This window comes from Acidimicrobiia bacterium, assembly GCA_016650365.1.
Lineage (GTDB): Bacteria > Actinomycetota > Acidimicrobiia > Spongiisociales > JAENVV01 > JAENVV01.
This window is the reverse complement of sequence record JAENVV010000102.1, coordinates 1-56,790: the sequence shown is the minus strand read 5'-3', so window position 1 is coordinate 56,790 and position 56,790 is coordinate 1. Positions and strand designations below refer to the sequence as shown.

58 protein-coding genes are annotated in these 56,790 nt (G+C 60.0%); 44 read left to right on the top strand and 14 right to left on the bottom strand.

Annotated features, from left to right (window positions below; all coding sequences use genetic code 11):
- Positions 1-30: 30 nt before the first annotated feature.
- The 6 genes from JJE47_06170 to JJE47_06145 all read left to right on the top strand — a co-directional run bounded on the left by JJE47_06170 (position 31) and on the right by JJE47_06145 (position 4,698).
- Positions 31-396 (top strand): hypothetical protein, encoded by a 366-nt coding sequence (locus JJE47_06170; protein MBK5267006.1) that lies wholly within the window; start codon positions 31-33, stop codon positions 394-396.
- Positions 397-468: 72 nt separating this feature from the next.
- On the top strand, positions 469-915 hold the full coding sequence (locus tag JJE47_06165; GenBank protein ID MBK5267005.1) for an SRPBCC family protein: 447 nt from the start codon (positions 469-471) through the stop codon (positions 913-915).
- Positions 912-2,090, top strand: a complete 1,179-nt coding sequence (locus tag JJE47_06160; GenBank protein ID MBK5267004.1) for an ArsA family ATPase — start codon at positions 912-914, stop codon at positions 2,088-2,090. The genes JJE47_06165 and JJE47_06160 overlap by 4 nt, the downstream gene beginning before the upstream one ends.
- On the top strand, positions 2,087-3,028 hold the full coding sequence (locus JJE47_06155; GenBank protein ID MBK5267003.1) for an ROK family protein: 942 nt from the start codon (positions 2,087-2,089) through the stop codon (positions 3,026-3,028). The genes JJE47_06160 and JJE47_06155 overlap by 4 nt, the downstream gene beginning before the upstream one ends.
- Positions 3,029-3,047: 19 nt before the next feature.
- Positions 3,048-3,467 carry a DUF1232 domain-containing protein gene (locus JJE47_06150; GenBank protein ID MBK5267002.1) on the top strand — a complete coding sequence of 140 codons (420 nt, stop codon included), beginning with the start codon at positions 3,048-3,050 and terminating at the stop codon, positions 3,465-3,467.
- Positions 3,468-3,501: 34 nt separating this feature from the next.
- Entirely contained in the window at positions 3,502-4,698 is a 1,197-nt protein-coding gene (locus tag JJE47_06145; protein MBK5267001.1) for an aminotransferase class I/II-fold pyridoxal phosphate-dependent enzyme, read from the top strand.
- Here JJE47_06145 and glgP read toward each other — a convergent pair.
- The gene (gene glgP, locus JJE47_06140; protein ID MBK5267000.1) at positions 4,669-6,792 is read right to left on the bottom strand and encodes an alpha-glucan family phosphorylase; all 2,124 of its coding nucleotides are present in this window, start codon (positions 6,790-6,792) and stop codon (positions 4,669-4,671) included. The genes JJE47_06145 and glgP overlap by 30 nt on opposite strands.
- Before the next feature lie 127 nt (positions 6,793-6,919).
- On the opposite strand from glgP, the gene fabD reads away from it, so the two are divergent.
- Genes fabD through fabF form a run of 5 tightly spaced genes read left to right on the top strand, consistent with a single transcriptional unit; the run spans position 6,920 to position 11,259 of the window.
- On the top strand, positions 6,920-7,846 hold the full coding sequence (gene fabD / locus JJE47_06135; protein ID MBK5266999.1) for an ACP S-malonyltransferase: 927 nt from the start codon (positions 6,920-6,922) through the stop codon (positions 7,844-7,846).
- Positions 7,847-7,880: 34 nt separating this feature from the next.
- Entirely contained in the window at positions 7,881-8,990 is a 1,110-nt protein-coding gene (locus tag JJE47_06130) for a ketoacyl-ACP synthase III (GenBank protein ID MBK5266998.1), read from the top strand.
- Positions 8,987-9,730 (top strand): 3-oxoacyl-[acyl-carrier-protein] reductase, encoded by a 744-nt coding sequence (gene fabG / locus JJE47_06125; protein MBK5266997.1) that lies wholly within the window; start codon positions 8,987-8,989, stop codon positions 9,728-9,730. The genes JJE47_06130 and fabG overlap by 4 nt, the downstream gene beginning before the upstream one ends.
- 35 nt (positions 9,731-9,765) lie before the next feature.
- Positions 9,766-10,011, top strand: a complete 246-nt coding sequence (gene acpP / locus JJE47_06120) for an acyl carrier protein (protein ID MBK5266996.1) — start codon at positions 9,766-9,768, stop codon at positions 10,009-10,011.
- Positions 10,012-10,017: 6 nt separating this feature from the next.
- A complete protein-coding gene (fabF, locus tag JJE47_06115; protein ID MBK5266995.1) occupies positions 10,018-11,259 on the top strand; it encodes a beta-ketoacyl-ACP synthase II in 1,242 nt (413 codons plus the stop codon).
- Here fabF and JJE47_06110 read toward each other — a convergent pair.
- Together JJE47_06110 and JJE47_06105 are read right to left on the bottom strand one after the other, a co-directional pair.
- Positions 11,256-11,534 (bottom strand): hypothetical protein, encoded by a 279-nt coding sequence (locus tag JJE47_06110; protein ID MBK5266994.1) that lies wholly within the window; start codon positions 11,532-11,534, stop codon positions 11,256-11,258. The two genes, fabF and JJE47_06110, sit on opposite strands and share 4 nt — an antisense overlap.
- Entirely contained in the window at positions 11,531-12,277 is a 747-nt protein-coding gene (locus JJE47_06105) for a hypothetical protein (protein MBK5266993.1), read from the bottom strand. The genes JJE47_06110 and JJE47_06105 overlap by 4 nt, the downstream gene beginning before the upstream one ends.
- 59 nt (positions 12,278-12,336) lie before the next feature.
- Between JJE47_06105 and JJE47_06100 the strand changes: the two genes are divergently transcribed.
- Entirely contained in the window at positions 12,337-12,849 is a 513-nt protein-coding gene (locus tag JJE47_06100) for an NUDIX hydrolase (protein ID MBK5266992.1), read from the top strand.
- A gap of 137 nt (positions 12,850-12,986) precedes the next feature.
- On the opposite strand, the gene JJE47_06095 is transcribed toward JJE47_06100, so the two are convergent.
- Positions 12,987-13,637 (bottom strand): histidine phosphatase family protein, encoded by a 651-nt coding sequence (locus tag JJE47_06095; protein MBK5266991.1) that lies wholly within the window; start codon positions 13,635-13,637, stop codon positions 12,987-12,989.
- 87 nt (positions 13,638-13,724) lie between these two features.
- Here JJE47_06095 and JJE47_06090 point away from each other — a divergent pair, with 87 nt between their 5' ends.
- From JJE47_06090 to JJE47_06080, 3 genes are all read left to right on the top strand, one after another.
- Positions 13,725-14,924 (top strand): DNA polymerase IV, encoded by a 1,200-nt coding sequence (locus JJE47_06090; protein ID MBK5266990.1) that lies wholly within the window; start codon positions 13,725-13,727, stop codon positions 14,922-14,924.
- Between the two features lie 38 nt (positions 14,925-14,962).
- Positions 14,963-15,271: a DUF3040 domain-containing protein gene (locus JJE47_06085; GenBank protein ID MBK5266989.1), complete on the top strand. Its 309-nt coding sequence runs from the start codon at positions 14,963-14,965 to the stop codon at positions 15,269-15,271.
- Positions 15,272-15,394: 123 nt separating this feature from the next.
- The gene (locus JJE47_06080) at positions 15,395-15,904 is read left to right on the top strand and encodes a MerR family transcriptional regulator (GenBank protein MBK5266988.1); all 510 of its coding nucleotides are present in this window, start codon (positions 15,395-15,397) and stop codon (positions 15,902-15,904) included.
- Here JJE47_06080 and JJE47_06075 read toward each other — a convergent pair.
- From JJE47_06075 to JJE47_06065, 3 genes are read right to left on the bottom strand one after another with little or no spacing between them, the layout of a single operon-like run.
- Positions 15,901-18,240 (bottom strand): DUF3488 domain-containing protein, encoded by a 2,340-nt coding sequence (locus tag JJE47_06075; GenBank protein MBK5266987.1) that lies wholly within the window; start codon positions 18,238-18,240, stop codon positions 15,901-15,903. The genes JJE47_06080 and JJE47_06075 overlap by 4 nt on opposite strands.
- Positions 18,216-19,388 carry a DUF58 domain-containing protein gene (locus tag JJE47_06070; GenBank protein ID MBK5266986.1) on the bottom strand — a complete coding sequence of 391 codons (1,173 nt, stop codon included), beginning with the start codon at positions 19,386-19,388 and terminating at the stop codon, positions 18,216-18,218. Before JJE47_06070 ends, JJE47_06075 begins: the two co-directional genes overlap by 25 nt.
- Entirely contained in the window at positions 19,388-20,356 is a 969-nt protein-coding gene (locus tag JJE47_06065; GenBank protein ID MBK5266985.1) for a MoxR family ATPase, read from the bottom strand. Before JJE47_06065 ends, JJE47_06070 begins: the two co-directional genes overlap by 1 nt.
- 111 nt (positions 20,357-20,467) lie before the next feature.
- On the opposite strand from JJE47_06065, the gene JJE47_06060 reads away from it, so the two are divergent.
- Complete coding sequence (locus JJE47_06060) at positions 20,468-20,686, top strand: hypothetical protein (protein ID MBK5266984.1); 219 nt, start codon at positions 20,468-20,470, stop codon at positions 20,684-20,686.
- A complete protein-coding gene (locus JJE47_06055) occupies positions 20,683-21,420 on the top strand; it encodes a hypothetical protein (GenBank protein ID MBK5266983.1) in 738 nt (245 codons plus the stop codon). Before JJE47_06060 ends, JJE47_06055 begins: the two co-directional genes overlap by 4 nt.
- Positions 21,421-21,465: 45 nt before the next feature.
- Here the strand turns inward: JJE47_06055 and JJE47_06050 are convergent, their stop codons facing one another.
- Positions 21,466-21,993 (bottom strand): recombinase family protein, encoded by a 528-nt coding sequence (locus JJE47_06050; protein MBK5266982.1) that lies wholly within the window; start codon positions 21,991-21,993, stop codon positions 21,466-21,468.
- A 109-nt stretch (positions 21,994-22,102) separates the two neighbouring features.
- Here JJE47_06050 and JJE47_06045 point away from each other — a divergent pair, with 109 nt between their 5' ends.
- Complete coding sequence (locus JJE47_06045) at positions 22,103-22,606, top strand: HNH endonuclease (protein MBK5266981.1); 504 nt, start codon at positions 22,103-22,105, stop codon at positions 22,604-22,606.
- Between the two features lie 30 nt (positions 22,607-22,636).
- On the opposite strand, the gene JJE47_06040 is transcribed toward JJE47_06045, so the two are convergent.
- Positions 22,637-24,028 carry a hypothetical protein gene (locus tag JJE47_06040; GenBank protein ID MBK5266980.1) on the bottom strand — a complete coding sequence of 464 codons (1,392 nt, stop codon included), beginning with the start codon at positions 24,026-24,028 and terminating at the stop codon, positions 22,637-22,639.
- A 381-nt stretch (positions 24,029-24,409) separates the two neighbouring features.
- Here JJE47_06040 and mraZ point away from each other — a divergent pair, with 381 nt between their 5' ends.
- The 18 genes from mraZ (at position 24,410) to JJE47_05950 (ending at position 41,593) form a co-directional block, all read left to right on the top strand.
- Complete coding sequence (gene mraZ / locus JJE47_06035; protein ID MBK5266979.1) at positions 24,410-24,841, top strand: division/cell wall cluster transcriptional repressor MraZ; 432 nt, start codon at positions 24,410-24,412, stop codon at positions 24,839-24,841.
- A gap of 100 nt (positions 24,842-24,941) precedes the next feature.
- Positions 24,942-25,868 carry a 16S rRNA (cytosine(1402)-N(4))-methyltransferase RsmH gene (gene rsmH / locus JJE47_06030; GenBank protein MBK5266978.1) on the top strand — a complete coding sequence of 309 codons (927 nt, stop codon included), beginning with the start codon at positions 24,942-24,944 and terminating at the stop codon, positions 25,866-25,868.
- Positions 25,865-26,254 carry a hypothetical protein gene (locus JJE47_06025; GenBank protein ID MBK5266977.1) on the top strand — a complete coding sequence of 130 codons (390 nt, stop codon included), beginning with the start codon at positions 25,865-25,867 and terminating at the stop codon, positions 26,252-26,254. The genes rsmH and JJE47_06025 overlap by 4 nt, the downstream gene beginning before the upstream one ends.
- A 148-nt stretch (positions 26,255-26,402) precedes the next feature.
- Positions 26,403-28,205 carry a penicillin-binding protein 2 gene (locus JJE47_06020; protein ID MBK5266976.1) on the top strand — a complete coding sequence of 601 codons (1,803 nt, stop codon included), beginning with the start codon at positions 26,403-26,405 and terminating at the stop codon, positions 28,203-28,205.
- Positions 28,198-29,655 (top strand): UDP-N-acetylmuramoyl-L-alanyl-D-glutamate--2,6-diaminopimelate ligase, encoded by a 1,458-nt coding sequence (locus JJE47_06015; GenBank protein MBK5266975.1) that lies wholly within the window; start codon positions 28,198-28,200, stop codon positions 29,653-29,655. Before JJE47_06020 ends, JJE47_06015 begins: the two co-directional genes overlap by 8 nt.
- Positions 29,652-30,719 carry a phospho-N-acetylmuramoyl-pentapeptide-transferase gene (locus JJE47_06010; protein MBK5266974.1) on the top strand — a complete coding sequence of 356 codons (1,068 nt, stop codon included), beginning with the start codon at positions 29,652-29,654 and terminating at the stop codon, positions 30,717-30,719. The genes JJE47_06015 and JJE47_06010 overlap by 4 nt, the downstream gene beginning before the upstream one ends.
- The gene (gene murD / locus JJE47_06005; protein ID MBK5266973.1) at positions 30,716-32,011 is read left to right on the top strand and encodes a UDP-N-acetylmuramoyl-L-alanine--D-glutamate ligase; all 1,296 of its coding nucleotides are present in this window, start codon (positions 30,716-30,718) and stop codon (positions 32,009-32,011) included. Before JJE47_06010 ends, murD begins: the two co-directional genes overlap by 4 nt.
- Positions 32,008-33,183: a putative lipid II flippase FtsW gene (gene ftsW / locus JJE47_06000; GenBank protein ID MBK5266972.1), complete on the top strand. Its 1,176-nt coding sequence runs from the start codon at positions 32,008-32,010 to the stop codon at positions 33,181-33,183. Before murD ends, ftsW begins: the two co-directional genes overlap by 4 nt.
- Positions 33,180-34,259, top strand: coding sequence for a UDP-N-acetylglucosamine--N-acetylmuramyl-(pentapeptide) pyrophosphoryl-undecaprenol N-acetylglucosamine transferase (locus tag JJE47_05995; protein ID MBK5266971.1), 1,080 nt, complete (start codon positions 33,180-33,182; stop codon positions 34,257-34,259). Before ftsW ends, JJE47_05995 begins: the two co-directional genes overlap by 4 nt.
- Positions 34,252-35,625 (top strand): UDP-N-acetylmuramate--L-alanine ligase, encoded by a 1,374-nt coding sequence (gene murC, locus JJE47_05990; protein ID MBK5266970.1) that lies wholly within the window; start codon positions 34,252-34,254, stop codon positions 35,623-35,625. Before JJE47_05995 ends, murC begins: the two co-directional genes overlap by 8 nt.
- The gene (gene murB, locus JJE47_05985; protein ID MBK5266969.1) at positions 35,579-36,496 is read left to right on the top strand and encodes a UDP-N-acetylmuramate dehydrogenase; all 918 of its coding nucleotides are present in this window, start codon (positions 35,579-35,581) and stop codon (positions 36,494-36,496) included. The genes murC and murB overlap by 47 nt, the downstream gene beginning before the upstream one ends.
- A complete protein-coding gene (locus JJE47_05980; GenBank protein ID MBK5266968.1) occupies positions 36,493-37,269 on the top strand; it encodes an FtsQ-type POTRA domain-containing protein in 777 nt (258 codons plus the stop codon). Before murB ends, JJE47_05980 begins: the two co-directional genes overlap by 4 nt.
- Positions 37,270-37,361: 92 nt before the next feature.
- Positions 37,362-38,414 (top strand): cell division protein FtsZ, encoded by a 1,053-nt coding sequence (gene ftsZ, locus JJE47_05975; GenBank protein MBK5266967.1) that lies wholly within the window; start codon positions 37,362-37,364, stop codon positions 38,412-38,414.
- Positions 38,401-39,015 carry a polyphenol oxidase family protein gene (locus JJE47_05970; protein MBK5266966.1) on the top strand — a complete coding sequence of 205 codons (615 nt, stop codon included), beginning with the start codon at positions 38,401-38,403 and terminating at the stop codon, positions 39,013-39,015. The genes ftsZ and JJE47_05970 overlap by 14 nt, the downstream gene beginning before the upstream one ends.
- A complete protein-coding gene (locus tag JJE47_05965) occupies positions 39,012-39,665 on the top strand; it encodes a YggS family pyridoxal phosphate-dependent enzyme (GenBank protein ID MBK5266965.1) in 654 nt (217 codons plus the stop codon). Before JJE47_05970 ends, JJE47_05965 begins: the two co-directional genes overlap by 4 nt.
- Positions 39,666-39,682: 17 nt before the next feature.
- Positions 39,683-40,255, top strand: a complete 573-nt coding sequence (locus JJE47_05960) for a cell division protein SepF (protein MBK5266964.1) — start codon at positions 39,683-39,685, stop codon at positions 40,253-40,255.
- Positions 40,255-40,524, top strand: coding sequence for a YggT family protein (locus JJE47_05955; GenBank protein ID MBK5266963.1), 270 nt, complete (start codon positions 40,255-40,257; stop codon positions 40,522-40,524). Before JJE47_05960 ends, JJE47_05955 begins: the two co-directional genes overlap by 1 nt.
- 55 nt (positions 40,525-40,579) lie before the next feature.
- Complete coding sequence (locus JJE47_05950) at positions 40,580-41,593, top strand: DivIVA domain-containing protein (protein MBK5266962.1); 1,014 nt, start codon at positions 40,580-40,582, stop codon at positions 41,591-41,593.
- Here JJE47_05950 and JJE47_05945 read toward each other — a convergent pair.
- Complete coding sequence (locus JJE47_05945) at positions 41,590-44,763, bottom strand: isoleucine--tRNA ligase (protein MBK5266961.1); 3,174 nt, start codon at positions 44,761-44,763, stop codon at positions 41,590-41,592. The two genes, JJE47_05950 and JJE47_05945, sit on opposite strands and share 4 nt — an antisense overlap.
- A 146-nt stretch (positions 44,764-44,909) precedes the next feature.
- On the opposite strand from JJE47_05945, the gene JJE47_05940 reads away from it, so the two are divergent.
- From JJE47_05940 to JJE47_05930, 3 genes are read left to right on the top strand one after another with little or no spacing between them, the layout of a single operon-like run.
- Positions 44,910-45,284, top strand: a complete 375-nt coding sequence (locus JJE47_05940; GenBank protein MBK5266960.1) for a TraR/DksA C4-type zinc finger protein — start codon at positions 44,910-44,912, stop codon at positions 45,282-45,284.
- A complete protein-coding gene (gene lspA, locus JJE47_05935; GenBank protein MBK5266959.1) occupies positions 45,254-45,742 on the top strand; it encodes a signal peptidase II in 489 nt (162 codons plus the stop codon). Before JJE47_05940 ends, lspA begins: the two co-directional genes overlap by 31 nt.
- On the top strand, positions 45,732-46,673 hold the full coding sequence (locus JJE47_05930; protein ID MBK5266958.1) for an RluA family pseudouridine synthase: 942 nt from the start codon (positions 45,732-45,734) through the stop codon (positions 46,671-46,673). The genes lspA and JJE47_05930 overlap by 11 nt, the downstream gene beginning before the upstream one ends.
- 6 nt (positions 46,674-46,679) lie before the next feature.
- Here the strand turns inward: JJE47_05930 and JJE47_05925 are convergent, their stop codons facing one another.
- Positions 46,680-47,699: a 6-phosphofructokinase gene (locus JJE47_05925; GenBank protein MBK5266957.1), complete on the bottom strand. Its 1,020-nt coding sequence runs from the start codon at positions 47,697-47,699 to the stop codon at positions 46,680-46,682.
- A 175-nt stretch (positions 47,700-47,874) separates the two neighbouring features.
- Between JJE47_05925 and JJE47_05920 the strand changes: the two genes are divergently transcribed.
- Positions 47,875-48,582, top strand: a complete 708-nt coding sequence (locus tag JJE47_05920) for a rhomboid family intramembrane serine protease (GenBank protein ID MBK5266956.1) — start codon at positions 47,875-47,877, stop codon at positions 48,580-48,582.
- 93 nt (positions 48,583-48,675) lie between these two features.
- On the top strand, positions 48,676-52,137 hold the full coding sequence (gene dnaE / locus JJE47_05915) for a DNA polymerase III subunit alpha (GenBank protein ID MBK5266955.1): 3,462 nt from the start codon (positions 48,676-48,678) through the stop codon (positions 52,135-52,137).
- Between the two features lie 6 nt (positions 52,138-52,143).
- Here the strand turns inward: dnaE and JJE47_05910 are convergent, their stop codons facing one another.
- Together JJE47_05910 and JJE47_05905 are read right to left on the bottom strand one after the other, a co-directional pair.
- A complete protein-coding gene (locus tag JJE47_05910; protein MBK5266954.1) occupies positions 52,144-53,169 on the bottom strand; it encodes an ArsA family ATPase in 1,026 nt (341 codons plus the stop codon).
- The gene (locus JJE47_05905; GenBank protein MBK5266953.1) at positions 53,166-54,014 is read right to left on the bottom strand and encodes an AAA family ATPase; all 849 of its coding nucleotides are present in this window, start codon (positions 54,012-54,014) and stop codon (positions 53,166-53,168) included. The genes JJE47_05910 and JJE47_05905 overlap by 4 nt, the downstream gene beginning before the upstream one ends.
- A 54-nt stretch (positions 54,015-54,068) precedes the next feature.
- Here JJE47_05905 and JJE47_05900 point away from each other — a divergent pair, with 54 nt between their 5' ends.
- Positions 54,069-54,278, top strand: coding sequence for a hypothetical protein (locus JJE47_05900; GenBank protein MBK5266952.1), 210 nt, complete (start codon positions 54,069-54,071; stop codon positions 54,276-54,278).
- Entirely contained in the window at positions 54,278-55,435 is a 1,158-nt protein-coding gene (locus JJE47_05895; GenBank protein ID MBK5266951.1) for a PLP-dependent aminotransferase family protein, read from the top strand. The genes JJE47_05900 and JJE47_05895 overlap by 1 nt, the downstream gene beginning before the upstream one ends.
- Here JJE47_05895 and JJE47_05890 read toward each other — a convergent pair.
- Positions 55,361-56,431, bottom strand: a complete 1,071-nt coding sequence (locus tag JJE47_05890; protein MBK5266950.1) for a hypothetical protein — start codon at positions 56,429-56,431, stop codon at positions 55,361-55,363. The two genes, JJE47_05895 and JJE47_05890, sit on opposite strands and share 75 nt — an antisense overlap.
- Before the next feature lie 137 nt (positions 56,432-56,568).
- On the opposite strand from JJE47_05890, the gene JJE47_05885 reads away from it, so the two are divergent.
- On the top strand, positions 56,569-56,790 hold a 222-nt coding region (locus JJE47_05885; protein ID MBK5266949.1), incomplete at its 3' end, for a hypothetical protein.

Genomic DNA, 56,790 nt, shown 5'->3' with positions numbered 1-56,790 from the left:
ACCGAGATGTCCTTCGCTCATGGAGAAGTCGTGGAGTTCGCCGGCTATCGCATCGGCTTCGTCGGTGGTGCCCATGCGGCTCCGCTGGAGGGCTCAATCTCGGTCTCAGAATCTGACGTTGAATCGATGTTGAGCAGTTTCGGCTACGTGGATATTCTCTGCTCCCACATTCCGCCGGCCATTGACCCCCTCCGGGTCGACGTCATCACCGGGCACCGGGAGCGGGCCAGTCAGGCACTACTCGACTACGTCAAGGCAACTCAGCCCGAATACCACCTGTTCGGTGACGTCCATCAACCCCAGGCCGCCCGCTGGAAGATCGGGTCGACACACTGTCAGAATGTGGGCTACTTTCGGGCTACCGGGCGTCCGTTCGAACTTCCCGACCGCTTCTAACCCGGATGAACCCCGGTCCAGGTAGCCCGGTGCTCCGCTAGCCTCTACGGAACGCAAGTCAGAGGTACCAACATGTCCGACGGGACCGTCCAGAACATCGAAATCAGTGCCCCCATAGAGTTGGTGTACGAAGTCGCCGCAAACCTGGCGCTCTATCCCGACTGGGCGAACAGTGTCAAAGGTGTCGAGGTGCTTGAAACGGATGCCGATGGGTCGCCGCGCCGGGCTCAGTTTCGAGTCGACGCCATGCTCAAGGAGATCAGCTATGAGCTGGTTTACGAGCATGAAGCGCCTCATCTCATGTCATGGACCGCCGTTCCCGGGCCGGACATAGAGGCGATGGAAGGCTCATACGAATTCTCTGAGACCGATGACGGGGGCACATCTGTCGTCTACGCCCTTCAGGTCGAGACCACCCTCGTGATCCCGGGGTTTTTGCGGAAACAAGCCGAAAAGACGCTCGTCTCAACTGCCTTGCGGGGGCTCAAACGCCGCGCTGAGTCACTGGCGCGCGAATGAGGGTCCTGCTCGTCACCGGCAAAGGTGGCGTAGGGAAAACAACCGTTTCAGCCGCGACCGCGTTGGCGTCGGCCGATGCCGGGTATCGGACGCTCGTGACATCGACCGACCCGGCTCACAGTCTGGCTGACGCGTTCGATCTTCCACTCGGGGACACGCCGAGCGAGGTGGTCCCCAACCTCGACGGTCAGCAAATTGACGGTCAGCGGCAACTCGCCAAACACTGGGGTCAGATAGACGACCAACTGAAGGCCGTATTCAATTGGGGTGGGGTAACCGGGATCGAAGCCGAAGAGTTTCTGGTGTTTCCTGGCATGGATGAGCTGTTTGCTCTCCTTGAGGTCAATGACCATGTTCGGTCCGGCAAATATGACGTGATCGTGGTCGACTGCGCACCAACGGCCGAGACGCTGCGACTGCTCAGCCTCCCCGAGGTTCTGTCGTGGTATTTCGAACGGGTGATGCCGACCGAACGCAAGATCATGCGGGCGGCCCGACCAGTGCTTGAGCGGGTCACGAAGCTTCCGATGCCCTCAGAGGCGGTGTTTGCAGCAGCTGACAACATCTTTGCGAACATCGAGGCCGTCAAACGTTTGCTCGCTGACAGCTCGATCACGACTGCCCGGATCGTCATCAACCCCGAGAAGATGGTCGTCAATGAGGCAAGGCGAACCTACAGCTACCTCAGTCTCTTCGGATACGCGGTTGACGCAGTCATCGTGAACCGGGTACTCCCCGACAGCATCGATGACCCGTACTTCAAGGAATGGCAGCGGGTCCAGGCCCGCCACCTCGTGTCGATTGACGAATCATTCCCCGATACGAGCCGGCTCCGGCTACGCCTGTTTGACGAAGAGATGGTCGGGCTCGACCGGCTCAGAATTCTGGGCGGTGAGTTGTTCGGGGATCATGATCCGATTGCCAGCTATGAAGCGAGGCCACCGTTCGTCGTCACCGAGGAAGGGAGTGACGTCATCATGACGTTGACCGTCGGGTACGCAGATGAGGGCGAGCTCGATGTCATACGGCATGGAGACGAGCTGTACGTAACCGTCGGCCCGTACCGCCGGGCATTTATCCTCCCGGATTCGCTGAAGCGACGGATCGTGACCGGAGCGAAGTTGTCTGGTGTTGAACTCAAAGTACGGTTCTCCTTAGAAGAGACCACCGGTTGAGCGGTCCAGTCGCGATCGGGGTTGATCTGGGCGGTACCAAGATGGTCGCGGGTCGAGTTACCCCGGATGGAATGATCTCAGACCTCGTCATCCGACCCCGCCCGACAAATGCCGCGGCCATGCTCATCGAACCGTTTGAGATCGTCGACTCCCTCATTACGCCTTCAACCGTCGCGATTGGCCTTGGAGTGGCGGGCCTCGTCGATAGCCGGAGCGGCCGATTGGCGTGGGGACCCAACGTTCCCGGTGAGAACCTCGCCTTCGGGGATCTTGCCGAGGATCGCTTTGGCCTCCCGGTCGCGGTGGACAACGATGCCAACTGTTGGGCACTCGCCGAAGTAACGGTCGGCGTCGCGGCAGGATTTGACCATGTCGTCGTGCTAACCCTGGGAACCGGCATCGGCGGTGGGATCATTACCAACGGTGAGGTGTATCGCGGTAACGCCTTTGCCGGGGAATTCGGCCACATGGTTGTCGATCCGGGCGGCCTGGTGTGCACTTGTGGGAACCGGGGCTGCTGGGAAACCCTCGTTTCAGGTCGACGGCTCGATGAACTCGCCCGTCGGATCGTTGAAGACGAGCCCGAGGGCGCCGTGGCTCAGTTGGCCGGCGGCGATCGGGCCGTCGGCCGGCATCTGCTGGGACCGGCCTTGTCCGGTGATCGGGCGGCTGTCGAAGCGTACCGCCTGGTGGGCGACTGGCTGGGACGAGGTTTGGCTTCCCTGGCCGCCGTCCTTGATCCCCAGTTGTTTGTGATCGGCGGTGCGGTCGCCGAGGCCGACGATCTCGTGCTCGGCCCGGCCAGGATCGCCTTTCTGGCAGCGCTGGAGGGTGCCGGTCACCGACCGACGCCGACCATCGTAAAGCGTCACCTGGGGGCGGCCGGCGGTGCAGTTGGGGCAGGCTTGGCAGGGCATTGGCTCGTAAGCAACCCATAAAGCGGTATCCTGTCGTCGTATGGCAGAACCTCTACGACCTGACGACGTGTTAGCCCCTGATGGGACCGTGCTTCGGCGCTATGGGCCGATCCTGCTCGAAGGGGCACTGGCGCTTCCGAACCTCGCCAAGCTTCTGGTGCGTTTGGTTCGTGATCCCCGGGTTCCGGTTCGTTCGAAGGTGCTGATGGTCGGCACGCTCGCCTATCTGGTGACTCCGCTTGATCTCATCCCGGATATCCCGGTGATCGGGCAGACCGACGACCTACTCCTCATCGCCTACTCGCTCAATCACCTCATCAAGACGGCGGGCCGCGACGTCATAACCGAACACTGGGATGGAAGCCAGGATGTCTTGGCCTTGATCGAGAACCTGGTCGGCCTTGGTACCAACCTCATGCCGTCGAGGCTTCGCAAGATCCTGGACCGTTTCGCCAGCTAGGACCCGTTAAGCTGGGTCCTGTCACGAGGAGAATCTGTTGGAGTTCCGTCGCATAGGAAACCTACCGCCTTATGTTTTCGCCCAGATCAATCAGCTGAAAGCTGAGGCCCGTCGGGCTGGTCGAGACGTCGTCGATCTGGGATTTGGTAATCCGGATATTCCTACCCAGGACATCGTCGTCGACAAGTTGTGCGAAGCCGCCCAGGTCGGTAAGAACCATCGGTATTCGCAATCACGCGGAATACCCAACCTGAGAAAGGCGGCCGCCGATCGCTATCAGCGTCGGTTCGGCGTCACTCTCGATCCGGAAACCGAAGTCATCAGCACGATCGGCGCCAAAGAAGGGCTGTCGCACCTCATGTGGACGCTCGTCCAGAAGGGCGATGTAGCGCTCGTACCCGAACCGTCCTATCCCATTCATATGTATGCGCCGTTGTTGGCTGGGGCTGAGGTCCGCAGGGTCCCGGTGTCAGCCGGAGACGAGTACTTCGACGCCTTGGCAGCGGCGTTCCTGGACAGCTGGCCGCGGCCAAGAGTCATCATCACGTCATTTCCTCACAACCCCACCACGGTATGTGTGAATCTCGATTTTTTCGAGAGGTTGGTCGATTTCGCCAAGGAACATGACGTCTTCCTGGTTCATGATTTTGCATATGCAGATATCGCGTTTGACGGATATCGGCCGCCATCTCTTTTGCAGGCGCCCGGCGCCAAGGACGTGGGAGTCGAGCTGTACACGCTTACCAAGAGCCACTCAATGGCCGGCTGGCGGGTCGGTTTCGTTCTCGGGAATCGGGAAATGGTCGGTGCGTTGGCCAAACTCAAGTCATACCTTGACTATGGCACGTTCCAGCCGATTCAGATTGCGTCCATCATCGCCCTGAATGAGGGTGACGATCACGTCCTCGAGGTCAATGCCATCTACGAGAAACGGCTCAACATTCTCATTGATGGCCTCAATCGGGCTGGTTGGGTGATCGAGAAACCCAAGGGCACGATGTTCGTTTGGGCCCCGATCCCGCCGGCCTATTCGCACATGGGATCGCTCGACTTCACGGTTCATCTGCTCGAAAACGCCAATGTGGCGGTTTCGCCCGGGGTGGGGTTTGGCACGCATGGAGAAGGCTTCGTCCGATTTGCCCTCGTGGAAAACGAACATCGGATCGGCCAGGCGGTCCGCTCGATTCGTGAGATGATGGCGTCAGAGACCGAGCGGAACGTACGCCTTTGATACGTAATCGGCGACCATGCGAAGTGACGAGAAGTCGCCGGCACTTGAGGCCATAGCTTCCTTCATGAGTTGCACCCAGCCAAGTGGAATGCCACTGTCGTCGCGGTCATAGAACAACGGTACGATCTGTTCCTGAAGTAGCTGGTAAAGAGCGATCGCATCCTCGGCGTCCTGTTTGCCGTGGTCGCCAATGTCTGTCTCGTGTCCAAACGCCCAGCCGTTCTTTCCGTTGAATCCTTCGATCCACCAGCCGTCAAGAACTGACAGATTGAGGACGCCGTTCATGGCCGCTTTCATCCCTGACGTGCCCGAGGCCTCCTCAGGAGGGCGAGGGTTGTTCAGCCAGACGTCGACCCCCTGAACGAGGAACCTGGCCATCCGAATGTCGTAGTCCTCGAGCAGGTACACATGGCCTTTGAGTTCGGGTGAGTGAGACAACTCATGGATGTGTTTGATGAGGGCCTGACCCTCCTGGTCGGCCGGGTGAGCCTTCCCGGCGAACACCAGCTGGACCGGTCGGTCCGGGTTTGTGAGTATCGCCTGGAGCCATGGCACGTTATGGAAGAGGAGGGTGGCCCGCTTGTATGTAGCGAACCGTCGAGCAAAGCCGATGGTCAACCGGTCAGAAGGCATCATCCGGTCGACCGAGCGGAGCTCGTCGGGGGAGCCGCCGTGTCGGGCGAGCTGGCTCCGGATTCGTCCCTGGGCGAAGGTGGAGAGCACATCCTTGCGGTTCTGGTGGGCGTCCCAGACCTCCTGGTCAGGCAAGTCGCGGATGATATCGGCCGTCTTGGGGTCTTCGATGAGGCTGGTCGACCAATCCGCCCCGACCGTTTCCCGGATCAGACGCTTGAGAGGTCTGCTTAGCCAGGTGGGCGGATGAACTCCGTTGGTGATGCCGTATCCCGGTGTGGTCAACAAGTGGGACCAATCACGGTCGACGATCTCTCCGTGTCGTTCCGACACGCCGTTGACCGAACTCGCCAGTCCGATTGCCAGAGCGCCAAGGTCGAACATGGTGGAGTCGCCCTTGCGAGAGCTGGCCAGGTGTCGGAGGTGATCGAGATCTGCGCCGACCGAGTTGGGCCAATGCCCGAGATACTTTTCGGCCAGGCCAAAATCGAAGCGTTCGTTTCCGGCCGGGACAGGTGTATGGAGCGTGAAGAACGTGCTGGAACGGACCGCCCGCTCTGCCTCGTCAATCTTCATGCCACCGGCCACATGTTCACGGATACGCTCAAGGAGACTCATGGCGGCGTGGCCCTCGTTGACGTGCCAGACAGCAGGTTCAATGCCCAAAGCTTGGAGGGCTCGTACGGCGCCGACGCCGAGAACGTATTCCTGACAGAACCGCGCTTCGCGGCCCCGTACATAGAGCATTGAGGTAATCGGCCGATCCGACGGATCGTTCTCCATGATGTCGGTATCGAGGAGGAGCAGCGAGACCCGCCCCACGGACAGAACCCATACGGCGGCTTTGACGACCCGCCCTGGAAAGTCGAGGGAGACCTTGAGATGTCCGCCGGTCGGCGAGGCCACCGGTCGGACGGCCAGGCGGGCTATGTCGAGGATGGGGTTCAGGTTCTGCTGACTACCAATCGCACCGATCTGCTGGCGGAAATACCCGCGCCGGTACAGGAGTCCGACGCCGACGAATGGCACACCGAGGTCTGAGGCAGATTTCGTGTGGTCACCGGCGAGGACACCAAGGCCACCCGAGTACATCGGCAACGACGAATGAATGCCGAACTCTGCGCAAAGATAGGCAACCGAGGTATCGCCGGTCCCGTGATTTCGCTTGTACCAGGTGTCCTTGGCTGACATGTACGCGTCAAAACGTCGAACGGTGTTTGCATACTGATCGGCAAAGGATTCCGATTCGGCCAGACGTTGCCAGGTCGCACGGTCGACCGCTCCGAGCATTTCGACCGGATTCCTGTACCGATCCCAGAGTTGTGTATCAACCGCTCGCCAAAGGTCGGCTCCGGGCTCATCCCAACTCCACCAGAGGTTGTAGGCGAGATCGTATAGACGACCGAATCGCTCGGGAATAGGTAGTTCGGTGGTAGCGAGCGTCGGGATCTGAATGGACACGATGGGTAATACCTTGATGGGGAGAGGGGAGTGTAAACACCTGTTCGAGACAAGACGAACCCTCCCGACCGACTGCGGGTCCACTGAGTAACCTGGTCAAACCTGGCCGAGTCGAAGAAGGTGTTCCATGAATTACGCATTGCTCTTTCCAGGTCAGGGTGCCCAATACGTCGGTATGGGGAGTCACCTGTTCGAAGCGGATCCTCGTCTTCTCGTTGATCGAGCAGACGAGCTTCTTGGTTGGTCTCTCAAGCAGATGTGTCTCGATGGCCCCGAAGACGCACTCACCCGGACGGAGCATGCTCAGCCGGCTCTCTACGCCCTCGCCTTCGCTCAATGGGAGGCTTTTTCAAAACGAGTGCGTATCCCCCCGATCGCCGCGGCTGGTCACTCGCTCGGCGAATACACCGCACTGACGGCAGCCGGGGTTCTGAGTTTTGATGACGGTCTGCGACTGGTTGCCAAGCGGGGCCAGGCGATGGCTGCCGCCGCCGACCGGGAGCCGTCAGCGATGGCTGCCCTGTTGGGGGCTGCCCCGGACGTTGCCGAAGCGATCGCTGCTGAACGGCGGGAATCCGGGGGTCGTCTGTGGGTTGCCAACCTCAACGCTCCCGGTCAAGTGGTGGTGGCTGGTGGCGAACCCGATATTGACTGGGTGGTCGACAACGCTCGCTATCTCGGGGTCAGAAGGGCGGTCAAGCTCAACGTGGCAGGAGCCTTCCATACGCCTTTCATGGCTCCCGCTGCCCGGGAGTTGGCCGCCGCCGTTGCGGACGTAGCGTTTGGGACGGCTCGATTCGACGTATACGGAAATGTGACTGCCGCACCCTTGGTCGGGCCGGTGGGGGACACTCTGGTTGAACAGCTAACGTCGCCAGTCCGCTTTGAGGAGTCTTTGGCGAACATGGCCGAGGCGGGGGTCGACGTCTTTGTACATGTGGGACCAGGGGACGTGACGGCCGGTATGGCCAAACGGTCGGCGCCAAGCGCAGAAGTGCTTATTGTGAATGACCCGGCGTCGCTTGAGGCTGCGGTTGACCGACTTGCGCTCTAGAGTCCACCCAACAAGTTTCTTGGAGGAGTAGCCAGTGCGATACGCGACCATCACCGGGTGGGGGAAGGCGATTCCTCCTGCGATCCTGTCGAACGCCGATCTTGAGACGATCATGGACACGTCGGATGAGTGGATTTCGACAAGAACCGGCATCAAAGAACGTCGGATTGCCGAAGTCGAAACTTCTGACATGGCGGCGCTCGCCGGTCGCCAAGCCATCGCGGCGGCCGGTAAGACGCCCGAAGATGTTGACTTGATCGTGCTGGCAACCTGTTCGCCCGACACGTTGTTGCCGTCGGCCGCCGCCTGGGCGCAAACCAAACTGGGCGCTACGAACGCGGCTGCTTTCGACCTCAACGCGGCCTGCAGTGGCTTTTTGTACTCGCTGATCGTGGCCACGAACATGATCAAGGGTGGCACCAGCAAGTGCGCTCTGGTTATTGGATCGGAAAAGTTGCACAAATATGTGAACTTTCGCGATCGCACGACGGCTGTCCTGTTTGGCGACGGAGCCGGCGCAGTCTTGCTCGAGGCGGTCGAGCAGGATGAACCCATCGGTCTCATCTCTTCTGAGATGGGTCTTGAGGTTGGGACCGAAGAATTGTTATGGGCTCCGCAAAGCGGAATCAGTGGCTATACCGATGAACCGGTTACCTCGAACCGGGCGATTCAAATGGGCGGCTCCGAAGTGTTCAGGCGAGCAGTCACCATGATGGCCGATTCGTCGGAACGAGTTCTGGCAGAGGCCGGTTGGGAAGCCGACGATGTCGATCTCATGATCCCGCATCAGGCCAACGTACGGATCATTGATGCGGCGACTCGTCGCCTGGGACTCGACGAGTCGAAAGTGTTTGTGAACATTGCCTCCTACGGCAACACGTCAGGGGCGACGATCCCGATCGCCCTGGCGGAAGCCCTCGAAGAAGGGCGAATTCAGCCGGGTGCCAAGCTGGTTTTTGCCGCGTTCGGGGCTGGATTGACGTGGGCGGCCGCTACGTTTCAGTGGGGCGATCGGATTACCCCAATCGAGGATTATCAGGTGGAGTTCCCTTCGAGTGATCTCACCGGCATCGACCTGATTCAACCGAACCTCGACTACTTCGGGCGTAATGATGTTCCTGGCGACGGAGCCGGCAACCCATGAGCGAGCCGGGACGAGTCGCTCTCGTCACCGGCGGATCCCGGGGCATTGGTCGGGCCATCTGTGAGCGATTGGCGGCCGACGGGCATCGGGTCGCCGTCAACTACAGCACGCGGGCTGACGCAGCCGAAGAAGTGGTGGCTGCCATCGTCGCGACCGGAGGAACGGCCATCGCGGTCGGGGCTGACGTCGGTGATGCGTTGGCCGTCGAGGCCATGTTCACGACCGTCGAATCTGCCTTCGGGCCCGTAGAGGTGCTTGTGAACAATGCAGGAATCACCCGCGACGGTCTCCTGATGCGAATGAGCGAAGCTGATTGGTCAGACGTCCTGGTTACGAATTTGTCCTCTGTCTATCTGTGTACGCGCCGCGCCATGAAGGGCATGGTCCGGGCGCGTTGGGGTCGCGTCATTTCGGTGTCCTCGGTATCTGGTATCGCAGGCAATCCGGGTCAGGCGAACTACGCCGCATCGAAGGCGGGCATCATTGGATTCTCCAAATCGGTCTCCAAAGAAGTCGGATCACGCAATATCACCGTGAATGTCGTTGCCCCGGGATTCATCGAAACCGACATGACAGATGCCCTTGGAGAAGGGGCGAAATCGGCCGTGACCGACAGCATTGCGGTTGGCCGATTGGGAACAACGCAAGAAGTTGCCAGCGCAGTCGGCTATCTTGCCTCTCCGGAGGCCGCCTATATTACTGGTCACGTACTCGTGGTTGATGGCGGAATAGCTCTCTGAGACATAGAAATACACCTACGGAGGAGGATCCGAACATGGATCGTGCAGAAATCGAAAAACGAATGAACGGGTTGCTTGTGTCCGAGCTAGGCCTCGATGAGGCCAAGCTGAATAATGCGGCTCGTTTCGAAGAAGATCTCGAAGTCGACTCCCTTGGCGTGGTTGAGCTGCTCATGGCCCTGGAGGATGAGTTCGGCGTGTCGATTCCCGACGAAGAGGCCGAGGACATCGCCACCGTCGGGCAGGCGGTTGACATCGTCATCGCCAAACTCGCTTCGTAGCTTCCTATGTCCCGGCGGCGCGTAGCGGTAACGGGTCTTGGCACCATCAACCCGCTCGGGCATGATGTTGCCTCGACCTGGACGGCAATCATGGAGGGTCGGTCGGGGGTAGCCCGGATTACCCGTTTCGATCCTGATCGGCTTGCCACACAGATTGCCGGCGAGGTGAAAGGGTTCGATGCCGCCGAGTACTTCGGGTCACGCGAGGCCAAACTACTCGACCGATTTGCACAGTTTTCCCGGGTCGCGGCCGATCAAGCGATGGCCGACGCCGGGATTGCATTTGAAGAAGGTGATCCGGCCGCGAGCCGTGCCGGAGTGGTTCTCGGGGTGGGGATCGGTGGGATGGACTCGTTTATCGAGGGCCTCGACGTATTGCGTGAGCGGGGTCCCGGCCGCATCAATCCGTATACGATTCCCAAGCTGATTTCCAACATGGGCGCCGGCGTGGTGTCGATGGCCCATAACCTGCTCGGTCCGTCGATGTGTACCGTGACCGCCTGTGCGGCGTCAGCCAATGCCATCGGGGACGCGGCTGAAATTATCCGTCGGGGAGCAGCCGATGTGATGGTTGCGGTCGGATCCGAAGCGGCCGTCAATGAATTCGCAATGGGATCTTTCAATCAGTCGAGAGCGCTTTCGACTCGCAATGATGAACCGGAGCGCGCCTCTCGGCCTTTCGATTCCGATCGCGATGGCTTCATACTGGCCGAGGGTGCAGCTGCGCTTGTCCTGGAGGATTACGAAGCAGCCGGGGAGCGCGGCGCGACGATCTATGGGGAGATCCTCGGTTACGGAATGTCGTCAGACGGCTACCACATGACCTTGCCCCGGCCAGGCGGGACCGGAGCGGCCGCCGCAATGACCGCCGCGCTGCGAGATGCAGATTTGCCGCCTGAGGCCATCGGATACATCAATGCACACGGAACCTCGACGGCCGCCAACGACGCGACGGAAACCGCTGCGATCAAGCTGGCATTTGGCGATCACGCCTACGACCTGGCCGTTTCGTCGACCAAATCGATGACCGGCCATTTGCTGGGCGGAGCCGGTGCTGCCGAGGCCGTACTGACGCTTTTGGCAATGCGCAACGGTATTCTGCCTCCCACGATCAACCTTGAAACCCCCGATCCAGAGTGTGACCTGGACTACGTACCCAACCAGCCGAGGAAAGCTGACGTGAGCGTATCGATGTCGAACTCGTTCGGGTTCGGAGGCCACAACGTGGCGCTGGTCCTCGGTCGTTAGACCGGATCTTCTGGGACTTCGCAACCAGGGCCTGACTCCGGGCGGCGGTCGGCCGTGGCGTTTCGGAATTCCTCGGCTGACCGCATCGCGAGCACCATCACGGTCCCGACGCCCACCATGGCGATGATCCCTGATACAACCGCCGCCACGGTTGCCCAGCCGGGGCAGGATTCCGGCCCACAGGTGGCGCTCGTTACCGACCAACCGAGGCCCGCCCCGATGAGCGTGCCGACCAACGTTGGTATGGCGAACCAGGGATTCGGATAGCGCCTCATGGATGTTTCCTTCCGTGACGGTCTCGACCGATCTCTTCCATGAGGCCTGGGGGGGTCATTTCGGCGAACACCGGCCGGGCATCAACGCGCCGGGCCTCGAGTGGGCGTACCGCCCGCAGGGCCCCTGGAGACCAAGCGAGCGCCGAGCAGACGGTCACGAACGCAGCGATGGCCAGCGAGGGCCACCCAGGGACACTGAAGGCCACAAGAAGGCCCAGGACCGGGTAGATCATCCTGAGGCTCCACAAGGTGGCGAGGTGAGCGCGGCCGTATGACCAGGCGACCACGACAGTTGTCGTGCAAAATGCCCAATCCCAAAGACCTGGTTCGCGGAGCAATCCGATGACCGCAGAAGAACCCAAGAGAGTCAGCGGAAGAAGTACGGCGGCGTTGGGAGGGGCAACTGCCTTGCGGAGTTGACGAACCCAGCCATCGAGTGACGGCAGACCGAGCGCCACGCCGGCCAGGGCAGTGAAGGCCAGCGGGATCCATCCCGTATCGAATACGACGAACATGGCTGATTCGACGGCAAGTGGCGCCCAAAGGAATCGACGGGCCCACTTGCCGCGGGCGAGAAAGAGGCCGACCAAGCCGACTGTGGTGATGAGAAGGAGACCGAGGCCGACCAATAGTTGCCGATCCGTGGCGCCCGAGGAGAAAGCCGCCCCGACGGCGGTGGTGATCGCCGCGACCATTTGCAGACCGCCGGTCAGAGTGGGAGGGGTATCGGTGCCGCGTCGCATAGGCTCCATTATGGCTGCTCCGGGTGTGTCTCGAACCTCAGGTCGGTACCATGCCAGTTATGACACACTCCCACCAATGGCCAGGTGCGTACACGTTCTGTCCGTGGTGTGGAAGCGAACTTGGGGTGGCCGTCAAAGGTGGCAAGCCGAGAGCGTCGTGTCCATCGTGTTCTTTCGTTCACTTTCGAAACCCAGGGGTCGGAGCGGCCGTCGTGATCATCGACACGGTCGGTCGCATTCTCATGGTCAAGCGGGCCAAGGGAGCGACCAGAGCCGGGTATTGGTCTGTTCCGGCCGGGTTTGTCGACTACGGCGAAGATGTCAGGCAAGCTGCTCGACGAGAGCTGTTGGAAGAGACCGGATTGATTGCTGAGATCGGCGATGTCCTGCATGTTGCCTCCAACTTTCACGACCCCAACAAACTCACCATTGGCATCTGGTTCGCCGGGTTGGTTACCGGCGGAGCTTTGCTTGCCGGTGACGACGCCGAAGAAGCCGACTACTTCCACCTCGACGCACTACCACCTCTCGCCTTTGACACGGATCGCGAGTTCCTGCAAGGGCTGGGTTAGGGAGCCTGTCAGCTGGGGGCGGTGTGAGGCAGGTTACGTGCTTGGTGGGGGGAGCGAGCCTCCTTCCCATCGAGTTTCGGCGATGGGTCCCTTCCCCCCGGTCACTCGCTTTGCTGGTTGGGGGGATCGACCTCCGTCTAGGCGAGCCCCTCAGTGGGATCGACGGACTCAGTTGGGGGGAATGCTTCTTGATCTTCAGGGTCGTAGCGGGCGGCCTCTTTCCAGTCCGACGATGGCTGGAAGGTGTGGACCGTGGCGTGTTTTGGCTTGTCGGTGTGTTGTGCGGAGAGCGGGGTTCCGGTGAGAACCAACCGGGCAACCTGAACCGGGTCCTGGTGGGAGACGATGACGACGTCACCCTCGGCATGTCGTTCGTTTATGGCCCTGATGACAGAGGTCATACGGTCTCCGAGTTCCTGGAGTGACTCGGGGGAAAACGGTAGGTCCCATGGGTGCGCCAGATAGGCCTCCAGTTCGCCCGGTCTCCGCTCTGGAAGGTCTTCCCATACGATGCCCGCCCAGAGGTCGCTCAGAGCCCATTCGGTCAGGTTCTCCTCAACTCGTACAGGCAGGCCGTGTCGGGCGCTGATGGTGCTGGCGGTTAGTAGTGCCCGTTCCAGTGGAGATGACCACACGGCCACGATGGGTTGACCGGCCAGGTAACGGGCGGCTTCGATAGCCTGTCGTTGCCCCCTTTCAGACAGCCCGAATTGGGGGAGCCGGCCATAGACGAGGTGTTGAGGATTGTGAACTTCTGCATGTCGAACGAGATGGATGAGATTGGCCATGGAGGTCGAGTGTAGAAGTCTCCAACCGTTGGGCGGTGGACCAAACCCCGGCCGATCGGAGGGAGATCGGAGCGGTAGGCTGGGGACATGCGGTTCGCCGAGCCAATCATTCACATCGATATGGACGCGTTCTTTGTGGAATGCGAGCGGCTGTTCGATCCGACGCTGAAGGGAAAACCGGTGGCGGTCGGAGGCGGAGGTAATCGCGGCGTAATCGCGGCAGCCTCGTACGAGGCCAGAGCATTCGGAGTTCACTCGGCGATGCCAACCGTTCGAGCCAAACGCCTGTGCCCAAAGTTGGTACTCATCCCATCAGATCACGGTCGTTATGGCGAGGTATCACGACAGGTCTTTTCACTTGTAGAAGAGGAGGTACCGGTTGTCGAGCGGCTCAGCATCGATGAGGCCTTTCTCGACGTGTCGGGCCTCACCTTGCTCTACCCGCACAGTCGATCCGTGGCGGTTCACCTTCGCAAGCGGATCAGGCACGAGGTTGGAATTCCTGCTTCGTGCGGCATCGCTTCGAACAAATTCCTTGCCAAGCTGGCCAGTGGCAAAGCGAAACCAGATGGGATATTTGTCATGGAGGCGGAACGCCAACTGGCAGTGCTCCACGCGTTTGATGTTCGAGCCATGTGGGGGGTCGGGGAAGCCACGTATGCGGGGCTTGAGCGATTAGGTGTGCAAACCATCGGTGACCTTGCCGGGGTGGGTGACAGGACCCTGCAACGGACGTTCGGGAGGTCCGCAGGGAGCTCTCTCTACCGGTTGTCAATGGGTATCGACGATCGGGTCGTCGAACCGCATGGTGAGGCCAAGTCGATCTCGAATGAACAAACGTACGACGAAGATCTTCAATCTGACGAGGAGATTCGAAACGAGGTAAAGCGACACGCCGATCGTCTCTCCACGCGTCTCCGGCAAGCTCACATGGAGGCCAAGACGGTGTCGATCAAGATTCGCTTCGATAGCTTCGAAACGATCAGCCGATCGTTGACGCTGCCGTCTCCGACGGCAGTCGGCCAGGATCTCATGAATGCGGCGGTTCAGTTACTTGATCGAGCGGGTATTCAGGGGCGAAGGGTCCGGCTGATCGGAGTTGGCGGATCGGCCCTGGTTCCGACCTCCCAGGCTGTCCATCAACTCGCCACGGACCGACCGGCCAGCTGGGATGACCTGGCCGAGGCGGTCGGCGAAATCCGGGACCGGTTCGGCCACGACGCGGTCGTCCCTGCCGTCGTTCATCAGAAAAAAGAAAACCCTACCTCCGATATAGCCGCGGGCTGACGTATACTGGCCTCACGACGTTTTCGGAGTATGCACCAATGGGCCTTGATGATCGCGAGCAGCGGATCCTCGACGAGATAGAACGCCAGTTCTACGACGAGAACCCGGATTTGGCGGACGCAGTCCGCAATATCGCGCGGGTGCCGATGAGCGTTGGGCGGTTGCGGATTGCTGGTGTTCTGGCCGTTATCGGCCTGGTGTTTCTGGTTTATATGTTTCCAAAGGACACGATCGTGGCATCGATTGGGTTCATCGTCATGGTTGGTTCGGTGTTTGCCATCGTGCAAGGGAGGCGGCCCAAAGTCGTCGATCGTCGCCACTCAACCGATGCCCGCGCCGAAGATTGATCGTTTCCTAAACGAACCTGTTCTCACGGAATCACACCCTGATAAGTTGCGCTAGGGTATCGCTTCGGGGCCGCGTGAGGATGACTCATCGGCTTCACGGAGGCAAGACGCGGCACCTACTACATCGCCGCCACTGGTTTTGGAGATGTCTTGGAAGAGGGTTACTCGGCGCAGCAGTCGTCAAAACTGACGAACTGTTCTTTACATCAGCTTCGGTATTGGGACCGCGTCGATCTGGTCCGACCATCGATTCAATCGACCGGTGGTCGTCCCGGTGTTCGTCGTCTGTATTCGTTTCGTGATCTCGTCGCTCTTCGGGTGGTACGGAGCCTGCTTGACAACGGCATGTCCGTCCAGCGCGTCCGGCGTGCCTGGGACTATTTGCGTCGAAATGCCGACATGGAAACGCATCTTGCCGATGTGAAGCTTGTCACTGATGGTGTTTCGATATTCCGGGTGGTGGAAAACGACGATCAACTCCTTGACGCGCTGAAGTCGGGTCAGCTGGCCTTCTTCGTGGCGATCGATGAGATTGCCCGGTCAGTCGAAGATGATGTGACTCGTTTTGAGCTCGACCGTGAACGATTCCTGGACATTCTCCGCTTAGGCGGAGAAGATGCCGCCTCCGGTTAGCTTCTCGCCGACCGGATATTCCATAAGCCGCGCAGGCGTTCACTTCTGGTGTGTTTGGCTTTGATCCAGCTGTCGGCGTGCGTGAAAAGCGAGATGTTTCTTTGACGCTCTGACAGCCCGGTGGGTCGGTCTGGGCCATAGGTGACAGCGCCGTAAGCCATGGCGAGTGGAACCAGGGATGGTTCGGTATTTCGGGCTAGTTCGGCCGGAGTGAGATGCCCTGAAACCGGATGTTTGAGATCGACGAGTCGGTCGAAGATGTCCGACCAGGCCGCCCGGATGTCGCCCGAAAGAGCCTGCTTTCTGCGGCCCCTCCGGCGGAGCGTTTTCGATGCCGGGATGAGCGACATTGCCAGGATGGCTCCGAACACCCACCATACGGCATTCGGGATCGACAGCGGTCCCCGTGTCGTCGGGAGGGGAACGATGGGGCTGGCATCCGGATTGTCATTGATCCGGTCCAGCAGATCCTGGATGTCCTGGGGTGTCTGGCCTGGGGCGAGGTTCGGGTCGGCCGGGTCGATGGCCGGTAGTGTCACCGTACGAGGATCGAACCCAAGATTCGTCGCCGGGTTGATGCCGTCCGATCGCGGCGTGGGATCGAACTCCACCCAACCATGGCCGTCCATCCACAACTCGACCCAGGCGTGTGCGTTGCGTTGACGGACGATGACCAGACCATCCTCGTCAACCTCGCCAGGTGTGAAGCCGAGGGAGACCCTCGATGGAATGCCGAGCTCTCGAGCCATAACGGCCATGCTCGTGGCGAACTGCTCGCAATAGCCGATCCGGAAATTTGGGCTGCTGCTCTCAAATAGCCAATCGGCCAGGGTGGTGGCCGAGTGGCCGGCCTCGATGTCGACCGAGTATGAGAACTGGACCGGGTCCCGGAAGAAGGCCTCCAGCATTACCGCTCGTTCGAACGGTGTGGTGGCTGTCGCCGTGAGTTCTTTGGCCAGGGCCGCAATGCGAGGGTCGATATCGGCCGGCAGATCGGTGTAGTCGCCAAGATCCGGCGGGCGGAATCGCTCCGTCGTCGGAACGGCGATGGCCTGGAAGAGTCCGGCTTCGCCGGCAGCCTCGAAAAGGGGAGACAAGCGTCCGTCCGGCAGGGTGGCGAGGGCCGCGATCGAGTCGTTCGGCACCTGGGACTCGACCGAGTACGTCAGTCCTGAAAACGTCCGTGCGTCGAACCGAAGCGAGCCGTCTTCGCGTACTGAGAACGATTCGTCGAGGAGACGGTTGTCGGACTCCATGGCGGATACGCCGGCCAGCGCCGGCAGATAGTTCGCCTTGAGTTGGAGGATTTGTATCACTTGTGCCATGGAGACGGTATTGCCCTGATACTTGTGATCCTCGCTTCCGTATCCAAGCGAACCGGCAGGTCGGGTGAACCCTTGGTCGCCCGGATACCAGTTCGTCCCGTCGAACTTCTCAAGACTGATGAGCTTCCAATAGAGCGACCCGGGATCGACCGGACCGGCTACCCGGGCGACAAACACTGGTTCAGCACTCAGCGAGAGGAGGTCGGATTGGGTTATCGACACAAATAGGTTGTACGACACTCCGCCGTAGATACCGCCGCCGAGGCCGGAGCGGGAGCGCCACTCGAGCAGCCCGGAAGCAGGTACGAGTCCGGCCAATGTGGTGCTGCCGATGACGGCAGCGGCCACTATCGCCACCACGGTCACGACCGAAACCGAAAGTCCGGTACGAGGCCGGGCGCCGCCTTGTCGGTCGCGGAGACGGCCGGTCCCTTGCCGGCGCTCATCGACCGCGATCGCCAGGAGACTCAAAGCGACCAACAAGGCGAAAGCCATCATCAAGCTCGTACGACTGGGGAGCCGGTCGATCGTGGCGAGCTGGAGACTGAGCATGAGGGGCGGCAGAAGTGCCCAGGCGGGCCGCCGGGATGCGAGGCCCCACGTGCCCAACGCCCCGAAGATCCAGAACGCCAGGGCAATCACCGCGATGAGGCCGCGGACCGGGAGAACCGGGGTTGAACCAAATCGGATGAGCTCGATGGCGAAATCCAGTTCGTCTATCAAAACTTCCCGGGTGGCTCCGGTGGGGAGAATTCCGAACATGAGCGTGGACGGAGCCATGATGCGGAGCGAGGCGAGCACATAGCCGAGCAAATTGGCGGTGAAGTAGGACATCGAGGTAAGCCGGGCGTTCACCACGAGCCAGGTGATGGCCGAGCCCATCAAGAAGGCTGCGCCGAGTACGAGCTGCCAAGGTGGACCAGATTCGGCCGGCCTGAGCAGGCTGCCGAGCCGCAGGACGGCAAAGGCCACCGACAGCAGAAGGATCAGCCGGCTGAAACGGTAGACCATGATGGATTCGTTGCAGTGAGCCAGGCGGCAGCCCAGGACTGGTCGGGCTCGACGTTCAGCGTTACCGCGCCGAGTTGTTGGAATGAGACGGCCTCGGCACCGGCCGAGACGGTGAGGGCGATCGTCGATGGATAATCACGGCTGAGCAGCCGATGAGCTGCGATGAGGTCATCGTCAGGGCGCCCCGTGACGATGATGAGCGCCCCGCCCCGGCCCGATTTCTGGAGCCGGGTGGCCGCCGCGACTATGTCGAAGGTGGTTGAGGGTCGCACGACGGCCAACGTTTCCATGACTTTTGCGTAAGGCTCTCCAGGACTGAGAGCGACGGCTCCGGTCCATACGGAAGTCTCGAAGCCAGAACTGAACAGATGGCTTGTTACGGACGCCGCCCCCTTCACGGCTTTTTCAAAGGCGGCAGGCGACGAGTAGGCGCTGGCGCGAACGTCGAGCATCACAAGCGCCTGGGACTGCCACGGCGTTTCCAACTGGCGGATCATCAGCTGATCACGTTTGGCCGATGTTGGCCAATGCACCCGGCGTAGGTCATCGCCGGTGCGGTACTCGCGGATGGTGAAGAAGTCCTCGCCGCCACGATGGGAGAACTCGGGTCGGGAGGCGTGCACCGCGGGATCCCTGCCCCGTACGATCGGAAAGCCGGTCAACCGTTCCACTTCGGGGTAGACCACGAGGCGGTCAGACGATCCTACGATCGACCGACGCCTGGCGAACCGGAACGGATCCTGCAGAACCAAAACTGCCGGTCCGACCGTGTAGATGCCTCTTGGGCGGCACACGATCTGGTAATTGGCTACGACGGACTCGTCGGCTTTGATGGCCGACGCATGGAAGCGTGCGGCGCCCAGCCCACCCACTTCATCCTCTACCGTCGGATTGATGACCCGGAATCGACCGTTGTTTGTGATAGTTGCCTGAACGATGGCCTGGTCGCCTTCGTATACGAGCGAAGGATTGATCTGGCGAACGATCGAAACGCGGGGTTGGGACAATCGCACATACACCAGACCAAATCCGATGCCAACAAAGAGAAGCACCGCAGTCACCAGTAGCTCGAGTTCCCCGAGAGCGGCCCACAGGGCCACCAGAGCGAGTCCAGCGCCTGCGGCACCCCAGCCCCGGTCCGTCAGCATCAGGTCGGCTTGCTCATGCCAGGAACTCGCAGATGCGAGATAACACCAGCGATGACCGATTCCATGGTCGTGCCTCGCATGTGGGCCTCCGGACGAAGAATCATTCGATGGGCCAAGACCGGAGCGGCCACCAATTTCACGTCATCGGGAGTCACGTACTCGCGCCCGTCTATGGCTGCTCTGGCCCGTGACACGCGTTGAATGAACAGCGCCGAACGGGGGGAGGCGCCCAACAGGATTTCGGCGTTTCGGCGGGTGCCTTCGACTAGGTCGACGATGTATTCGCGTACTGAATCGGCGACATGAATGCGACGGGCAACCTGGATCATCTCGTTGATGTCTTCTCCCGTCACGACAGGCTTGATTTCGTCGAACTGTGAGCTCATGCCATGTCGGTCCAGGATTTGAACGGAGTCCGAGCGCTCTGGATATCCGATGACCAATTTCATCATGAATCGGTCGAGTTGGGCCTCGGGGAGCGGATAGGTTCCCTCATGTTCGAGCGGGTTCTGGGTGGCGATGACGATGAACGGTGGGGGAAGTGGTCTGGTCGTGCCGTCGACGGTGACCTGGCGTTCCTCCATTGCTTCGAGGAGGGCCGATTGGGTTTTTGGTGATGCCCGGTTGATTTCGTCACCAACCACGACATTGGCGAAAATCGCGCCGCCCTTGAATTCGAACTCGCTGATCTGCCGATTCCAGACGCTGACCCCCGTGATATCGGAAGGAAGCAGATCGGGCGTGAATTGGATCCGCTGAAAGGTGCTCTCGATGGATCGAGCCAGAGATTTCGCGAGTTGAGTCTTGCCAACGCCGGGGACATCTTCGATAAGTACGTGGCCTTCGGCGAGCAGGCAGGCGATGAGTAGGTCGATTACTTCACGTTTGCCCTGAATCACCCGTGCCACGTTTGTCGCGATCGCCTTGTGTCGATCGGCAAACTTCGCCAACTCCTGCGGTTCTGGTATCCCGACCTGCACCGGTTTTGCTCCCTTTTCTCACGGACCGTCAGACTATCAGACAGTAATTTGTAAGGCTCCTAGGGGTTATCATCGTCGGCGGGCGCAGGAAGGTTCCAGATGTTTAGGATGGCGGTGGCGGTGCTTCGGCACCCATCTGTATGGTGGGAGGGTTTGCGAGCGATGATGAGTATGCGGGCGAGCTCGGGCGCCTTCTCGAACGAGTACCTGTCGTGGCGGACCGCCACTGTCTATGGGAATTCGCATACTCCGATTCCCGCCCGTGATGTCGTCGACTTTCTTGCCTGGCGCGGTCGGCAACGGAAGCTGAGCGGATGAAACCGCTCGAAGAGTCACTACTCGGTTTGTCCGGAATTGAGCAGGCGCATGTCAGACTTTCTGAGAATGGTCCCACCGGAGTCCGGGTCGTGTTGGCAGCTGACGCCGATCGGTCCCTCGTCGCCAGGGCCATCAAGGAACTCTTTACGAGCCGCGGACTGACCGTGGTTGTCGATGAGGGCGATCGAGGATCTCTCTCTCCCATCGTCCCGATGGTCACCGACCAACCGGCAGAAGATCAGTCAGAAGTGGACGCGATTACGATAAACTCTGGTCCTGAACCGGACGAGATGGAACCGGCCCCTCAGTCTGTCTCCGCCAGACCACCGGTCAACCAAACGAAGCGAACCGGCCTGCAAGGTCAGAATCCCGAATCCGATCCTGTCGACCTTGCTGTGGCGGTTTCCGAGGGTCCTACCTATTGCGACGTCGCAGTAAGGGTTGGGCCGCATCGGCGTTCAGTTCGTCGTTCCAACCCTGACCCGGTATCGATCCGGGAGGCGATTCTCGACGCACTCAATGAAGCGTCGGGGCGGTCCGGTATCCGGCCAACCATCGTCTCGGTCGATCGCCGATCGGTCGATCAAGGATCGGCGTCGGAAAAGGCCATGATCACGGTTGTTTTGGAGTCGGCCGGCCAACTCGGGGTCGGTTCGGCCCTTGTGCGCGGTACTGAGTTTCATGCGTTCGGGTTCGCCGCGATGGCAGCTCTTCGGTATTTGCCATCCTTCTGAACCTCGTGCGGAGTTGGGCGCGTGACGGTGCCGGCCGGCTCCGGGTTAGGCCAAGGCCCGATCCGGATCCGGTTCGGTGGTTGGCAGCGAATCGACAAACTCGATTATGACGTCTGGTTGAGGGCTCGATGACGCTTCCCCCAACACTGACACGTCAGAGACTGTAGCGGTCCTGCCTTGTCGGAACGCCGCCGCTTTCTCAAGGACATCGCGGATGAACATTCTCGCCGGGTCGCCGGGAGGCACCGAAAGCGCCATAAGGTCGCCTTCTTCGGTGGAAGCAACCGAGATTCCGGTGGCTCTCAGCTCAAAGAGCATCACCTCCTGAGTTACCTTGTCTGGTGAGAGCGCTTCAAGCGTCGGCACGACGACCAGTTCTGCCTGTCCCGACGAGATGATCCCGAGCACCGCACCGAAGCCCTCCCGCTCGCCGGATTGAGCCCCGTCCTGGCAGATGGAGATGAGGTCGTAACCGTTTCGAGCCACCCAGAGGCGCACTCGTTCAGCTTGCATGAAGGCCGTATCGGTTGAATCTGATCCGGGTCGTTCGCGAACATATCCAACTACGTGCATCGTGGCGCAATTGTTGGGTCGTTGAGGGTCAATGTCAAGGACCTTCGACAATCGTCTGGCCGATCGCGGTTCCGATGGTATATTTCGAGAACTCTCATGGGGGTCCACCGTGGCGCGTGTGCTGGTGTTGAACGCTTCCTACGAGCCACTTTCGGTGGTGAGCACGCGACGCGCCGCCGTGCTGGTCCTCAACGACAAGGCCCAGATGCTCGAGGCGACCGACCTGATCTGGCGGGCGGAACGGGTTCAGCTGGCGGTCCCTTCGGTTATCCGGTTGAACAAGTTTGTGCGCGTCCCATACGGTCGAACCGTGCCACTGACCCGCAACGCCGTTTTCGCACGAGATGGGCATCGCTGCCAATACTGTGACGGCCCGGCTGAATCGATCGATCACGTCGTTCCGCGATCGCGAGGCGGACAACACGTCTGGGAGAACGTGGTAGCCGCCTGTCGGCGATGCAACTTGCGCAAGGGATCCCGATTCCTCGAGGAAACCGGATTTCTCCTCACCAAGAGACCATCTGCTCCACACACCTACGGGTGGGTATATGCCAGAGCGGGCCCACGCATGGACCCGCTCTGGAGCTCGTATTTGCTCGCCGAGTCGGCCTGAAAGGCCGCCAGGACGTCTCGGCGGTGGAGGTTAGGGGAGCGTGGTGGTGGCGTCTGTGCCGGTCACGTCCAACGTTGCCTCAGCCGGGAATTTGATGCCGGTTACCACTCGATAGTCGGCCAGACCGTCGAGGGTTCCGAGATATCGGACCGGTACCGATTCGGTGCAGGCGAACGCTTCTGTGAGATCTTCGAGCAGCTGTCGTTGAGCACTGCCGATCTTGTTGAAGTCGAAGCTGTCGCCAAATAGGAACTCGGCGTCGAGGTCCGCGGCACCCGAGAGGTCGACCCAGTATGTGGTGCCATCCGGGGTGATGGTGTACATCGCCACCGGGTTGGCTTGTGGGTCGACGAGCCGGCTATCGCGGGGGAGTCCGAATTCAAGGTCAAAGATGTGTTCGCTGCCGGGGGGCATGATCACCTTTTCGCTCGACTCGAGGTTGTTCACGGTCGCATCAAGTATCGTGTTGTTGGTTTCGATACCCGGCTGGAACTTGGATGCATCGCCAGTGATCACGTCGGCGAGGTCAAGATAGAGATAATCGGCATCCAGGATGTTCTGATAGTGGGCGGAGCTTCCATCTTTCCAGATCGCGTAGAACGGAATAGTGGGGTACAGAACATTCGGGAATAACGTATCGGTGACAGCGCTCGAGGTGACGGTTCCAATCACCTTGGCGTTGCCGGCGCTCACGACTGAGTACGGATCGCCGCAGGCGTCCCCGTAGGTTGTATGAAAGTCGACCACGAGTCCGTCGGACCAGGCGATGTCTTCGGCAACGCCAACGATGGTGGCTCCTTCGGGTGCCGCCCATCCCTGGAGAGAAACCGAATCGGCATCAAGGTCCCAGGTGGCAACGACTGATCCGTCCTGGACCAACTCGATCGCCAGATCAGAAGCCTGGGTCTCAGGTACCTGATATCCCACGGTCCAGTGAGCGGGAATACCTACCGGGATCGATGGTAGATCAGACCCGGCTACGGCATGGTCGGCGATAGTGCGGTCCAACGGGTAGACAACGCCTTCATCGTCGATCATCTGTAGCTCCGGGTAGCCGTATTCGCCGGCAAAGGCCGTAGCCGAATAGGGGATCGGGCTCAAACCATTGTTCTGATAGGCAACCCCGATCCGTATTTCGAGATAACCCTCACGAACCAGGGATGTCGAGATGTCGATGTTCTGGACCTCGAGGGCAAATCCGTCCCCCGAGTATCGCTGTCCCGGAGCTAGCTGTCCCGAAACGGCTGAAACACTTTGCGCGCCGAGGACACCCGGAAGGCCGACGACGCTTGATGATGACTCCGATCGGGAGTCTTGATAACTGGCTGTTGCGATGCCGGTGGGACGGGTGGCCGCCAACACCGGTATCGCCGCCAGCACTGTGGACAAGGCCACAGCGAGCAATACGAGCTTCCTAACCATTGTCGGCATCTCCTACGTTGCGTGACAAAAGGTTTCCTGTTGTTGTCAAAGTTTTCGGGCGGTATTCAGTGTCTCTTAAGAGGTTTCTTCGGGTGTTATGAATACAAAGCGTGTAATTACATGCGTGATATTTGGTGCCTGGCATCGGACAACTTGACCTTCGGGCGGTCCAGGTCAGTCGAATTGACTCTTGACAGATCGTCCGAACGGCGGAGTTGAGGTGGAGGGGAGTTCCGATCAGATGCGTCTTTCGCGCCATCTGAGGGGAAATTTGACAAAAAAGGGGAAAAATGGTTCAAGTGAGTTGACAAATGGGTCGAAGTGGTGCAAAGTGGGGCGCAGTGGAAGGACCCCGCTCATGAACGACAGGAACCAAGACAAGTGCTCGTCGGTGAATACCAACACACACTGGACCCCAAAGGCCGCCTCGTGCTGCCCGCCAAGTTCCGCGATCACTTCTCCGATGGCTGCGTCATCACCAAAGGGCAGGAACGCTGCCTTTTCGTCTTCCCGCTCGACCAGTGGGCGGAAGAGGAGGCACGGGTGAGGGAATTGCCTCGCACCAACGCACGAGCTCGCTCCTACGCTCGTTCGTTCTTTGCCTCCGCAGACAGCCAGGTCCCTGACAAGCAACGCCGGGTGGCTATCACCGCAAAGCTTCAGGACTATGCCCACCTTGATAAGGACGTCACGATCATCGGGATGTCCGACCGCATAGAGATTTGGGATACGACCACGTGGGAGTCGATGTCGGAAGCGGCAGACGATTTCTACGCGGACATCGAGGAGGCTCTCTCAGAACACGGCATCTAGGACAATATCGGCTGGTTCATCGCCAGCCCCCCGGTTACCAGATTGGAAGGCCCCTTACTCCGCCCGCTTCCGTTTGGTGCCAGCGCCCGGGGGGCTGGCAATGCATCAGCCCAACCCCTACCACGAGCCTGTGATGGCAGAGGAAGTCATGAACATGTTCAGCGACATCAAAAGCGGTGTGATCCTCGATGCCACCTTCGGTGGTGGCGGTCACACTCGCCGTTTGCTGAACCGGGGCGGCCTCGATGTCATCGGGCTCGATCAAGATCCGGACGCCGGTCCAAATACAGCCGACCTGGCCGATAACGAGCACTTCTCGTTTGTGCGCGGCTCGTTTGGAAACCTCGCCCAAATACTCGACGCCGAGGGAATCGAATTCATCGATGGGGTGCTTTTCGACCTCGGCGTCTCAAGTCACCAACTCGACGAACCAACTCGCGGTTTCTCCTACCGTCACCCCGGGCCGCTGGACATGCGGATGGGCGATGGGCCGCTAACGGCTGACGAGATTGTGAATGAATGGTCAGAGGCCGACCTGGCCCGGGTCATTCGCGAGTACGGGGAGGAACGCTTCTCCGTCCGGATCGCCCGAGCGATCTGCAAGGCAAGACCAATCATCGAGACCGCCTCGCTGGCGTCGATCGTGCGCGAGGCAATTCCCGCCGCCACCCGAAAAACCGGTGGGCACCCTGCTCGGCGCACATTTCAAGCGCTCAGGATCGCCGTAAACGACGAGTTGGGCGAACTTGAGCGTGGCCTCGACGCCGCCATCGAACGCCTCGCACCCAACGGGCGGTGTGTGGTCATTTCCTATCATTCGCTCGAAGACCGCATTGTGAAGCAGCGGTTTGCGGCGGCCGCCCAAACGTGCGTGTGCCCGCCTGGTCTTCCGGTCTGTGCATGCAACACGGTTCCGGAACTGATCATCGTTACCCGCAAGGCAATTGGTCCGGAGGAAGCAGAAGTTGCGTCCAATCCTCGGGCCAGGAGCGCCAAGCTTCGTTGTGCGCAGAAGGTGGCTGCGTGACCGCCCGGGTCCTGCCCCGCCCGTCGGCTGAGCCGGTTCGCTTGATCTCCTCACGGGCAACCGTGCGTCCCAGGGTGGCGGCATGGATTGTCTATACCCTGGTCGTGGCCCTGGTCTTCTTCGGCCTCATTTACTCCCAGACTGCTTTGGACGGAAGTGCGTTTGAACTCCAAGAACTCGAAACTCAAATTGCTACGGCCGAGCAGCAGAGGTTGGAGCTGACTCTTGAAGTGGCTCGTCTCAGTTCACCTTCACGAATTGTTCCGGCTGCCAACGACCTGGGTATGGTCTTGCCGACGGACATGCGAACGATATCGGCTCCCGGGGTGGTGGTGCGCTCCGCAGACGCCCCGCTGTCCGATCCTCTTGTGACGGCTTCGCCGTGAGGGCGTCCCTGGTACCCGAGTCTGCGTCCTTGTTCCACAAGTCCGCTGGCGTTTTCATAAAGCCGGTGACGGCTTCCCTTCGTCACAAGGAACTCCTCCTCGAAACCCCTGCTAATGCTGGCGGCGGGTGTATCGAAGGTCAGGAACGGTGCGCTCCGCCCCCGCCCTCCTTGGACACACTTCGCCGACTGAGCTGATCATGGGCGGGAAGACCCGTACCGGCAAGAGCCGCACCGATACGAGGCGGGTACCCCAGAAACGATCCAAGAAACGGTCATCCTTGCGTCGGGCCGACGGCCGGATCATCACGATCGCACTGGTGATCGTCGTTACCTGGTCTTTGATTGGTTTCAAGCTGTTTCAAATCCAGGTCGTCCAAGCCGCCGAGTTCTCAGAGCAGGCGTTGGATCAGCGACTCACGACTCATGAGTTTGCTCCCTATCGGGGAACCATTTTCGACCGCAGCGGGCACCAGATGGCCCTGACGATCCAAGGCGTCACCGTGTGGGCGAATCCACAGGTGGTCGAGAATCCAACGTTGACCGCCCACCTGGTGGCGGGTTCACTTGGTATTGACGAAGACGCCCTGGCGGAAAAACTTGCCAGTGACAAGTCATTTGTGTTTGTGAAGCGTCAGTTGGAAGCTGAGCAGGTCGACGGCCTGCGTTCTCTTGATCTGGCGGGTATCTACTTCGAACCCGAGCCGAAAAGGGTTTACCCGAACGGACCACTTGGCGCCCAGGCTGTCGGGTTCGTCGGGATAGACGGGACTGGCATCGAGGGGCTTGAGTACTCGTACGACGAAGAGCTGTTGGGGGTGGCCGGCTATCTCATCGACGAGAGAGACCCATTTGGGCGTCCAATCCCACAGGGGTTTCAACAAAGCGTTCCGCCGATTCCCGGTGCGGATCTTCTTACCTCCATGGACATGTCCATTCAGTTCATGGCCGAACAGGCTTGTCTTGAGACGATCGAACGAACTGACGCGCTTGGGTGTTCCATGGTGGTGCTCGATCCAAAAACCGGAGAGATTTTGGCGATGGCGGTTCTGCCTTCATTCGATCCAGGCGACTTCAACTCCTACGATGAATCGACCTGGTCAAATTCAACGGTCAGAAACCTGTATGAGCCGGGCTCTACGCAGAAACTCGTCACTGTGGCCGCCGCCATCGAAGAAAAGGCCGTTGCCTTCGATACCGAGATGGTCGTTCCGTATGCGATCACGGTCGCAGGTCGAGAGATCAAGGACTTCGGTAATTTCCATGAGCCACTCCGGTTGACCGTCGCCGATATTGTGACCCGATCTTCCAATGTCGGAACAATCATGATCGGCCAGAAGCTGGGAGATGCTGCCCTGCGCAAGTATCTGCATGCTTTTGGGTACGGCCAGCCGACCGGGGTCGATTTCGCCGGGGAGGCCACGGGGGTCGCCAATGTGGACCCGGAGTGCGGGTCATGTACGGCATCGGCGGCCATCGGGTATTCGGTGTCGGTAACCCCTCTTCAAATGGCCTCGGTCTACGCCACGATCGCCAACAACGGCACCTGGATTCAGCCTCACGTCGTCAGATATATCGATCACGGTGACGGTGACCCGCTGGCCTTTGCCCCCGAGAGCCGTGAGATCGTCTCGCCAGATACCGCCTTCATCATGAGATCCATGCTCCAGAATGTGGTCGATAACGGGACGGGTAAAGGCGCCGCCATCGACGATTACACCGTTGGAGGCAAGACCGGCACGACATTGAAGTACCTGCCTGGTGGTGGATACAGCGAGGATCATATTGCCAGCTTTATCGGGATGGCTCCCATGAGCGACCCGCGCCTGGTCATCGCAGTCGTGGTCGACCGTCCCATCAACGGATACACGGGCGGGGCGGCGGCCGCGCCGGCCTTCGGGCAGGTCATGGAAAAGGCCCTCCATCATCTCGGGGTGGAACCCGATGCTTAGGCTCGACGAACTGGCAGCGGCTGTGGAGGGCTCCAAGGTCATCGGGACCGGCAACCCGGTCATCGTCGATGCGACTCACGACAGCAGAACTGTCAAGCCCGGCAGCCTCTACATCGCCATCCGTGGGTCTGCCGCGGATGGCCATGACTTCATACCCCAGGCCATCTCCAGAGGAGCCGCGGCGGTCTGTGTCGACCACCGTGTCGAATCCGGTATTCCTCAGCTCCAGGTGCCATCTACGAGGGCTGTCCTGGGCCGGCTCTCGGCAGCCGTTTGGGGGCACCCGTCCAGAAACTTCAGATTGGTCGGCGTCACGGGTACGAACGGCAAGACGACCGTTACCCACATGATCGAGGCCATCACCACCGCGGCCGGGCAAAGAACGGGACTCATCGGGACCATCGGAGCGAGAGTAATCGGAGGGCCAACCCACGAAGCCATAAAGATCCCGCTTGAGAGGACCACTCCCGAGGCTACCGATCTCCAAAGACTATTTGCAGAGATGGCGCTCGCCGGTGTGGACGTCGTTGTCATGGAGGTGTCATCCCATGCGCTGAGTCTCGGCCGGGTGGCAGGAACTGAATTCGCCATCGGAGCGTTCACCAACCTGTCACAAGATCATCTTGATTTCCATCAAACGATGGAGGACTACTTCGCGGCGAAAGCAACACTGTTCGATAGCGTGCCCGTGGCGGTTATCCAGGCCGACAATCCCTGGGGGAGGCGTCTCATTGAACGCCTCCCGGATTCCACGACTGTCGTTCCCGTCGGAGAGGGGGGCGAGGTGACAGCCACGGGAGTCACCTTGCACGTTGATCACTCGACCTTCACTCTCAACCTTGACTCCGGGAGCCTCCCGGTCCGGCTTCCGATCGCCGGCCGGTTCAATATCGACAACGCGCTGGTGGCGGCCGGGTGCGCCCGTCAGCTGGGGATTTCCCTCGACGTCATCGTCAGCGGCTTGTCCGCCTTGTTACCCGTTCCGGGCAGGTTTGAGCATGTCCAATCTGAATCCGGTCTCGATGTTGTGGTCGACTACGCCCATACCCCCGACGGTGTCGAAAACGCGGTCGCGGCGGGTCGAGCAATGACGGCCGGGCGGTTGATCGTCGTCGTTGGTGCTGGAGGAGATCGCGATCAGGGCAAGCGGCCCCACATGGGTGCGGCCGCCGCAGCAGCGGACTGGGTTTTCGTCACATCGGACAACCCGCGCTCGGAGCGTCCGGATGACATCATTGCTCAGGTGATGGCAGGCATTGATGAAACCTCCCGTGTCACAGTTGAGCCCGATCGGCGTCGAGCCATCTTGGCCGCGGTCGGACAGGCTCGCCCCGGCGATCTTGTCATGATCCTCGGTAAAGGTCACGAGCAGGGGCAAGACATTGGGGGCGTGATCTACCCATTTGATGATCGTGCGGTCGCTCGAGAAGCGATGGGAGTTGCCCGATGATCACCATGTTTGTGGCGGCAGCTCTCGGGTTCTTCGTGGCTCTGTTTGCCACCAGTCCGGCGATCCGGATCCTGCGTGCCCGGAACATTGGTCAGTTCATTCAGGAAGAAGTAGAGGGCCATAGCCACAAACACGGGACACCGACCATGGGTGGGCTCGTGATCATCGCGGCCGTTGTGGTGGGCTATGTCGGGTCTCATTGGTCGCTCGCTCCGGGGAGTGCCGGAGGCGGCCTTGAGTTTGGTGGGTTCACCGTGGGAGGTGGTCTTGTGATGCTGGCCTTCCTCGGGATGGGCATCATCGGATTTCTGGACGACTTCCAGAAGGTATCGAAGGAACGGAACCTGGGGCTCTCGTCCTCTGGCAAGTTTGCCGGGCAGTTGGCGATTGCGGCCATTTTCGTGTTTGTACTCACCCGTACGGATTTCTCGTTGGAGATTTCGTTTACGCGCTCGCTCGACTGGTCCATTCCGGTGTGGGCGTTTGTCCTCTGGGCACTGTTTATGCTCACTGCCACAGCCAACGCCGTCAACATCACGGACGGCCTCGACGGGCTCGCATCAGGCTCCAGTGCCCTGGTATTCGGTGCCTATATGGTGATGTCGTTCTGGATCTTTCGAAATCCCGAGTTCTATGGACGTTTCATCGCGCAAGACCTCTCGGCGCTCGATCTGGCCCGTTTTGCGGCCGCATTGTCAGGAGCGACTCTCGGGTTCTTGTGGTGGAACGCGGCTCCGGCGAGGATCTTCATGGGCGACGTTGGTTCACAATCCCTCGGTGGAGCCATGGCAGCTCTGGCTCTCCTAACGAACACGCACCTTCTGTTACCGATCCTCGGCGGCCTGTTCGTCATGGAAACGCTGAGTGTCATTTTGCAGGTCGCGTCCTTCAAGAGCACCGGAAAACGGATCTTTCGAATGGCGCCGATCCACCATCACTTCGAGATGCTCGGATGGCCGGAAACGACGATCATCATCCGATTCTGGATTATCGGGGCCCTATGCGTAGCGGCCGGTCTTGGCATCTTCTATGGCGACTTTGTGACTTCAGGTGGTATCCCATGAGATTGTTGATCCTGGGTGGGGGAGTCTCCGGACGATCCGCCGCCGGTCTGGGCCGACGCCTGGGGTATGACGTTGAAATCTTTGAGACAGATGGCGAAAACGCTCAACTGCTGCGCGCCGACGGATTCAGAGTCGTCTCCGATTCCTGGGCGGCCTCAATGCTCGACGGAGTCGATGTGGTTGTGACGTCTCCCGGGCTGGCGGAATCGTCGGATCCGATTGTCGAAACGCTTTCGGCAGGGGTACCCATCATCAGTGAAATCGAGTGGGCATCGCGGGTACTGCGGGCCCCGTACGCGGCGGTTACGGGAACGAATGGGAAGACCACCGTTACCGCGCTCACCGCCGAGATCCTGGCGGCGTCCGGACTCAACGTGGTAGCTGCCGGCAACATTGGGCTCGGCTTGTCCGATGTCGCCGACCAGGATTGGGATCGCGTCGTGATCGAAGTCTCCAGTTTCCAACTTCGATTCATAGACACCTTCCGGCCAGCAGTCGCAGTGTTACTCAACGTCGCCGACGATCATCTCGACTGGCACGGATCGTACGAAGCGTACGCCTCCGCCAAGGCCCGGATCTTTGAGAACGCCGGGGCAGAGGATGTGCTCATATTCGACGTCGATGATGCTGGAGCGACGCAACTGGCAGCCGGGGCGAAGGGACGGGTTATCCCTATCAGTGGCAAAAGCGCTCCCGCGGGTGGATACGGGGTTCGCGATGGCGTGCTCACAACCATCGGAAGTTCGATCCCGCTCACGGCACTCCGGGTAAAAGACGTTGCCTATCTCCTTGACATGACGGCTGCCGCCGTAGCCGCCGAGAATCTCGGCGCATTGCCAGAGGCGGTTCGAGACGTACTGATGACCTTCCAACCGGGTCATCATCGTCGGACCCGGATCGGGGTATGGAACGAGGTGTCCTGGATCAATGACTCGAAAGCGACCAATCCGCACGCCGCGGTGGCCGCATGCGAAGCGTATCAATCGGTCATCCTGATAGCCGGCGGCCGAAACAAAGGGCTGGATCTGGCGCCGATGACGCAAGTGCCGTCTATCAAATACCTCATCGCTCTGGGAGAGGCAGCTCCTCAGTTGCTTTCCCACTGGACGGGCGATGGGGTCCTCGTCGGCTCTCTCGACGAGGCCGTAGCGGCGGCCGCGGCGGTCGCTGAGCCAGGCGACACGGTGCTTTTGGCACCCGGCTGTGCAAGTTTCGACATGTTCACCTCATATGAAGCCCGTGGAGAGGCCTTCGAGGCCGCCGTCAAATCGTTTCAGGGAGAAGCCGCATGACTGCAGCCGTAACGTCCATTGCCAAGGTCCGCCAATCGGCCCGAAAGCGAGCCGACGCCACCCTCGCCAACCATCGGGTTTCCGTCTTCATCGTGGTCATCGTCGGGTTGTTGGTAGTCATTGGCCTCGGCGCGACCCTATCTGCATCGTCGGTGATAGCCCTCGACACCGACCTTGAGCGGATCTACTTCTTCAAGCGTCAGGCAGGATGGGTGGCGATTGGAATAGTTGTCATGGTGACTGCTGCCAAGACGCCATACCAGTGGTACGCCAGGTTCGCCCCGTGGATCTATCTGGTATCGGTCGCCGGCCTGATAGCAGTGCTGTTTCTCGGTCAGAAAGTGGGGGGCGCCACGCGATGGATCGAAATAGGACCGATCGGCTTCCAGCCCTCTGAGCTGTCCAAATTCGGTCTGCCGGTCATGCTTGCTTCGGTCTTCACAAAGAAGCGGAAGCTCCTCGGTGAGTTCGGCCACTTCATCGTGCCGGTGGCGGTGACGATCGGGCTCACTGGTACCTTGCTGGTCTTTGAACCAGATTTTGGTACGGCCCTTGTGGTCTCGGTTGCCGGCATGGCGATCATCGTCGCCTCTGTCACGCCGCTGCGTTTCGTCACCTTCACCGGGGCCATCGGCGTGGCCGGAGCCACTCTTCTTGCGGTGAGCCAGCCGTATCGCCTTGAGAGGGTTACGTCCTTTCTTGCGGCCGATCCCGATGTCCTCGGGTCAGGGTGGCAGCTCAATCAGAGCCTGAACGCACTCGGAACGGGAGGAGTGTTCGGGATCGGACTCGGGCAAAGCCGGGCGCGGTGGTTGTACCTTCCCAATGCCCACACGGATTTCATCTTTGCCATCATTGGAGAGGAGATGGGTTTTGCAGGGGCAATTTTTGTGCTCGGGATGCTGGCGTGTCTCACCCTGTTGGGAGCCGTGACCGCCCTCCGGGCCCGCGATAGCTTCGGCCGCCTGCTGGCGATCGGCATCACCGCCTGGATCTGTGCTCAGGCCGTTGTCAATATCGGCGGGGTGGTTGGTGCCCTCCCGATTTCTGGAATCGCTCTTCCGTTCGTCTCATACGGTGGCACCGCCATCGTGATGGCCATGGCAAGTGCCGGCGTTCTCATCAATATTGCCGGTCAAGGTCGGGCTGGCGGGATGCACGCCAAACGATGAGTTATGGCATCGCAGCGGCAGGGACGGGTGGCCATGTCTTTCCAGGACTGGCGATAGCCGAAGCGCTGGAGCGCACCGGTGTCGGACGGGAAGAGATCGTCTTCTTCGGTGGCGCACGGTTCGAGGCCAAGGCCGTGCCTGACGCGGGCTACGACTTCGTGCAGGTCGAGCTTCGAGGGCTCAAACGATCCTTTAGTTCTGCCAACCTGGGAATTCCGGTCCTCGTACACCGAGCTGCGACGACGATCGCCGAAGAGCTTCGTCAGCGATCGGTCAAGGTGGTGATCGCGACAGGAGGCTATGTAACGGTTCCGGCCGGCTGGGCGGCGCGCCGGGCATCGGTTCCCTTCTTCGTCCAAGAGCAGAACGCCCACGCCGGCCTGGCAAATCGGCTAATGAGCCGGTGGGCGGTTGACGCTTTCACTTCTTTCCCAATCACCGAGGGACTTCCCAACGGGGTATACACCGGTAATCCGCTCCGATCCGAGTTCGTTGAATTCGACCGCACCCGGCTGCGACCCCTGGCGCTCGAACGCTACGGGCTCAACTCCGATACACCTGTCCTTGGCGTGGTGGGAGGCAGCCTCGGAGCCGGGGTCCTCAATGAGGCCGTACAATCGCTAGTACGAGCCTGGAGCGGTCCAGACATTCAAATCCTTCATCTCACGGGAACCCTGCACGGTGACACCGTGTCGGCCCAGCCCAATCCCTTCGAAATACCGTGGAAGGTCGTACCATTCGAGCCATCTATGGGCTTTTTCTTCGCGGCATCCGATCTTCTACTGGCGAGAGCAGGCGGCATGGTTGCCGAGATAACGGCCACCGGGACGCCCGCCATCCTGGTGCCAGGGGACTTCGGAAGCAAGGGGCACCAACTCGCCACTGCTCGATTTGTCGAAGAAGCGGGAGGGGCGATCGTGGCGAGTGAAGACGAGCTCAATGATATAGCAGAGCGGATTGTCGAAATCATCGGTGACACCGAGCGGATTACTGAAATGGCAGAGCGGTCAAAAGAGCTCGGACGCCCGCATGCGGCTGACGATATCGCCAAACGGTTGGTGGCCGCCCATGATTGAGATTGCCCGGTCGGTCCACATTATCGGCGTCGGCGGAGCCGGTATGAGCGGTCTCGCCAAGCTCCTGGCCCAGCTCGGGCACTCGGTGACCGGATCCGACCTTCGGCGAGGCCCCGCCTTCGATTCGTTGAGTGATGCCGGGATCGAGGTCTGGGAGGGCTCCGACCCCGTTCGTATGGGAACAGCCGAACTTGTAGTTGCCTCGTCGGCGGTTCCGGACCACGATCTTGAATGGACGACTGCTCGTGATCTGGGCATCGAACGGTGGCGCCGGCCGCAGTTGCTGGACGCGGTTACATCGTCGATGAACACGATTGGAGCCACCGGTACCCATGGCAAGACAACCTCGACCGCCATGATGATCGCCTGTCTGCGAGTCCTGGGGGTTGATCCCTCATTTCTGGTCGGTGGGATGCTGACCGATATGAATACCAATGCCCACCTTGGCAACCGGGAATTGCTGGTTATCGAGGCCGATGAAGCCTTTGGCACCTTCCAATCGCTACATCTCTCTGGCTTGACCGTGACGAATGTCGAGGAGGAACACCTCGATTACTACGAGACCTTGTACCGCTTGGAAGATGCCTTCGCAGAGGTTGTTCGCAATACGGATGGCCCGGTCACGGTCAACCGCGACGACCCGGGTGGACGCCGGTTGGCCGAACGCACCGGCGCCACCACGTATGGCCTGTCGGAGTCGGCTGACTGGGTTATCAGCGATATCGTTGAGGGCCGCCACGGAACTGGCTTCTCTCTCAAAAGTACCTCGTGGGCGGGGACGGTGTCTGTCGCCGTTCCCGGTCTTCACAACGTTTCCAATGCGGCGGGTGTCCTTTCCGTGCTTGGTGAGATGGGGTTCGACGTCGGTCGAGCTGCCGAAGCGTTGAACGTTTTTCAAGGTACTCACCGAAGGTTCGAGCATCGCGGAACGGTTGCCGGCGTTACGATCATCGACAGCTATGCCCACCATCCCACCGAGGTGGCGGCCGATCTGCGCGCCGCCCGCCAGGGCGAATGGAAAAACATTTGGGCAGTGTTCCAACCGCATCTGTACTCACGGACCGCGCGGTTTTCGCGAGAGTTCGGGATGGCACTGTCTGTAGCGGATCGGGTGGTCGTTACGGACGTGTATGCGGCCCGCGAAACACCGTTGCCTGGGGTAACCGGGCGGCTGGTGGCCGATGCTGCAATGGCTTCAATGGGTGGCACGGTCGAATATGTTGCCCATCGAGCCGACCTGGCCGCCTACCTGGCGGATCGGGTGGAACCCGGTGACCTGGTTCTGACCATGGGAGCCGGCGACATTACAACCATTCCTGATGAGCTTGCCGTGTTACTGGCTGGGGGTCATCGGGATGTTGACTGACCTGGTGCTGAAAGGAACGGTGCGTGAGGGTGTCGACCTGGGACCGTTGACCACCTACAAGGTCGGCGGTCCGGCGCGCTGGCTGCTTGACGCTGACCAGATAAACGATCTCGAAGCCGTGAGTCCCTACGACGGGCCGGTTCTCGTGATTGGGAGGGGCTCGAACCTCGTCGTGGCCGATGAGGGATTCCCTGGATTGGTCATTCGACTCGGAGCTGCTTTCTCGGGCATTGACCTGAAGGGTTATGACGTCTCGGCCGGATCGACTGTTCCGTTACCGGCGGTTGCCAGGGCGGCTGCCAAAGCCGGGATCGGAGGATTCGCCTGGATGGTCGGGGTTCCCGGGTCGGTGGGAGGCGCCATCCGCATGAACGCCGGCTGCTTCGGAAGTGACATCTCCAGCACGTTGACGTCAGCAACGGTGTTCGACCTGCGAACCGGGGTTGCCACCGAGCGGGAACCCGCCACCTTTGACTATCAATACCGATCGTCGAACCTGAATTCGCACGAGATCGTGCTGGCGGGCCAGTTTGCCGGGTCACCGGGTGATCCCGAGGAGATCGAAGATGCCATGCGAGAGATCACCCGCTGGCGACGAGACCACCAACCGGGTGGCACCCACAATGCAGGCAGCGTGTTCAAGAACCCGAAAGGTGATGCGGCCGGCCGGATCATCGATGATCTCGGGCTAAAGGGTACCCGGGTAGGCCAGGTGTCGGTGTCGACGAAACACGCCAATTTTTTTGTCGCAGAGACCGGAGCGACCGCCCGGGATATCCACGGCCTGGTTTCGTTGATCCAGTCATTGGTTCATGAGCGGACCGGTGTTTGGTTGGTCCCGGAGATGGTGTTTGTGGGGTTTGAGGAATGAGCCAATCGGTGGACCCGCGCATCGAGGCGCGCCGTCGCGTGGTGCAGGTGAACCGATCCCGGGTCAGCGCTCGTCGGGTGGTCTGGATCCTTATGGTCGTTGCCCTTTTGGCGACAGCCGTGTGGGTTGTAAAGTCGCCTGCTTTATCGATCGAGGCGATCGCGGTCGACGGGGCTTTCAACACGCCCGTCGACTCCATTTTGGCCGAAGTAGGGATTACCAGCGGCGAACCGCTTCTCCTGGTCAGCACGGGGTCGGCCGAGGTGGCTCTGCGCGCCAACCCCTACGTGGCCGATGTGGCCGTCAGGAAGGTTTTTCCCAACACGATCGAAGTGGTGTTGATCGAGCGTGTTCCGGTAGCCGTCCTTGAGCATCGAACCGGTGATGTGGTGGTCGCCGTGGACGGCATGGTCCTCGCAGCTGTTGGTGAGGTTGACGTTGCCACTCGCGGACGGGTGTTGGCGTCTGCCGATCCGGTGGAGGTGGGGGAACGGATTACCGAGGTATTCGACCTTGCCGCGATCCGGTTCCTGGCCGCTTGGCAGGGCATGCCAGCGGTGGTGAGCCAGATCGACGGTGAACTATGGGCCGATGTCGATGGCTTCACCGTCCGGCTGGGGGGGCCTATCGAAATGGATCAAAAGGCGAGGTCTCTGGCAGCCGTGATCCTCGAAGGGCAGCCGACCGGGTCGCTCATCAACGTGATTGCCCCGACCCGCCCGACCGTGATGGTCCCGGAGGCGGATTCAGCGAACCCCTCCCCGGCACCCTGAACCTCTACTAGAGGGTTAGCTCTATACACTTTACGGTTGAAAGATTAGGGGTTAGGTTGAGATTGAACCCCGCTTTCCCCGGAGACAAAACCATGAGTTCACCTCAAAATTATCTTGCCGTAATCAAAGTCGTAGGTGTCGGTGGCGGTGGCGTAAATGCCGTCAATCGCATGATTGAAGCCGGCATTCGCGGCGTTGAGTTCATCGCCGTCAATACAGATGCTCAAGCGTTGTTGATGTCCGATGCCGACGTCAAGCTCGACCTTGGACGTGACATCACCAGAGGCCTCGGCGCCGGTGCCAACCCGGAGGTTGGAAGGGCAGCAGCCGAAGCCCACCGCGAGGAACTCGAAGAAGTCATCAAAGGGGCCGACATGGTCTTCGTCACCGCCGGTGAGGGTGGTGGTACGGGTACCGGAGGAGCCCCGGTTGTAGCCGATGTCGCCCGCAGCCTTGGAGCCTTGACGGTAGGCGTCGTCACCCGTCCCTTCGGGTTCGAAGGTCGTCGTCGCTCCCTTCAGGCCGAACAGGGAATTCAGAACCTACGCGAGGCAGTCGATACGCTGATCGTCATCCCGAATAATCGGTTGCTTGAGGTGGCTGATCCGAAGATGCCGATCATCGAAGCCTTCCGAATGGCCGATGAGATCCTAACTTCAGGAGTGGCGGGCATCACCGACCTCATCACGACTCCGGGACTGATCAATGTCGACTTTGCCGATGTGAAGACAATCATGCAGGACGCCGGCACGGCAGTCATGGGTATCGGTCAGGCCACCGGCGACGACCGGGCCATTCAGGCTGCGGCCAGGGCGATTGCCTCACCGCTACTCGAAACCTCCATGGACGGTGCTCGCGGAGTTCTGCTCTCGATCGCCGGCCCGTCATCCATGACACTCCACGAGGTCAACGCCGCGGCAACCGTCGTGGCGGAGTCGTCCGACACCGAGGCTGAGATCATTTTCGGGGCCATTATCGACGACGCACTCGGACAAGACATGCGGGTGACCGTAATTGCTGCCGGGTTCGACGGCAAAGGTTCGCGCCAGCGAGGGCTGGCCTCCGGGAGTTTTACTCCGTCGGCCAGTCGCCCACGCCCATCTGATGACGGTGATTTCGAGATTCCGAGTTTTGTCCAGGGGTAGTGCCACGCACCACGCATTCTCGGTTGCCAGCGATGGCGACCTGAGGCAAGGCGATCGACGACGATTCAGCCTGAAGCATCAGGTCGCTACCGAATGGGCGACCGTCAATCAGGTGCACGCCGGGCGAGTGGTCGTGGCTACCGAACCCGGCATACACGGAGATGCCGATGCTCTGGTCACTCGAACGACGGGCCTCCCGGTAGCGATATTCACGGCCGACTGTCTTGGTTTGGTTTTTGAAGGTACCGGTGTAATTGGGGTCGCCCACGCCGGTTGGCGAGGTCTTGATGCCGGGGTCCTGGAAGCAACCGTTGAGGCTATGGGTGCTCTGGGAAGCTCACCACATCGCGTGACGGCGGGACCGGGAATGAGACGGTGTTGCTACGAGGTCGGCCCCGAGGTTGCGGCCGTCTTTCCCGACTCGCGAGCACTCACCACCTGGGGTACCGTATCGGTGGATCTGATGGCTGAGTCAAAGCGCCGCCTTCCAGGGTTGGTTTTCGAGGAATTCGGTGGCTGCACCGGTTGCGACGACAAGTACTTCTCATACCGTAATGGGGCCGTCGTCGAGCGGATGGTCGCCATGGGGTGGTTGGGATGAGGGGTCTTGAGGAGGTAGAGAAGCGGATTGTCGCCGCCTGTGAACGAGCGGGTCGACCACGTGAGTCGGTGCAGTTGGTCGCCGTTTCGAAGGGGCAACCGATCGAGAAGCTTCAGGAAGCCTATCGGGCCGGTCAACGCGTGTTCGGCGAGAGTCGAGCCCAGGAGCTGGCAGTCAAGTATGGAGCCGTCGGACCAGACGTCGAATGGCACTTCATCGGCCCGCTGCAGCGCAACAAGATCCGGCAGGTGAGGCCGGCCGTGGCGATGTTGCATAGCCTTGACCGAATCGAATTGGCGGCCGCCTGGATGAAGGGACCCGGTCAGGCACCGCCGGCGCTCCTGCAGGTCAAGCTGGGCGGTGAGGCAACCAAACATGGCTTTCAGGTCGAGGCAGTCCGTGGTGCCGTGGAGGCATGTGAAGAACTGGGGCTCCCCCTCGTGGGACTCATGGCCATTCCGCCACCTTCGAGCGACCAGAACGAGGCTCGAGCCTGGTTCGAGCGGCTTCGAGATGTTCGGGATTCACTTAACCACAAGGCGGTCAGGGAACTATCGATGGGTATGTCACAGGATTTTGAAGTGGCCATCGAGGCGGGTGCGACAATTATCCGCGTCGGGTCGGCTATCTTTGGCGATAGAACGAGTTAGACGAGGGGAGGTCCACGGTGGCTTCTGTGTTTCAAAAAGGTTTGGTGTGGCTCGGCCTGGTCGATGAGGACCAGTTGACCGATGAGGAAGTTGTTGCCGGGCCGCGTCACGTCGAAGCCGCCCCGCATCCCGAACGTTCGGCCGTTTCGCGCCCGAGTGGCCGGGTCGGTGGTTCCGGTCGCCAGGCTCCGATGACGGCGCCAGGTGAGGTAATCGGTCGAAGGGTAGAGCCGCCTCCGTCGGCGCGTCGATCCTCATCGGACCGGGGTGACCTGGCTGCGGTGCGGCCAATGTCGAGTCCAGACGGTAGAACGCAAATTGTGGTTGTCTCCGACTTTGACGATGCGAAGATCCTTGCCGACCGGATCCGGGAGCGAGAACCTGTGGTGTTGGATTTACGAACGACGGAACCCGAAATGGTTCGTCGAATCATCGATTTCTCGACGGGATTGACGTATTCCTTGGATGGCTCCATGCGAAAGATCAGCGACGGTGTCATCCTCATTTCACCACCGCGTGTCTCGATCGGCCGCGACGAGAAGCGTCGCCTTGCGTCACTCGGACTCTTTGATCTCGATCCTGATATCTAATGATTCAATTCGTTTGTTACGCCGCCACGGCGTACATCGGCATCATGATCGTCTCGATTATCCTGTCGTATGTCGTCATGATCGGGCAGTTGCCGTCGGACCATGTAGCCAATCGCGTATGGCGACTTTTCAGTCGCCTGGTGGATCCGGTACTTGCCAGGATCAGGATGGTCGTCAAACCCATTCGAGTCGGCTCGGCGATGCTTGATTTGAGCCCGATCATCGTCATCATCGCCCTGAATATTCTGCAGGCGGTTATTGGATGTTGACCCACCGGCAGGGGTTGGAACCCCTGGCTAAGATCTTGACCATGGAGAATGACACATGCCGCTAAACCCGATTGACATCACGCAGCAAACGTTCCGAGTTTCCTTGCGAGGCTACGACGAAGGTGAGGTCGACGCGTTCCTTGACGAGGTTGTTTCATCCATGAAGGAATATGATCAGCGCCTACGGGACGCCGATGAGCGGGTGTCCGTGCTCGAGGAGCAGCTTCAGGCGAACCGCGAAACAGAGGTCGCCATGCGTCGAGCGTTCGTCGCCGCTCAGCGTACCGCTGATGAGATCGTTGCCGAAGCTCGTGTTGAGGGCGAACGTTTGGTCTCCGAAGCGAGCGCTCAGGCGGTCGAGATCTCAGCCGACCAGGTAAGAGAGCGCGATGCGTTGCGGATTGAATTGGCTGACCTTCGCTCAAGCGTTTCGGACATGAAAGCCCGGATGCGGGCCTTCGCCAAAGGAGTGCTGCCGGATCTCGAGAGCCTCGATACGGATCTTGCCTCGATGCAGGAACCATCTCCGTCCCGGCCTTCGCTGTCGGAGAGGGTCGCCGAGTTGAGTTCGGCCGAAGAGGTCGCCGCCCATATCCCCCCATTCGCATCGGCGGGTGGTGAGGCGAGTTCCGATTCGGGTTTCGAGGTGTTCGAAGCGTCCGAACCTGAAGATCTTGAATCCGATGTGCCGGACCCTGAGGTGTTCGAGGAGCTGGAGGAACCGGCGCCGATCGATGTTGACGAAGTTCGCACTGAAAGCACCCCGACCGAGGAGTTGCCGACGTTCGGTTCACATCGGGCTGATGCAGAACCGTCGACGTTTGCTCCCTCGTCGGGTGGTTGGCTGACCTCTCCGAATGAGCCACTGCCTGGCCGCGGGATGGCGGCATCCAATTCAGATTTTGCGACAGGGGAGATCCCCGCTGCCATAACGGACGACGATGCTGACTGGTCTCTCGACGAGTCGGACCTTGATACGCCGGCCGAGTGGACGGCCGAGGAGCCAGTTGATGACGCCCATGAACCGACTCCTGAGCCGCGTCGGCGGCCCTGGGAGCGGGAGTCCTAGGCGTCGATGCTGACGAGCAGGTGGATGGGTCGCCCATCCACAGTCATGTTGGCTGGTTCCCCAGGGTGCTCGCGATACGTGAAGGTCGTCGCCAGCGTTTCTGATTTGATCATGTCGGCGAATTCCTCGAAGGCTTTGGCGAGCTCCTGATCATCGGTCTCCCAGGTGAGGTTGATTCGGTCGGTTACCGCAAGGTCTTGCTCCCGACGCATTTTCTGAACAACCGACACCATCTCGCGTGCCATGCCCTCTGACCGAAGACCCTCGGTCAGGGCCGTGTCCAGGGCGACCGAGAGATTGCCTTCGCTCGCCACGACCACGCCCGGCCGGGGGGTTCGCTCGATGATGACGTCAGCAACGGTGATCTTTTCTCCGGCGACCTCGATGGCCGATCCAGCCTGGAGATCGAGGATTTCTGTGTGACCGAGGACCGCGACGGCAGCTGCCAGGTCTTTCATCTTTGCTCCTAGCCTCGGCCCCAGAATCTTGAAGTTGGCTTTGGCCGAAAATGACACGAGCGCTTCTTCGTCGTGGGAAGCCAGGACTTCTTTGACGTTCAGTTCTTCATCGATGAGTTCGGTGTGTCCCAATACCGAGGCGGCTACCCACTCGTCGTTTGTCACGATCGTCACGCTCTGAAGCGGTTGGCGTACCCGGATATTCGACTGCTTCCGGAGACTGTGACCGAGGCGCACGGTGGTTCTCACCGATTCCATATCGCTCTCGAGCTGGGGATCTCTGAGCTTTTCATCGGCCATGGGGAAATCGCAGTGATGAACGCTGACTGGAGCATCCGGTTGGTGTTCGGCCACCAGGCCCTGATACATCTGCTCGGTGATAAACGGCAGCACGGGCGCCAGGACCTTGGCAAACGTTGTCAAAACCTCATACAGTGTGGCGAAGGCGGCAAGCTTGTCGGCATCGTCCTCGCTCTTCTCCCGCCAGAACCGCCTCCGGGACCGCCGGATGTACCAGTTCGTCAGATCATCGATGAAGGCCAGAGTCGGTTTGATGACGGCGTAAAGGTAGTAACCCTCCATCTGTTCGTTGACATTGGCGATCAGGGTCTGGAGCGCCGAGAGAATCCACCGGTCAATTTCGGGCCGATCGGCTGGATCAGGCGCCCGCTCTATGTCAGCCAACGTGATGGCATCGGCCTCCGCATAGGTAGTAAAAAACGAGTAGGCATTCCACAACGGGATCATGACCGATCGAATCACCTCGCGGAGGCCCGATTCCGTGAAACGCATCGGCTCGCCTCGCAGCACCGGTGAGTCGATAAGGTAGGTCCGCAATGCGTCGGCACCGTACTGATTGAGCAGGACGTCGGGATCCTCGTAGTTTTTGAGACTCTTGGACATTTTCCGACCGTCTTGGGCAAGGATGTGGCCATTGACAACACAGTTCCTGAAAGGCACCTCATCTTGCAGTGCCACCGACAGCACGACGAGCGTATAGAACCATCCGCGGGTCTGGTCGATGCCTTCGGCAATGAAGTTGGCCGGGAAACGACTGGCAAACCGTTCCTCGTTTTCAAACGGGTAATGGATCTGGGCGAAGGGCATCGAACCAGATTCGAACCAGCAATCCAGAACTTCAGGAATTCGGTGCATGGTTCCCGCACACTCGGAGCACGGGAAGTCGACGTTGTCCACGAAGTGTTTGTGGATATCGTCGAGTCGCACGCCGGAAAGTTCGAAGAGTTCTTCGACAGATCCGACGCAAACGAGGTGGTCACCGGTATCGCATTCCCAGACCGGAATGGCACTACCCCAATATCGATTGCGACTGATCGCCCAGTCTCGCGCTCCCTCAAGCCAGTTGCCGAACCGTTTCGAGCCGATGTGATCGGGCACCCAGTGAATCGTATTGTTGAGCTCGACCATTCGGTCCTTGATCTGCTCGACGGCTACGAACCACGTCGGAATCGCCTTATAGATCAGGGGTGTGCCGGTCCGCCAGCAAAACGGGTAAGAATGGTTGATGGTCCGTTGGTCGACGAGCAGGCCGCCACTCTTGAGCATCCGGATGAGAACAGCATCAGCCTCCTTGACATCCATGCCGGCCACTTCGGGCACCGCCTCGGTGAAACGCCCTTCCGCATCAACGGGGTCGACGAGGACATCGAGTCCGGCGTTCTGAAGGGCGAAGAAGTCAGCCTCACCGAAGGCCGGGGCCATGTGCACGAGGCCGGTACCTTCCTCGGTGGTCACGTCCGGTGATGAGATCACCCGGAATGCGCCCCGATCACGCTCTTCACCGAAGTAGTCAAAGGGGGGTCGATAAGAGACTCCGAGCAGTTCGGTACCCCGGGCAGTTTCTGAGACTGTGCCTGCTTCGCCGAACAGCGATTCCACCCGGTCGACCGCCATCCATTGTCGGCGCCCATCGGGGTCGACGACGGCACCGTATACGAGGTCCTCGGCAACCGCCACGGCCAGGTTCGATGGCAGGGTCCACGGCGTGGTGGTCCAGATAAGCAGCCAATCGCCGGCCAGGGCCGGGCCATGGTCCTCGATGATTTCGAGTCGAACAGTTATCGACGGATCGTCAACGTCGCGGTAATCGAGGTTGGCTTCGAAGTTCGAGAGCGGCGTCGTCGCTCCCACCGAATAGGGCAACACCTTGGAGGCTTTGTAGATCAAGCCCTTGTCCCAGAGTTGGCGGAATACCCACCATACGGACTCCATGAAGTCGAGGTCCATGGTCTTGTAATCGTTCTCGAAATCGATCCATCGCCCTATACGACGGGTGATTCTTTCCCAGTTCTCGGTATTGGTTTGCACCTCGGCCCGGCAGGCTTCGTTGTATTTGTCGACGCCATATTCGGCAATGGCTCGTGGTCCGGAGATACCAATCCGTTTCTCGACTTCCATTTCGATGGGAAGCCCGTGGGTATCCCACCCGAAGCGGCGTTCGACCCGGTATCCGCGCATCGTCCAATAGCGCGGCACCATGTCTTTGATGATCCCGGCCAGCAAATTACCGTAATGCGGGCTGCCGGTCGGGAACGGCGGTCCGTCGTAAAAAGTGTACTCATTGGTCGGCGGCCTCAGTTCGACGGACTGAACAAATGCGTCGGTTCGGTCCCACAGTTCCAGAATCTCCTGTTCGAGATGGGGGAAATCAGGTCGGTTGTCGATTCGTCGAAACGGGGTTGCTTCATTCATGGAGGATAAGGGTACCTGGCTTTGAGGTGGCGTCGTTCGGGAATAACCGGAGGCGGTCCCGTCGGTCCGGATGTCAAAACGCAGTTCAAGATGACCGTATAGCCTGTTCTTCGTGCTAATTTTGCAGGTCACGCTCGGAGGTACCTATGACCCGCGAATTGGCTCCCAAGACAATCAAACGCTTTCAAGCCAGGCTTGAAGCAGAACAGGCGCGCCTGTCGACGCTCATTGATACGCACGTGCGGGAACGTGAGGAGTCGCGTATCTCCGAGACTTCGTCCGAGCGTATGCCCGATCCGACCACGGCTGAGGGCGGATCGATGACCTTCGAGTACGAGAAGGATCGTTCGGTTGATCGCAACCTCCAGAACCTGCTGTCCAAGACCCAGTACGCGCTGATTCGGCTGCGGGATGGTAAGTACGGCATATGTGAGGGTTGCGGCGTCTCGATTCCGCTCGAACGGCTGGAGGTTCTACCTCACGCCACCGAATGCGTGAGCTGCGCTTCGAAACGCTCGTGAGGGGACGCACGGCCGCGCTCATCGCGTTGGCGGTCGTGGCGGCCGATCAGTTGACCAAATACTGGGCTCGCACCAACCTGGAGGGTTCCCCAATGACGGTGATTCCTGGTTTCCTATCGTGGGAGTATGCGGAGAATACCGGGGCGGCGTTTGGGGTACTGCGCGGTTCGGGTGCCGGGATGGTACTTGGAATGGCGGCGGTTGTTGCGATCGGGATCGTTTCGTATGCGATCTCCCAGGCAAGCCGAACCGCAGAGGTTGTTGGTTTGGCCCTCGTTGGTGGCGGGGCGGCCGGGAATCTGGTCGATCGAATTACCAACAGCGATCGGTTTCTTGCCGGGTTTGTCGTCGACTGGATACGCCTTCCCAACTTCCCAAATTTCAATATTGCCGACTCATCCATAACCGTTGGGGCGGCTTTGCTGATCTGGATGGCCTGGCGAGCTGATGGACACTGAGCCGGCCGCCCTGTCCGAGGATGACTTTCGAGTTATGGCGGTTCCAGCCGCACTGGATCGCCAGCGGGTAGACAAAGTCATTGCTTCTTTGGCGGGGGTGCCTCGCTCGATTGCCAGAGCCTTTATCGACGACAACCTGGTCACGGTGAATGGTCAGCCGATCCGGCCCGCCGACAAAGTCAATGACGGCGATCAGATCCGGCTACCGCTGAACCAGGTCAACGATACGGTTGCTGCGGACTTCGATGTTGTGTTCGATGTGCTGTTCGAAGATGACGACCTGGCCGTTATCAACAAGCCGCCGGGTCTGGTGGTTCACCGCGGAGCCGGTAACCGTTCAGGGACGCTGGTGAATGGATTGGTGGCCCGCTATCCGGGCATTGTCGGCGTCGGTGAGAACCCCCGGTGGGGGATTGTCCACCGGTTGGACCGGGATACGAGCGGCGCAATGATGGTGGCGCTCACGCCTCGTAGTCATGTGGCACTCAGTCGCCAGATCAAGGCCCGATCCGTGCATCGACATTACACCACCCTGGTGAGCGGACTTTTCCCCATCGAGCGAGGAACGATCGAAGCACCAATCGCTCGCGATCCGGGGTCAGCTACCAAGATGGCAGTCCTCATTGATGGAAAGTACGCGAGGACCCATTACCGGCGAATTCGTGAATGGCTGAGTCCCGAATTGTCATTGTTGGAGGTTGAGTTGGAGACCGGTCGTACCCACCAAATCCGGGTGCATATGGCGGCTATTGACCATTCGGTCGTAGGGGACAGCCTGTATCGGCCAGGACCCGATCCGATCCGCATGCCGCGCATGTTTTTGCACGCTCACCAACTGGTATTTGAACACCCATTCACCGGCGAAACCATGGAGATCGACGCTCCATTGGCTCCGGACCTGCAAGCAGTCCTCGATGAGTTGGACGGGTAGTTCGAGTTAGCCAAAGAACGTCTCGACCACCCGATAGATTTCGGTATCGAGCAGTCGGACCCTGGAGCACGCCTCTTCAAGAGAGACCGGAACGATGGCGTCTCCCCGGAGTGCCACCATCAATCCGGTTTGGTTGGTGATCGCCAGATCGGCGGCAGCGACCCCGAATCGGGTTGCCAGAATTCGGTCGTAGGCGGTAGGCGTGCCCCCCCGTTGGACGTGTCCGAGTACCGTCACCCGGGTCTCGAACCCCGACCGCGCTTCGATTGCGGGTGCCAGGACGTTCGATATGCCGCCGAGGCGCTCAAATCCATAGGCGTCTCGTTGGAGCGTCGGTGCGTCGAGATCGGAGGGTAGGGCGGCGCCTTCGGCGACGACGACGATCGAGTAGTTCTTTCCCCGCTCATGGCGGCGTGCCAGCAAATCGACTAGTTCGTCGAGGTCATACGGGACCTCAGGTACGAGGACTGCATCGGCTCCGGATGCCATTCCGGCATAGGCGGCGATCCACCCGGCATGGCGGCCCATAACCTCCACGAGGATGACACGGTTGTGAGACTCGGCCGTCGTTGTCAGACGGTCAATCGCATCCGTAGCGATTTGGACGGCCGTGTGAAAACCGAACGTGACATCGGTGGCGGCGATATCGTTGTCGATCGTCTTGGGTACTCCGATGACCGGGAGGCCTTCATTGAATAGTTTGAGCGCCGATGCCAGCGTGCCCTCGCCACCGATCACCACGACCTGCTCTATCCCGTGGGCTTCGATCGTTGGCATGATGGACGCAATTCCATCGCCATGCACGTAGGGGTCCTTTCGCGAGGTCCCGAGAATGGTCCCTCCCAAGCCCATGATGTCATCGACGCTATCGCGGTCAAGCGCGACGGTGATGTTCTCCATCAGTCCTTTCCAGCCGTCCCGGATGCCAATGCAGGGCCGTCCGGCTTGATGCGCTCGATAGACCACCCCGCGAATAACCGCATTCAGTCCGGGGCAGTCGCCACCGGCGGTGAGGATTCCAATCATGGAACACAGGCTACCGAGTCCGGTCCACGGTCGGCTACGTTTCGTCAACGGCTAGGTTGATGCAGCAATGACTGAAGGCCTTTCACACTGTTATCGCCACCCCGACCGGGAAACCGGGTTAGCTTGCTCCAACTGCGGCAACCCGATCTGTCCGGATTGTTCCGTGGATGCGGCCGTGGGCCAACGTTGCCTTGACTGTCACAAAGCGATTGGAACCACCAGAGTCAGCCGCGGAACCGGCGCGGCAGCCCTCGGGCCGGTTACGAAAGCTCTGCTGGTCATCAACATCGCGGTGTACTTACTGCAGTTGACGCCGGGTGGCGCCGACCTGGTCTTCCGGTTCGTCCAGGTCAATTCCTCCATTGCGGCTGATGGAACATGGTGGACGCTGTTGACGTCTGCGTTCATTCACTTCGACCTCTGGCATATCGGTTTTAATGGTTATGCGTTGTACGTCCTAGGCCCCCGGGTTGAGGCCCGACTCGGGGCGGGACCGTTTTTTGGTCTCTATATTTTCTCGGCGGTCATGGGCGGTATCGGCGGTTACCTGTTGGGTGGGTCGGGGTTTGCGCAGATCGGTGCCTCGGGAGCCATCTACGGAATCGCCGGGTACTTGTTCTGGCACTGGTGGCCATCTCGTCGATCAGCGCAGGGACGTCAAGGCTGGCAGCTGGTGCTGTGGTTGGTCGGGATCGGGATCGTGCTTCCCTTCGCTCTGGGAGGGTTCATTTCCTGGCAAGGTCATTTCGGCGGGCTCATTGGGGGTCTGCTCGTTGCAGCCGGCTGGGACCTATTTGGAATCACCGACCGGGTCAAGCGGACCATTTTCGCGCTGGCGCCGGCCGTGCTGATACTCGCCGGCATCGCGGTGTCAGTCTGGTAACGTCGAACCACACGCCTGTAATTCACCTTCGGAGGTCGATCTAGGGTGGCCCGGGACGGTTTTGCTCATCTTCACGTTCATTCCGAGTTCTCAATGCTCGATGGGGCGGCGCGTGTCAAAGATATGGTCAGGGTCTCGGTCGAGGACAATCAGCCGGCGATTGCCATCACCGACCACGGGGTAATGTACGGGGTCGGTGACTTTTATCGGGCGGCGACCGCCGAAGGCGTAAAGCCGATTCTGGGGGTCGAGGCCTACATCACACCGGGCAGCCGATTCGATCGGCCAGGTCGCGCCGAGAATCAGCGGTATCACACCACATTGCTTGCCGAAACCCAGCTTGGCTATCAGAACCTGATGAAGATGGTTTCTGCCAGCTACCTTGACGGGTATTACTACAAACCCCGGATGGACTTCGATCTGCTTTCCAAGTACGCCGAGGGCATCATCGCCACATCCGGGTGTCTTGGTGGTGAGGTGGCAGCTCGGCTGGCGCCTGACGCCTCCCGGGAAGAAGGGAACCGCAACAGCTCGCGAGATTTCGATGGGGCGTTGGCGGCAGCTTCCCGCTACCAGGACATCTTCGGGAAGGACAATTTCTTCATTGAGATCGCCGATCATGGTATTGAGGCACAGCGGAGGATTCTTCCCGACCTCGTTGAGATTTCGAAACGACTCGGCGCACCGCTGCTGGCGGCCAATGATGCGCATTACATCGCGGCGGCTGATGCCGAAGCGCACGATGTGTTGCTCTGTATCCAGACCGGCTCGACGATCGATGATCCCAATCGTTTCCGGTTCGAAGGCACGGGTCTCTATCTGAAGTCTGCCCGCGAAATGCGGGCGTTGTTCCCGGAAGATTTATACCCGGGTGCCTGCGACACCACGCTTGACATCGCCGATAGGGTCGACGTGACCCTTGATTTCGGCAACATCCTTCTGCCCTCGTTCCCCGTGCCTGACGGCTATGACGTTGACTCGTATCTACGCGAACTCGTCTACGAGGGTGCCAAGGAGCGCTACGGAGCGATCCTCGAGGACGAAGTGGTCGAGCGAATCGAGCATGAGCTTCGGATCATCAGCGACATGGGATTCCCTGCCTACTTCCTCATCGTTTGGGACATCATCAAATATGCAAAGGACCAGGGGATTCGGACCGGCCCAGGGCGAGGCTCGGCGGCAGGCTCGATCGTTTCATACACGCTCCGCATCACTGACCTCGATCCTCTGAAATATGGCCTCATCTTTGAACGCTTCCTGAATCCGGGTCGAAGGGAAATGCCGGATATCGACATGGACTTCGATGAGAGGTACCGGGGCCAGATGATCAAATACAGCGCCGAGAAGTACGGTTCCGATCACGTAGCGCAGATCATTACGTTTTCGACCATCAAGGGCCGGCAAGCGATTCGGGACTCGGCACGGGTGTTGGGACTCCCGTACGCCGTGGGCGACAAAGTCGCCAAGATGATGCCCCAGGCGATTCTCGGCAACGAGGCAACCCTGGACAATGTGCTTGAGCCCCCTGGTGCTGATGCCGACCATGACCAAAAGGAGTGGTTCAACAACTCCTCCGAACTGCGGACTGCATACGAATCCGATCCGGACGTGCGCAGGGTGGTCGATACGGCTCGAGGCCTGGAAGGCCTGCGCCGCCAGGACTCCATCCACGCCGCTGCGGTGGTTATCTCACCGCAGCCTGTGTCAGAGCTATTGCCGGTTCAGCGCAAGGGTGAAGATAATGAAATCGTCACCCAGTACGAGTGGCAAGTCGTCGAAGCTCTTGGTCTTATGAAAATGGATTTCCTCGGTTTGAGGAACCTGTCCACGATCGAGCGATGCCTTGAACTCATTCGCAAGTCCGGAGTCGAGGCACCGGATATCGATCACGTTCCTCTCGATGATGAAGCGACCTTCAAGCTGCTGAGAGCCGCCGACACGATTGGTGTATTCCAGTTGGAGGGCACTCCGATGCGGGCTCTGATCCGTTCGTTGGAGCCCGACACGTTCGACCACATCATTGCGGTAAATGCGCTGTTTCGTCCAGGCCCAATGGGCATGAAGATGCACTATGCCTACGCCGACCGCAAGAACGGGCGGGAACCGGTCGAGTATCCACACCCTGCGACCGAGAAGTTTCTCGCCAACACCTACGGGATCATCGTGTATCAGGAGCAGGTCATGCAGGTCGCGCAGGAGATCGCCGGCTACGACATGGCTGATGCTGACAAGCTTCGTAAGGCCATGGGCAAGAAGATCAAGTCTGTCATGGACGACGAAAAACAAAAGTTCGTCGATGGATGCGTCTCCCAGGGACACGACCCGCAACTTGGTGCCGACCTTTGGGATGCCATCGAGCCGTTTGCGGGTTATGGGTTCAACAAATCCCACTCTGCGGCTTATGCCCTGGTGGCCTATCAGACGGCTTACCTGAAGGCGCACTACCCGGCTGAATATATGGCGGCCCTCCTAACTTCCACCAAACGGGACAAAGATCGAACTGCGATCTATTTGAATGAATGTCGCGCCATGGGAATCGACGTGCTGGTGCCTGATATCAACGTCTCGGAGACCGACTTCGTCACGCGGGAGGGCAAGATTCGCTTCGGGATGTCGGCGGTGCGAAATGTTGGCGAAGGCGTTGTCGAGAAGATGGTCGAGGCCCGAGAAGAGGGCGGCCCGTTTGCTGACTTCTCCGACTTCGTGAACCGGGTCGATCCAATCGCGCTCAACAAACGGACGATTGAGTCCCTGATAAAGGCGGGGGGGTTTGACAGTCTTGGGCACGGACGCAAGAGCCTGTTTCTCATTTATGACGACATTCTCACCAGCACCCTGGAACGACGAAAAAACGAGGACGTTGGCCAATTCAGTCTGTTTGCCGCTGCCGAGAGCGACACCATCGAATCGGACGTCTTTATCGGAACGGACGAGTGGGACAAGAAGATCAAGCTGGGATTCGAGCGCGAGATGTTGGGACTTTACATTTCCGATCACCCGTTGCGAGGCGTCGAGTCGGCGATCCGATCCGCTTCATCTGCTTCGATCAGTGGTCTCATGGATCTTGGCGACAACGCCACCGTGACGATCGGGGGCCTGGTTGGACCGATCACCAGAAGGATGACTCGCAAGGGCGAGCCGATGGTGTTCTTCGACCTCGAAGACTTGGAGGGCGCCGTTGAGGTGATGTGCTTTCCTCGAACCGTGGCCGAGTTCGGACCCCTCGTCAGGGAAGACGCCATTCTGGTCGTGACCGGCTCCCTCGACCATCGGGGCGATTCCGTGAAGATTCGTGCCCGAACCCTTCGGGAGGTTGATCTCACCGTTGATGAGACGGTCCGGCTTGAGGTTCCGGCCCAACTTTTGTCGGCCGAGAATGTGCGAAAGCTGAAAGAAGTTCTCACTAATCATCCCGGTAAGGCGCCAGTGGTCTTGCACATGACGACCAACGATGGGCACAAGGTTCTGCGCCTTGACGACAACCACCGGGTCGAGCCGCGCTCGGCCTTATACGCCGAGATACGAGAGCTTTTTGGTCAGAAGTCCGTCATATGAGGAGGGCTAGTCGATCAGGTCGGTCAGAAGTCCGGTTTCGTCGATGAGGGCGGCGAGGGACTCCAGATCGGTCGGAGCGGTCGGTTTCCACCCGATCGACACGATTTTGGTCCGATAGCGTGCGGCGAACTCGTCCCGCACTGTCTCTTGACGCCGGGCTTCTCTCGCCCAGAGCGCCAGATTACGCGCCAACGGTCGCGTGGTGTCGGCAGGAATCTCGGCTTTCTCCCACGCAGTGGGCAGGGTCCGGTTGAACACCACGGCGGCGGGTGGGCGAGCGACCAGGGGTAGTTCCTTGAAGAATCGAGCGGCTTCGGTCACCGGTGCCGGATCGGAGGTTGTTACGACGATCGTCGTTGACTTGCGGAAATACTTCTCGATTTCCTGGGATCGCGTTCGTAGTCCGTCATACGTAGTCCGCAGATCGAACAAGAAGGCACCGACTCGTTCAAGCAAATCAGAGCCAAGCGCGATATCGACAATTCTGAGCGCGGGACGTGCCGCAACATTGAATAGTTCGCGTCGACCGGGTATCGCTCCGCCGGTAAGCCATCGGAAGAGGCGCCCACCGACCAGATTCGTCAGTTCAGTCGGGGCGGTGAAGAACTCGATACCCCCTGAAGCGGGAGGAGTGTCGACGATGATCACGTCCCATCGGCGCTCGTCGAGGTATTGAGCCATCGCCTCGGCAGCGGCGTACGACTGTGAGGCGGGGAAGTGGCGTGTGATGGCGTGGAAGAACTCCGAATTCACGAGGCGATCTGCGGCATCGGGCGGGGCATGGCTGCGGGCGATTTGATCCCAGCTTGCTTCCGAGTCAAGCATGGCAGCCCAGAGGGTTGGCAGCGTCTTGTTGGCCGTCGGGGTGTTGTGCAACTCGTCGAGTCCGAGAGCGGTGGCCAGTCGTTTCGCCGGGTCGACGGTGAGAACCAGAGTTTGGTACCCGGCCTGAGCGGCGGCCACACCGAGCGCCGCCGACACGGTTGTCTTGCCGACGCCACCCGCTCCGGTCACCAGAATCGGCCCCGTCATCGCTGTTCCAACTCGTCGGCGATTCGTTCTGCCACCTCGACCGGTCCGGTGACGCCAAAGAGATACGGTAATTCGCGTCCCCGGTCAGGTAGTTGGGCCAACCAGCGTTGTTGTTCCTGGAAGATTCCGTCGTGTAGCGCAGCGGCCGCCCCGATCGGAGTTGACAAATCTGCGGGGATCCGGGCTCCGAGCGGTTCGAGAATTCGATTGGTAATCACTTCTGCGACGCCGATCAGCCCCTCCTCACTGATCCATTTCAGTGTCTCTGCGGTCTCGACGGTGGGCAATTCCTCGGCGAGCGTGACCATGACGAGGCCGGTCCTGGCTCTATCTCCCATCAAATCTTCCATCCATCGAGTTTGTTCGCGGACCTTGCCGGCACCGACGAGTTCGGCGACGGTCTTCGGGGCCCGAATATGGGATCCAATGGCTCCCGAGGGCGGAGCATCCGCTACTACGAGGTCCCAGTTATTCGTGCGGGTCTCAAAGAGAACCTTGCCCATGGTGACAGTTTCCCGGATGCCGGGAGCGGCCGAAGCCAGCGCGTCAAAGGCCCGGGCAACCGGGCCAATCCTGGACAGCTTAGGGACTCGCAAAACGATGCGGAGGTACTCGTCGAGGGCGGCGGGTCGCTCGATACCGAGGGCAAAGACTCCGGGGCGGACTTCAGTAGCCTCGTAGCTCAGACTTTCGACCCCGAGGTGGGCTGCCAGGCCCCGCTTTTCGACCATGCCGATCGCGAGAACCTTCTGTCCCCGGCGAGCGGCTTCGATGGCCAGTGCAGCGGATACGGCTGACTTTCCAACGCCGCCCTTGCCGGTCACCAGGAGTAGCTGTTGATGCATGGTGCCAGGCTAGCGTTGGGGGTAATAGAATCGAGACAGGATGGGAAGGGACTGATGGCAGATTTTGACGTAGATCAGATGCTGGCTCGTTTTGCGGAACGAGCTCAGGCGGTCAGGGACCGGCCGATGCCCCCGGTTGAGGGCGAAGCTCGCAAGGGCTTCATCAAGCAGGCCGAAACGGACCTCATCGACTTTTCACTCGTCGCCAACGCCAGTTGGGAACTTGAGGATGGTTACTTGGTGTTGAGGGTGCCGCTCGCCTGATGGTTCGATTTGCGGATCGAGTGGCGAACGTCAAACCGTCGACCATTCGCGAGATTCTGCATCTCACCCAACAGTCACACGTCATCTCGTTCGCGGGGGGACTTCCTGCACCGGACCTGTTCCCGGTCGGAAGGCTCCGTGAAGCGGCAGATCAGGTTCTGTCGAATCCGGCGAACCTGCAATATTCGATTACCGAAGGTGAAACGGTGCTGCGCGAACTGGTGGCCGGCCGGTCGCCGGAGTTACCTGACCCTGCAAACGTGCTCATCGTGTCAGGATCCCAGCAGGGGCTCGACCTGGTTGGAAAGTTGCTGATCAATCCGGGTGACTCGATCGTGGTCGAGGCTCCCACATACCTCGGGGCTTTGCGGGCTTTTGATGTTTATCAGGCTCGCTATGTGGCCATTCCGACGGATGAAGCCGGCATCGATCCGGTCGCTGTAGAGCAGGCGCTGATTGATGGCGCCCGGGTGATCTACCTTAATCCGAATTTCTCCAACCCGACCGGCAAGACCATGGTGAAGACCAGGAGGCGCCAGATCGTGGAACTCGCCGAACGGTTCGATGCGCTCGTCTATGAGGATGACCCGTATGGGATGCTTCGCTTCTCAGGTGATCCCGTTCCCCCGATGGTCACGATGAGTTCGAGCCATGTCTTATATGCAGGGTCTTTTTCGAAGATTCTGGTTCCTGGATTTCGATTGGGATGGTTGTCCGGACCCAAGGGGATGATCGAGAAGCTCACCATGATCAAACAAGCCGCGGACCTGCATACCTCCACGACCACCCAGGCGATAGCCGCGGAAGCATTAACCGACGATTTCCTCGATCGCCACGTCGATCAGGTACGGGCTCACTATCGACAGCAGCGCGACCGAATGCTGCTGGCGTTGGCTAACTATTTTCCGAAGGAAACCAGCTGGACCGTCCCCGACGGCGGCATGTTCATCTGGGTGACGTTGCCCGAAGGACTCGACGCCACGGCCCTGCTTGGGCGGGCCGTGGATGAGGGGGTCGCCTATGTGCCTGGTGAGCAGTTTTTCACGGACGGATCCGGCCGGAACACCCTGCGGCTGGCCTACTCAGTTGCCAGCCCGGCCGATATCGAACGCGGGATCGAACGACTCGGTTCTTTGTTCGCTCGATCGATGATCTAGGGATGCTACGCATAGGAGTCCGAATAGAAGGCATGGAGCGAGCACTCGCAAGCTCGCATTGCCAAACTTCCAGATCCAGTCGGAGCTAATCAATCCGACTCCCGCCCATCCCCATGAGAGCCAGCGAAGTAGCGCCGCCTTAGCCACGAATCCTCCGCCGATCGCCAATCCCAGACTCACCAGCGCCAGAGCGGAGTAAGCGTGGTCTTTGGTTGGCGCCCCTGCCCAAAACGCCGCGCCCTTGACAACGCCCATGATCGGCCAATCTAGGTGGGAACCGGTATTGAATCCGCCCATATGTCCGTGAAGGATGGCGGTCCAGATCGCCACCGGAGCCAGCGGAGTGATCACGGACGCAAGAGCCCATCGCCGGCGTCGACTTGTCCAGAGCCACATGGCCACCGCGAGGGCCGCGACATAGTAAGGCTCCTTGGTTAGCGCGGCACCGGCTAGGAATAGCGTCGCCTTTGCTGGCCGGTCGCCCAGAGCTGCGCCGATGCCAGCCAGCATGAGGGCGATACCGAGCGGATCGGGTGTGAGAAGTCGGATCCCGAGGACCCAGCCAAAGTTTCCGATCAGCCCGAAGGCCACCCATCGTGGCAGATTGAAACGGGCTGCCATGGCCATCAACGAAGCCAACGACGAGGATGCGGAAGCTACCACGACCGTGATCATTCCAACCAGCAGGCCTCGACCGTCGAGGAGTCCGCCGAAGGAAGCCAGGAGCGGGTAGGCGATTCGCCGATATCGAAGACCGGGACTCGGTATCAGACTCGGAACTGTCGACCCTCTCAGATCGGACCCGATGGCGAAATAGATCGAACCGTCGTTGCCGACCCCTGGCATTAGATTGAGGTCGGGGAGGCGGGTGGAAATGTAGCTGGCTAGCTCGCTGTCCTCGCCGACTTGTAGGACCGAGGCGTACGATCCCAGGGCGTTGGCTTGAGTGATAAGAAGAAAGACCGCGATGCCAGCACCTAGAAGCCCCCAGAGCATGCGCTCTTTCGGAGGATATGGTCGCAGGTTCCGCCCATCGTGGGGTGGGTCTTGAGGAGATCCAAGGGCTTGTCGGGGCACGGCGGGATATTGTACCGGCCGTCGAACCTGACCGAGTAACCTACATAGCACTGATCATGTTGTTGCTTCGTTTGCTTTTCTTTGGAGTCGTGTTTGCTGCCGTCGTCGTGGCCGCCGTCCCGACGTTCATTTTGGTGAACCTGTCGAATGGCGGCAACGGTTTTGGGATTTGCGACGGTGGCCTCGGCAATTGTGACTTTTCGTTCGTGGCCTCGGTTGAACTCAGCACGGCACTCATGCTGGTCCTGATCGTGCTGGTGGCCCTGGTTCGGATTGGT

Coding starts and splice junctions, on each gene's coding strand:
- JJE47_05900 (MBK5266952.1), top strand. CDS start 54,069: ATGGCAGATTTTGACGTAGATCAGATGCTGGCTCGTTTTGCGGAACGA.
- JJE47_06090 (MBK5266990.1), top strand. CDS start 13,725: ATGCGGTTCGCCGAGCCAATCATTCACATCGATATGGACGCGTTCTTT.
- murD (MBK5266973.1), top strand. CDS start 30,716: ATGAGATTGTTGATCCTGGGTGGGGGAGTCTCCGGACGATCCGCCGCC.
- JJE47_06050 (MBK5266982.1), bottom strand. CDS start 21,993: ATGCACGTAGTTGGATATGTTCGCGAACGACCCGGATCAGATTCAACC.
- ftsW (MBK5266972.1), top strand. CDS start 32,008: ATGACTGCAGCCGTAACGTCCATTGCCAAGGTCCGCCAATCGGCCCGA.
- JJE47_05980 (MBK5266968.1), top strand. CDS start 36,493: ATGAGCCAATCGGTGGACCCGCGCATCGAGGCGCGCCGTCGCGTGGTG.
- JJE47_05955 (MBK5266963.1), top strand. CDS start 40,255: ATGATTCAATTCGTTTGTTACGCCGCCACGGCGTACATCGGCATCATG.
- JJE47_06150 (MBK5267002.1), top strand. CDS start 3,048: ATGGCAGAACCTCTACGACCTGACGACGTGTTAGCCCCTGATGGGACC.
- JJE47_05940 (MBK5266960.1), top strand. CDS start 44,910: ATGACCCGCGAATTGGCTCCCAAGACAATCAAACGCTTTCAAGCCAGG.
- JJE47_05925 (MBK5266957.1), bottom strand. CDS start 47,699: ATGATTGGAATCCTCACCGCCGGTGGCGACTGCCCCGGACTGAATGCG.
- JJE47_05965 (MBK5266965.1), top strand. CDS start 39,012: ATGAGGGGTCTTGAGGAGGTAGAGAAGCGGATTGTCGCCGCCTGTGAA.
- JJE47_05895 (MBK5266951.1), top strand. CDS start 54,278: ATGGTTCGATTTGCGGATCGAGTGGCGAACGTCAAACCGTCGACCATT.
- JJE47_06105 (MBK5266993.1), bottom strand. CDS start 12,277: ATGCGACGCGGCACCGATACCCCTCCCACTCTGACCGGCGGTCTGCAA.
- JJE47_05995 (MBK5266971.1), top strand. CDS start 33,180: ATGAGTTATGGCATCGCAGCGGCAGGGACGGGTGGCCATGTCTTTCCA.
- JJE47_06165 (MBK5267005.1), top strand. CDS start 469: ATGTCCGACGGGACCGTCCAGAACATCGAAATCAGTGCCCCCATAGAG.
- ftsZ (MBK5266967.1), top strand. CDS start 37,362: ATGAGTTCACCTCAAAATTATCTTGCCGTAATCAAAGTCGTAGGTGTC.
- JJE47_06100 (MBK5266992.1), top strand. CDS start 12,337: ATGACACACTCCCACCAATGGCCAGGTGCGTACACGTTCTGTCCGTGG.
- JJE47_05945 (MBK5266961.1), bottom strand. CDS start 44,763: ATGAATGAAGCAACCCCGTTTCGACGAATCGACAACCGACCTGATTTC.
- acpP (MBK5266996.1), top strand. CDS start 9,766: ATGGATCGTGCAGAAATCGAAAAACGAATGAACGGGTTGCTTGTGTCC.
- JJE47_06075 (MBK5266987.1), bottom strand. CDS start 18,240: ATGGTCTACCGTTTCAGCCGGCTGATCCTTCTGCTGTCGGTGGCCTTT.
- fabF (MBK5266995.1), top strand. CDS start 10,018: ATGTCCCGGCGGCGCGTAGCGGTAACGGGTCTTGGCACCATCAACCCG.
- fabG (MBK5266997.1), top strand. CDS start 8,987: ATGAGCGAGCCGGGACGAGTCGCTCTCGTCACCGGCGGATCCCGGGGC.
- JJE47_06070 (MBK5266986.1), bottom strand. CDS start 19,388: ATGCTGACGGACCGGGGCTGGGGTGCCGCAGGCGCTGGACTCGCTCTG.
- JJE47_06160 (MBK5267004.1), top strand. CDS start 912: ATGAGGGTCCTGCTCGTCACCGGCAAAGGTGGCGTAGGGAAAACAACC.
- lspA (MBK5266959.1), top strand. CDS start 45,254: ATGCGTGAGCTGCGCTTCGAAACGCTCGTGAGGGGACGCACGGCCGCG.
- JJE47_05950 (MBK5266962.1), top strand. CDS start 40,580: ATGCCGCTAAACCCGATTGACATCACGCAGCAAACGTTCCGAGTTTCC.
- JJE47_06095 (MBK5266991.1), bottom strand. CDS start 13,637: ATGGCCAATCTCATCCATCTCGTTCGACATGCAGAAGTTCACAATCCT.
- fabD (MBK5266999.1), top strand. CDS start 6,920: ATGAATTACGCATTGCTCTTTCCAGGTCAGGGTGCCCAATACGTCGGT.
- JJE47_06040 (MBK5266980.1), bottom strand. CDS start 24,028: ATGGTTAGGAAGCTCGTATTGCTCGCTGTGGCCTTGTCCACAGTGCTG.
- JJE47_05910 (MBK5266954.1), bottom strand. CDS start 53,169: ATGACGGGGCCGATTCTGGTGACCGGAGCGGGTGGCGTCGGCAAGACA.
- JJE47_06085 (MBK5266989.1), top strand. CDS start 14,963: ATGGGCCTTGATGATCGCGAGCAGCGGATCCTCGACGAGATAGAACGC.
- JJE47_06055 (MBK5266983.1), top strand. CDS start 20,683: ATGAAACCGCTCGAAGAGTCACTACTCGGTTTGTCCGGAATTGAGCAG.
- murC (MBK5266970.1), top strand. CDS start 34,252: ATGATTGAGATTGCCCGGTCGGTCCACATTATCGGCGTCGGCGGAGCC.
- JJE47_06010 (MBK5266974.1), top strand. CDS start 29,652: ATGATCACCATGTTTGTGGCGGCAGCTCTCGGGTTCTTCGTGGCTCTG.
- rsmH (MBK5266978.1), top strand. CDS start 24,942: ATGCATCAGCCCAACCCCTACCACGAGCCTGTGATGGCAGAGGAAGTC.
- JJE47_06060 (MBK5266984.1), top strand. CDS start 20,468: ATGTTTAGGATGGCGGTGGCGGTGCTTCGGCACCCATCTGTATGGTGG.
- JJE47_05890 (MBK5266950.1), bottom strand. CDS start 56,431: ATGCTCTGGGGGCTTCTAGGTGCTGGCATCGCGGTCTTTCTTCTTATC.
- JJE47_05930 (MBK5266958.1), top strand. CDS start 45,732: ATGGACACTGAGCCGGCCGCCCTGTCCGAGGATGACTTTCGAGTTATG.
- murB (MBK5266969.1), top strand. CDS start 35,579: ATGAGCTTGCCGTGTTACTGGCTGGGGGTCATCGGGATGTTGACTGAC.
- JJE47_05905 (MBK5266953.1), bottom strand. CDS start 54,014: ATGCATCAACAGCTACTCCTGGTGACCGGCAAGGGCGGCGTTGGAAAG.
- JJE47_06015 (MBK5266975.1), top strand. CDS start 28,198: ATGCTTAGGCTCGACGAACTGGCAGCGGCTGTGGAGGGCTCCAAGGTC.
- JJE47_06110 (MBK5266994.1), bottom strand. CDS start 11,534: ATGAGGCGCTATCCGAATCCCTGGTTCGCCATACCAACGTTGGTCGGC.
- dnaE (MBK5266955.1), top strand. CDS start 48,676: ATGCTCGATGGGGCGGCGCGTGTCAAAGATATGGTCAGGGTCTCGGTC.